Source organism: Streptomyces sp. NPDC020801 (assembly GCF_044334385.1).
GTDB lineage: Bacteria > Actinomycetota > Actinomycetes > Streptomycetales > Streptomycetaceae > Streptomyces.
In genome coordinates this window covers 1-56,420 of sequence record NZ_JBIRST010000024.1, presented here as the reverse complement: position 1 = coordinate 56,420, position 56,420 = coordinate 1, and the positions used below count along the sequence as shown (strand labels likewise).

Genomic DNA, 56,420 nt, shown 5'->3' with positions numbered 1-56,420 from the left:
GGTCACCCATCGTGCGCAGGAAGATCTCCCTGATCTCCGCCCGGTTGCGGTGGATGGCCGGCACCAGGATGTGCGACGGCTGGTCCTGGCCGAGTTGGACGACCAGCTCGGCCAGGTCGGTTTCGTACGCGGCGATGCCCGCGTCAGCCAGCGCGTCGTTCAGCCCGATCTCCTGGGTGACCATCGACTTGACCTTGACCACCTCACGCTCGCCCGTGGCCTGCACGAGGTCGACGACGGTCCGTGCCGCTTCCTGCCCGTCGCGCGCCCAGTGCACCTGGCCTCCCGCCGCGGTGACCCGCTCCTCCAGCTGCAGCAGGTAGTGGTCCAGGTGGCGCAGCGTACGCTCCTTGACGGCGCGTCCGGCCTCGCGGAGCGCCTCCCAGTCGCTCACCTCGGCCACCGCCTCAGCACGCTTGTGACGGATGGTGGTGGTGGCGCGGGCGAGGTTGTGCCGCAGCCGGGTGTCGCCGAGGGCGGTGCGTGCCGCAGCCGGGAACGTGGGAACGCCGAGGAACGTGGGGCCGCTCATGCGGTGCTCCTCCCTTCCGTTGTATGAGGGGACCGTTGCCGCTTCCCGGGCTTTGGGACGGGCCGCGACAGCGGCAGGGCGGCCGGAGCCTGATCGTCCTCGGTGGCGGCGAGAATCTCGGCCAGATGCAGGGCGCCCACTCCGGTACGCAGCCGGGAAAGGACGCCGCCGATGTGCATCAGGCAGGAGTTGTCGCCCGCGCACAGCACCTCGGCGCCAGTGGCCAGGACATGCCGCGTCTTGTCCGCGCACATCGCCACCGAGGTGTCGGCGTTCTTCAGGGCGAAGGTGCCGCCGAAGCCGCAGCACTGGTCGGCTGCGGGCAGTTCGACCAGGTCGATGCCGCGTACCGCTCGCAGCAGGCGGAGCGGCTTGTCGCCCACACCGAGCATGCGCCGTGCGTGGCACGTCGGGTGGTAGGTGACCCGGTGCGGGAAGTAGGCGCCCACATCGGTGACGCCCAGGACGTCGACGACGAACTCCGACAGCTCGTAGACCTTGGGCGTGGCGCGCACCGCCGCGGCCAGCCGGGCGTCTTGGGCGACGTCGGCCACCCGTCCGTGGTACTCGCGCACCATGGCGGCGCAGGAGCCCGACGGGGTGACGACGGCGTCGTAGCCGGCGAAGGCCTCGGCGAAGCGGCGCACCAGCGGCACGCATTCCCTCTGGTAGCCGGTGTTGAAGTGCATCTGGCCGCAGCAGGTCTGGTCGGCGGGGAAGTCCACCGCGCAGCCCAGGCGCTCCAGCAGCCTCACGACCGCCCGGCCGGTCTCCGGGTAGAGCGTGTCGGTCAGGCACGTGACGAAGAGTGCGATCCGCATGGTTCCTCCGGTCGACGAGGGCGCGGCGGGGCTCATGGGAGCATCCAGGCGAGCACGGTCGACTGCAGCATGACCAGGACACACAGGGCCAGCAGAAGCAGCAGACTCCACTTGATCGCGCCCCGGAACAGCACCGACTCCCGGCCGACGAGGCCAACCGCGGTGGCCGCGATCGTGAGGTTCTGCGGGCTGATCATCTTGCCGACGACACCGCCCGAGGTGTTGGCTGCGACGAGCAGGGTCGGATCGAGCCCGGCCTGGTGCGCGGCAGTCTGCTGGAGGGTGGCGAACAGGGCGTTGGCCGAGGTGTCCGAGCCGGTGACGGCGGTGCCCAGCCAGCCCAGGATCGGCGACAGGAAGGCGAAGGCTGCGCCCGCACCGGCGATCCAGGTGCCGATCGTGATGGTCTGTCCGGACAGGTTCATCACGTAGGCGAGCGCCAGCACCGAGGCGACGGTGAGCATGGCCCAGCGCAGCCTGACCACGGTGGCGCCCAACTCCCGGACCGCGGCGAGCGGACCCACCCGGTAGACGGCGGCCACCAGCACGCCCGACAGCAGCAGCAGCGTGCCCGGGGAGGACAGCCACGGCAAGGTGTAGACGGTGGCGGTGGATGACTTCCCCGCGGCCGTGAGGACCTGGCCGTCCAGCCCCGGCCAGCCGATCTTGAGATCGGTGGTGGCCAGGAACTCCTTGGCGGGCGTCCACAGTTTGGCCAGGGAGAAGACCGCGATCACGATCAGGTAGGGCAGGAAGGCCATGACCACCCGGCCGTTGCCCGGTCTCTCGGCGGTCGCTGCGTCTCCTGGCGCCGGGCGGGTGACGGTGGCTGCGCCGCCGCCCTCCCCCGACGCGCCCGAGGAGGGCACGCCGCCGTACGAGTCGGCCCCGGAGCCGGCGCCGCTCTCCGTCTCGCGGTCCCGCATCAGGTCGGCCCTGGCCTCTTCCCCGCCGACGGGCTGCCATACGCGGAGAAAGAGGACGACCGCCACCAGGGCAGCAAGCGAGGCGATGATGTCGGTGAGCTCCACGGAGATGAAGTTGGAGCTGACGAACTGGGCGACGGCGAAGACCGCACCGCAGACCACCGCGACCGGCCAGGTCTCACGAACCCCGCGGCGACCGTCGACGAGTACGACGAGCAGCAGGGGTACGAAGAAGGCGAGCAGAGGCGTCTGGCGGCCCACGTAGGCGCCGATCTCGGTGTAGGGGATCTTTGTGAGGGTGCCCGCTGTGATGATCGGAATCGCGATCGCGCCGAAGGCGACGGGCGCGGTGTTGGCGACCAGTACGGTGATCGCGGCGCGTGTGGGCGCGAAGCCGAGAGCCATGAGCATGACGCCGGTGATCGCCACGGGGGCGCCGAATCCGGCCAGAGCCTCCAGCAGGGCGCCGAAGCAGAACGCGATGATGACGGCCTGGACCCGAGGATCGTGGCTGATCAGCCCGAAGGCACGGCGCAGGTCTTCGAAGCGGCCGGTCACGACGGTGAGTTGGTAGAGCCAGATCGCGGTGAGCACGATCCACATGATCGGGAAGAGGCCGAAGGATGCCCCTTCGGTCGCCGACAGCAGGGCGAGCTTCACGGGCATGCCGTAGCACGCCACTGCGACGGCGATCGCCACGGCGAGCGAGGCGAGGCCGGCCCAGTGGGCCTTCAGCCGCAGCCCGCCCAGGAGCAGGAACAAGGTGAGCAGGGGCAGGACGGCGACAAGGGCGGAGAACGCCAGACTGTCCGCGAGTGGGGAGAGATTCGGCTGGTACATGCAACCCTCACATCAGGGGCTTGGTCAGACCATGGTTTGGCTCTTTCACGTTGGCATTCCCATGCGAGGGACGTCTAGGGGTCTGCGCCGAGAATTTGTTTTGGTCCGACCAAAGAACGGGTACCTCAAGCTATGATCAGAAGGACAGGTGTTGCGTCCCTCTGGAGCGAAAGGGCCTTCCATGGCGGAGTCGAGCGCGGCGTGGGAGCCCGTACCGCGTTCCCGCACCTTCGAGCTCGTGCTGGCCCGTATCGAGGAGCAGATCCTGACGGGCAACCTGCGCGTCGGCGACCGGCTACCGCCTGAGCGGGAGCTGGTCGAGCTGCTGGGAGTGAGCCGAGCCGCCATCCGGGAAGCCCTGCGCGTCCTGGAAGCCCAGGGAGTACTGCGTTCCCGTGTGGGCACCGGACCGGACTCGGGGACCGTCATCACCGCCATGCCCAGCGACGGCCTCACCCAGCTGCTGCGGCTGCACATGGCGCTGGCGAACTTCCCCCTCGACGGTGTGGTCGAGGCACGCGCCACGCTGGAACGCGCGAGCGCCCGCCTCGCCGCAGGCCACGCCAGCAGAGAAGAACTCGAGCGGATCCAGGAGCCGCTGGTCCGCATGGACGACAAGGCCCTGACCCGCGAACTGTTCAACGACTACGACACCGCGTTCCACGTCGCCATTGCCGAGGCCGGAGGCAACCGGCTGATGGCGGACCTGACCGTCGCGGTCCGCAGTGCCGTACGGCGCACCCTGCTCACCGCGTTTCACAAGATCGCCGACTGGGAGCCGATCGCCACCCGGCTGCGGGCGGACCACCACGCGATCTATGACGCCATCGCGGCGGGCGACGTGGAACGCGCGGGCGATCTGGTGGAGCAGCATATTCGCGGCTTCCACGACGACGTGGTCCGCAAGGTGCTGGACACGCCGGAGGCCCCGGTCTCGGGCAGGACCGAGGCGGGAACGACCGGAACGGAGTCGGCCTAGCGGCAGTGCCGCGACTCGTTCGGTGCGGCTGCCGGGTCATGCGGCGCGGGTGCAGCGGGCCGGACGTCACCTGATCGGCCGCGGATCACCGCGTCGCTGTTGATCCAGCCGGCGATGCCGGCGGCGTTGCAGGCCGGCGGGGCGCACGTACCGAACGTGGTTTCCCCTGCTGTGGTGACGGGAGCGGCGTGGGCCGTGGGTGCGGACGTTCCGCAACATCATGGCTTCCTGGGCGCCGTCCTCGAGGAGCCGTTCGAGGAGGCCGACGACACGGCTGGTGCGGCGCATCAGGTACTCGGGCATCCCGCCGTCTGTGAGCATGCCGCGTTTGGCCTTCAGCAGACGGAGCTGCTGTTCGAATGCCGCGGAGGTGATCGGTGAAGGCGGCGATTCCCGTGGCCGTGCCGCAACGGAACCGGTCAATTTCGACCAGGTCGAAGCGTCGTTCCGTCCGTGTGGTCTCGAACCCATGGATGCGGGCGTGGTCAGAGGGCGGCATCACCCACTGCCGCATCTTCGCGTCCCAGCCGACTCGCGCCCGCTTCCGGAGCCGGGATGTCGACGCCGACCAGGATGAGGGTGACGTTCATGCTCACGAAGGTGCGGATCAGGCCGAGCGTGTCCTGGTCGTCGGCCCGGTGCATCCGCAGCCGGGTGATGTCGTCCAGGATCAAGGCCATCACTCCGTGGTCGTGCAGCGACTGGGTGACCTGGGAAATGGGCTGGGGCGGGTTCGGTTCATGCTCCAGGTCGGGGCGCCGAAGAAGTCGAGGACGGCCTGGCAGGTGCTCTTCGGCTTCGCTGTGACTGGCGACTGGACGTAGGCGACAGGGGCGTGCAGATCCCATGTGCCGTCGACGGCGGTGGGGTTGAGGTGGTTGCGAGGTGCAGTGCAGGTAGGCGGTGTCAGTACTCGGTCGGCCAGCCGTCCGGCCGATGACCTGGGCCTGGTGTGCCTCGGCCAGGTGCTCTTCGGCCTTCAGCCACGGCAGGAACTGTGCTCCTCTTCGCCTGCCGCACGTGTCACAACTGATCGTGCGCTGCACGCCCGTCCGCTGCACCCGGACGACGTGCTCACGCCCGTGCTGGTCCCGGTGGCTGACCTTGCTCGTGTTGATCTGCGGCATGAGGCCTCCAGCGTCCGCGTCCGGGAACTACCTGTTCGCGCGGCAAGGAGTGTGCAGCAATACCAAGATCAACAGACTTTGCTCGATGGCGAGTTGGCCAAGCTGTGGCCGTGCCGCAGATTGTCCGGAAGAGAGCGGTGGGTGGTACAGGCCATTGACAGGTCACGCTCACGCCGCTGTCATATGTGGCCGTCGGCTTGTGTGAGCGCTCTCAGGGGTCCTGTGAGTGCCAGGGTCGGCGCCATCCGCCCACCCCTGATGCCGGATTGTCGCGAACTCGGCCACTAGTCACTGACAACGTTGCCAAGTGCGACGTCTGACGCACTTTCAGCACACCGGGAGTTCAGTCATGTCCTTACGGCGCGTCCTCGGGACCGCTGCGGCAGCGGTGACCGCCGTCTCGGCGGTGGCCTTGTCCGCCCCCCGCTGCCACCGCGGCCGACTTCGCCGTGACCCGGGCCCAGTTCCAGCAGATCTTCCCGAGCAAGAACGCCTTCTCCACGTACGACGCCCTGGTCAGCGGGATGAACGCCTACCCCACCTTCGCCCACACGGGCAATGACGGGGACCGGAGGCGGGAGGCGGCGGCCCTCCTGGCCAACGTCAGCCACGAGACCGGTGGTCTGCGCGATGGTCGGCGGGCGCGGGAGCCAGGGAGACTCCATGCACAGAAGAAGTCTTCTCGCCGGGCTGATCGGGCTGCCGGGCGGGCTCGCCTTCGGCAGTCAGGCCCGCGCTGCGACCGGTACGACGGCCGGTGCACCCACCACGAACACGATGGCCGCCGCGGTGAAGAAGAAGGGCGTCAGCGCCTGGAACTTCACGGGGGTGAGCCAGGCCATGGCCGATTCCAAGGCCCGCTGGTTCCACACCTGGGCCTCGGACAAGCAGCAGATCAACCCCCGGCCGGCGTCGAGTTCGTCCCCATGACCTGGGGACCGGGCTCCGTGACCGACGCCGAGCTGAACCGGATCCGACAGCAGGGCATCACCTTGCTCGGGTTCAACGAAGCCGACATGGCGGGACAGGCCGACATGACCGTGCAGCGGGCCCTCGACCTGTGGCCCCGGCTGCAGTCGACCGGCCTGCGGCTCGGGGCGCCCGCGGTGGCCACCGGGCGAACATCGCCGGCGGCTGGCTCGACCGGCTCCTCCCGGGCGCCGCCGCCCGCCACGACAAGGTGAACTTCACCCCGCTGCACTGGTACGGCGCGGACTTCAACGCCACGAACGCGACCAACCGGCTGCGGAGCTACCTCCAGGCCACCTACGACCGTCACCGCAAGCCGATCTGGCTCGCCGAGTACGCCCATTCCCGTCATCACTCCCACGACATGCGAAAGAGGCAATGCAATGAGTCGTGCCCGCATACTCGCCCGCCCGATCGTCGGAGCCGCCGCGCTCTGCGCGGTCGTGGCCCTGGCGCCGATGAGCTCTGCCGCGCCCGCGGAGTCCGCCCCGCTCGCCGCCGCAACGTGCTGGGCGACGCACTACGGCCCCATCCCCGCAGGCGCCCTGACCGCCAGCGGCGAGGTCTTCGACAACAACGCGAACACCGCGGCGACGTCCCTGACCCGCAACCCCCAACTGCCGTTCGGCACCAGGGTGGAGGTGACCAACGTCGCCAACGGCAAGTCCCTGGTCGTGCGCGTCAACGACCGGGGCACCTTCCAGCAGACCCCCCAGGAACCCAAGTGCCTCGACCTGACCGACGGAGCCTTCAGCCGGCTCGGCGGCAGTCTCGACCCCGACGCGGGTCACATCGTCGTCACCCAACAGGTGCTGTCATGACGGGCACATGAAGCCGCTGAACCCGATGGAGAACGGCACGATCATCACCAGGCCGCGGCGCAGCGACACCAGATGGAACAGGCTCGGCGGCACCAGCGGCGTACGGCCCTGCCGGTCGGCCCGGCGCTCCACCGCGTAGAACACGGCAGCCACGCAGGGGAACGCGGCCGGCGACAGCCCGGTCCACACCGGCCAGCCCGCCGCGCGGCCTGCGCGGTTGACCGGGCTGGGACCGACCTCTCGTTGAACTCGCGCTGTTTAGGACTGTGTCCTACGTGGTGAGTTGGACGTATCGCTTGTAGCAGCACAGGGTTGCGGCGAGTCCGAGAAAGGCCAGGTAGTTACGAGGATGCCGCTCGTGGCGGGGACTGGGTCGACGGTAGCCGGACAGCCAGGACATGGTGCGTTCGATCACCCAGTGGTGGCGTCCCAGGCGCTCACTCGACTCGAGTCCCTTGCGGGCGATCCGCACGCCGATCCTCCTGCCGCGGACCCATTTACGCAGGTCCGGCTTGGTCGTAGGCCTTGTCGGCGTGGAGCTTGCGGGGCTTGTACTGGCGGCCTCGATCCGGGGCGTGCAACGTGCCGTCCACAGCGGGGCGAGCTGCCGCATGGTCGGGAGGCTGCCGTTGGGAAACGTGGCGAGGGCCGTGGCCGCGGTCTGGTCAGGAACGGCGGGCAACCCCTTGGGGGCATCGACATCGGCTCACCCCCAGCGACCGCCCGACACAGCAGTGGCCAGCAGGGGCCGTCCTCCCGACAACATGCGGATCCACACCGGGAAATGAGCAACGGAGTCTCCCTGCTATGGTGCGCCGATGTCATCGATCAAGCAGTTCCAAGTCACCTTCGACTGCGCAGAACCTGAGCGCGTCGCTCGTTTTTGGTGCGAGGTGTTGGGGTACGTCGTGCCGCCGCCACCGGACGGGTTCGCCACTTGGGGCGATTTCGGCCGCTCCCTGCCTCCTGAGGATCAGGGTTCATGGTTCGTATGCGTTGATCCCTCAGGTGTGGGCCCGCGACTGTTCTTTCAGCGCGTTCCCGAAGGCAAGGTCGTCAAGAATCGGCTGCATCTTGACGTGCGGGTCGGCACCGGACTCGTGGGTGAAGAGCGCCTGGCCACGCTTGAGGCCGAATGCGCACGACTGGTCGCGCTCGGCGCGGTACGCGTGCGACTACTGCTTGCCGATGACGACAACGAGTCGTGCATGGTGATGCAGGACATCGAGGGCAACGAGTTCTGTCTCGACTGAGCATCCTCCGAGACGGCTGGCGAGTCAGCCGTCGCAGATCAGGGAGCGGGCGGTGGCGGCGAAGGCGAGGAATGGTCGGCCGTGTCGCATGATCAGATATCGTGCGCGGCCATGGGTGAACTGATAGTGATCAGGCATGGCCAGACTGAATGGAGCCTGTCGGGCCAGCACGCCGGCCGTACCGACGTTCCGCTGACTGCCGCGGGCGAGGCCGCGGCGAAGGAGCTCGCTCCGAGGCTGGCACGACGCCATCTGGTGGCGGTTTTCAGCAGCCCGCTGAGCCGCGCCATGCGGACGGCCGAGCTGGCGGGCCTGGCCGGCGTCCGGCCCGATCCCGATCTGCTGGAGTGGGACTACGGCGGCTACGAGGGCCTGACCTCGGCGCAGATCCAGGAGATGAAGCCGGGTTGGGACCTGTGGCGGGACGGCGTCATTCCCGGCGACGACGACCATCCTGGCGAGCAGCTCCAGCAGGTGGCAGCGCGTACGGACGCGGTGCTGGACCGGATCCGGCCGCTGCTGGAGGACGGCGATGTTGCCGTCGTCGCGCATGGTCATCTGGCACGCGTGCTCACGGTGCGCTGGCTCGGCCTCGACGCCTCCGCCAGTCGGCTGCTCGGCCATCCGCATCCAGGCACGCTCAGCTTCCTGGCCACCGAGGACGGGCAGCCGTTCATCGCCGCCTGGAACGTCCCGTAGCGGCGGTGCCGCTGCCTCACGCCTGCTGCGAGAGGCGCCGGAAGCACATGAGTGCCGCGGCGATCCCGGCGAAGGCCAGGAAGTGTTCCGCTTTGCGTTCAGAGCGACGGTGCAGGCGGCGACACCCGGACAGTCACGCAACTGTCCGCTCCACGGTCCAACGGTGGCGTCCCAGGCGCTGAGAGGACTCGATGCCCTTGCGGGCGATGCGCGGAGTGATGTTCGGGGACCGGAGCCATCGGCGCAGGTGGTCGTAGTCGTAGCCCTTGTCGGCGTGGAGCTTGGCGGGCCGTCGCCGACGGGGCCCACGGCGGGAGCGGATGGGCGGGATGCCACGCACCAAGGGCTCCAAGCCCTGGCTGTCATGGGTGTTGGCAGCGGAGACACCGATGGAGAGGGGCAGACCGGTCCGCTCGACGGCATCGACGGTATCGACGGCATCGACTGCACAGCCGGCATCCTCGCCGGAGACGCGGAATGGAGCACCCTGATCGCGCTGGAGCACCACGGCCGCATCACCCAGCGGTCGTCGCATCCCGCCGGCCCTCGCCGTGTTTGCCGTGGCCAGTGTCTCCGCCGCCGATCCCAGGACCTTGCCGGCTCACGGCGCGGGAGAGGCTGGGCGGACCAGCCGATACCCTCTGCCCGTATCCGGTCAACATCTGCTTCGCTCCCACCAGCGGCGCCCCCCCGCTGCCGAGGTCGCGGCCCGCGCCGACCTCACCGTCGAAGGCCCGGCCGACGTCGTGGACCTCTTCGACGATTCTCGATGAGCTGGCCACAGCCCTCCGGCCGCGTGAGGCGTACCCTCATGTGCCCGTCCGGCGGGTGATTTCTCGGCGGGTACGGCCTCCGTCCTCACATCCCGGCCATACCGCTACCGGTGAGGCCCGGGGCCAGTGCCGGGACCCAGAAGACGGCGACGGCCAGGGCGATCGAGGCGATCCCCACGGCACGGGCCACCAGGCGGCCGGCCGGAGCCAGCTTCTCAGTGGCGATCACGGCGGTCAGGACCACCATGGCCCACAGGTTCATCACGCCGAACGCCGCCAGCAGCACCATCAGTGACCAACAACAGCCCAGGCAGAAGGCCCCGTGGTGGGCTCCGGCACGCAGATCGCGCGAAGGCCCCGGGTACGAGGCGTAGCGGAGCATCAGCCCGATCGGCGAGCGGCACCTCGCCAGGCAGCGGTCTTTGAGGGGCATGAGCTGGTAGACGCCGTTGACCGCGAACACGGCCGCGGCCACTGCGGTCCCCGCCACGGCGGGGAGGCTCGCAGCCCGGCCCAGGCCGGCGGCCAGCCCGTACGCCGGCAGCCCGGCCGCGGCCCAGACAAGCAGGTAGGCGAGAGTGAAAACGACCATGCGCGGCGCCCGGTGCACGGTGATGGTGCGGGCGTACAGCGCGGCGACGGGCGCCGTGGCGGGCAGCATCATCGCCGCCGTCATCAGCGTCCACACGGCCAGGAAAGCGGGCAGGCCCAGGCCCATGGTGCCCGGCATCGCCTGCATGCCGCCCCAGCGCGTCACCACCCAGGCCCAGGCGGCAGCCGCCGTGACCAGCAGCAGTGCGGCGGGGCCCGCCCTGCGGCGGACGGTGACCGGCCGATCGGTCACGCGGACCACGTGAAGGGCGCCGAGTGTCCGTTGCCGCCGGAGAAGTCCCAGGACCGGCCGTACACGCCGTCGCCCGTCGCCCGGGTGGACCGGGCAATGGTCAGCGTGCTGTTCACCGGGTGGAACATGCCGGTCAGGCCCATCACCGGACCGTCCCCGCCGAACTGCGGGGCAACCTGGTCCTCGATCTCGATGTCGATGGTGTCGCCCACCCGCGCTGCGTGGCGGCGGCCCTCGTCGCGGTAGTCGATGGGAACGCGCTCCACGCCGAGGACCTCGCCGATGAGCGGAGTGAGCGCCGCCATCGGCCCGCCGGCCTGGCCGGAGAAGACCTTGCTCAACGCCTCCGCCTGGCCGTCGTCGGCCGAAGCGTCGAGGTACAGCGCCACCTGCCAGCCACCCTCGGCCATCACCCGGGGCGCGTCGATGAAGACGGCGACGCTGCGGTCGGAGACGTCCACGCCGTCCACGTTCCCGCTGTCCACGTGGAACGCAAAGGTCACCTGGCAGCGCTCGCGGTCGGCCGGTGCGGTGAGGCCCGAGGTGGTGCAAGGGCACACCACGTCACAGTTGCAGCTCTCCAGATACGTGCCGTTCAGATTCCAGGGCATGGCTCTTCGCCTCCCTCTCTCACGCCCCCCTCGGTGAAGGGAATGCATCGGGAGAGTCCGTCCCGTCCCGGTGCCGCTCTTCTCCAGGCTATTCCCGACCGACAATGGGCGTCGGACACCGACCGCAGGACCGTCGCCCGCGTCCGGCCAGAGATCACGCAGCGCGAGAAGTGGTGGCCGGCTTGCCTTCGTGGGCCGGTGCCCCGTGGCTTCAGGATCGGTGTCCGAAGATCCGCAGGTGGTTGCCGAGGCCGGCCATCAGCAGGCCGACGACGACCCCACTCGGCCATTGCGAAGGGGAGCCGAGCCGGCGACGAATCAGGGCTTCTCTGGTGCCGGGAAGCGCTCCTGGCACGATTCAGTGAGCGATGCGGTAGCGGTGTTCGGGGCGGCCGTTGGTGCCGTAGCGGAGTTCCAGGCGGACCGCGCCCTCCTTGACGAGATAGGACAGGTACCGCTGGGCCGTGGCGCGGGAGACACCGGTCGCCTCGGCCGCCTCGGCGGCCGACAGGGCACTGCGAGCGGAGCGCAGGGCTTGGTGGATCGCGCTGAGCGTGGGCGCGGAGTGGCCCTTGGCCGGGATCCGGGGAACGGCGGGTGGGCGGGCGGCGCTGAACAGGGCGTCCACGTCCGCCTGGTCGGCCGTGGTGGTCCGGCTGAGCGCGTCCACGCGGTTGCGGAGCTGGCGGTAGGCAGCGAGCCGTTCGGCGAGGTCGGCAGAGCCGAACGGCTTCACCAGGTAGCCGACGGCGCCCAGTTTCATCGCGGCGCGGACGGAGGCGATGTCGTGGTCCGCGGTGATCATGAGGGCGTCGGGGCGGTTGCAGCCCTGGTCCTGGCTGAGCCTGCGCAGGATGTCGAGTCCGCTGCCATCGGGCAGGAAGACGTCGAGCAGCAGCAGGTCCGGGTGCAAGGTGCGGACCGCGGCCAGGGCCTCAGCTACGGTCGCCGCCTCGCCGACCACTTCGAAGCCCTGGACACGGCGCACGTAGTCGCTGTGGATCTGCCCGACCCGGAAGTCGTCGTCCACCACGAGGGTCCGGATCATCACAGGTCACCTCCCATCGGCAACGCCGTCGTGAACAGGGCGTCCTGCGGTGCCGGCGCCGTGTCCGGCTGTGGCAGTACGACGGTGAACACCGCGCCCGGGCCTTCGCTGACCGTGATGGTGCCGCCGTGTCGCTGCACCAGCCGGTGCACCAGGGCCAGCCCCAGGCCGCGGCGCGCGGTGCCCCGCTCGGGGCGCGTGGACCAGCCGTCCTCGAAGATTGACCGGGAAGTGTCCGGCGCGATGCCCGGACCGCTGTCCGCCACACGTACAAAGATCAGCTCGTCGCCCTCGGCCAGCGTCAGCCGGATCCTGCGTCCGCCGTTGGCGGGTGGTGCCCCGGCAGTCGCGTCGATGGCGTTGTCGAGCAGGTTGCCGACGATGGTCAGCAGTCGCCGCAGGTGCGGTGGGTCGTCGCCGAGCGCGGAGTCGTCGGTGAGGACGATGCGGACCCCGCGTTCGGCGGCGACGGTGGTCTTGGCCACGATGAGCCCGACCATCAGCGGGTTTCCGATGTGCCGGCGCACGGCCTCGGTCAGGGCCTGCCCGGAACGGGCCGTCTCGATGGCGTACTCGTACGCGGACTTGTGCTCGCCGATGTCCAGCAGACCGGCCAGGGTGTGCATCCGGTTGGTGAACTCGTGCTGCTGGGCCCGCAGGGCGTCGGTCAGTCCGCGCACGGAGTCCAGTTCGCGCAGCAGGCCGATCAGCTCGGTGCGGTCGCGCACGGTGACCACGGCGCCCAGTTCGCGGCCGTGCTGGGTGACCGGCATGCGGTTGACGGCGAGACAGTGGTCGTCCGTCAGGACGCTGACGTCGGTGCCGGTCAGGGTGCCGTCCAGCGCGCGGCGCAGCCGGCCGTCGGGCAGCACCTCCTCCAGCCGGTGGCCGAGCGCGGTGCCGAGGCCGAGCAGCCGCCGGGCTTCGTCGTTCACCACGGTGATCCTCCCGTCGGGGTCGAAGGCGACCACGCCTTCCCGGATGCCGTACAGCATCGCCTCGCGGTCCTGCAGCAGACCGGCGATCTCCTCGAGTTCCAGGCCGAACGTGGTCCGCTTCAGCCGCCGCGCCAGCAGATAGGCCGCCGCCGCGCCGATGGCGGTGGCGATCGTGGCGTACAGCCCGAAGGTGGGCAGTTCGTGCCACAGCTCGCCGAGCACGTCGTGTTCCGGCATGCCCACCGACACCTCGCCGACCAGTGCGCCGGAGGGGCCGTACAGAGGGGCCTTGGCGTTGGCGGACCGCCCGGTCGCGCCCTGGTCGGTGCCGACGTGCGGGCGGCCGTCCTTCACCACGACCGGCTCGGCCACCGGTTCGCCGATCAGGGCGGGGATGGGATGCGAGTGCCGTAGGCCGTGCAGGTCGATCACGACCGCGTAGGACGCTCCGGACGCCCGGCGGATCCGCTCGGCGACCCTCTGCACCACATCGCCGCCGCCCCCGTACTCCATGGCGTGCCTGATCTGCGGCTCCGCGGCCGTGGTCCGGGCGATCGCCAGGGCCCGCTGCTCGTAGGAGCGGTCGAGTTCGGCCCGCTGCGCGAAGGCGAACAGGACGAAGCCGATCAGGCCGGTGAGCGCGAGGATGACCAGCTGGTTGGCGAGGATCCGGGTGGAAAGCCTGCGCCTTCCACTGCGGCCTGTCCGGAAACGGATGGGTATCACGGGCGCCTCTTCGTTCCGGTGGTGCGACGTGCCGGGACGGCCTGCCTGCGCAAGGTGCCCGGGTGGCGCGATTGTGCCCCACGGCCGGGACGCTGCCCAGCTCCGCCCGGTGAGCAAAACGAGCACAACCCCGCTTTACGCAACTATCGCGAAGTAGCTCGGAAACAGCGACGTACTACGCGGCTGCCTCTAGCGTCTGCCTTCCTCGGTCTGAGAGGAACCCAGCAGAACCCCCGAGGAACTCCGAAAGAAGGAAGGAAGCGGCCCCCACATGTCTTCGCGAAACGATGTCGCGACGAGCCCGGGCGCCGGTGCGGCGGACCATGCGAACGCGCGCATCGAGATCTCCGGGCTCACCAAGCGATTCCTGACCCCGGCCGGTGAGGTGTTCACGGCGCTGCAAGACGTTTCGTTCACCGTGGAGCCGGGCCAGTTCTGCGCCGTGGTGGGTCCCACCGGCTGCGGCAAGTCGACGACCCTGAGTATGGTGTCCGGGCTCGACCGGCCCAGCGGGGGATCGGTCAGGGTCGGCGGCCGTGAGGTGGACGGCGTCACCGGCGGCGTCAGCTTCATGTTCCAGGCCGACGCCCTGCTGCCCTGGAAGACCGTCCTCGGCAACGTGCTGATGGGCCCCGCTTTTCGTGGGGTGCCCAAGCAGCAGGCCCAGGCTCGGGCGCGCGACTGGCTGCGCCGGGTCGGACTCGCCGGGTTCGAGGACCGCTACCCCCACCAGCTGTCCGGCGGTATGCGCAAGCGCGTGGCGATGGCCGCAGCCCTGATCAACGAACCCAAGATCCTGATCATGGACGAGCCGTTCGGCGCCCTGGACGTGCAGACCAAGGCGATCATGTCGACCGAGCTGCTGAGCCTGTGGGAGCAGATCCGCCCGTCCGTCATCTTCATCACCCACGACCTGGACGAAGCGGTGGCGCTCGCCGACCGAGTGGTCGTGATGACGTCGAGCCCCGGATCGGTCAAGGCGATCTTCGACATCGACCTGCCCCGACCGCGCGGCTCGGTCCAGGAGATCCGCTTCCAGCCCCGCTTCATCGAACTCCAACACCAGATCTGGGACACGCTGCGCGAAGAGGTGGAGCGCGCCTACGCACTCACCGCGGGGGGCAAGGAATGAGTACGACGTCCACCGTTTCCGCGGTCCCCGTCACCGAAAGCGGCAAGGGCCCCGCCGCGAACGCCGCGCAGCGTGCCGCCCGGCGCCGTGTGGCCCTGGTGTGGGCGGGCCGTATCGCCCTCGCGGTCTTCGTGATCGGCGGCTGGCAGGCATTCACCACCTGGGGCATCGTCGACCCGTTCTTCTTCGGGCAGCCCTCGGGCATCTGGCAGCGGCTGATCGACCTCTTCCAGCACGGCACCCAGTTCGGCTCCTTCTACCAGAACATCTGGACCACCATCCAGGAGGCGCTGGTCGGCTTCGCCCTGGGTTCCCTCACCGGGATCGTCTTCGGCGTCGCGCTCGGGCAGAGCCGCTACCTGTCCGACGTGCTCGGTCCCTACATCAAGATGGTCAACGCGATCCCGCGCATCGTCCTCGGCTCGATCTTCATCGTCGCCTTCGGTATCGGTGTGACCCCGAAGATCCTGCTCGCCGCGGTGCTGGTGTTCTTCATCGTCTTCTTCAACGCCTTCCAGGGCGTGCGCGAGGTCGACCGCAACGTCCTTGCCAACGTCAGGGTGCTCGGCGCCTCCCGGATGCAGATCACCCGGCACGTCATCGTGCCCTCCGCGCTGACCTGGATCATCGCCAGCCTGCACAGCGCCTTCGGCTTCGCCATCGTCGGCGCGCTCGTCGGCGAGGTGCTCGGCGCGCAGAGCGGACTGGGCCTGGTCATCAAGACCGCGCAGAACAACTTCGACCCCAACGGCGTGTTCGCCACGATGCTCGTCATCGCGGTGATCGTGCTCGGTGCGGAGTGGCTGATCGGCAAGCTCGAACACCGGCTGCTCGCCTGGCGCCCGCCGGCCCCCTCCGAGACGAACGTCCTCTGACTCACACCATCCTTCAAGCCCTTCCACGGGCTTCCATCCCCCGCATCGCCGACAGCAGTCCCGCATTCCCGAAAGGTGCAGGCCCCGCCATGCTCAAGAGAACCCTAGCCGCATCGATCACCACCGTCCTCGCCCTCGGCGCCGCCACCGCGTGTTCCGGCAACTCCGGCAGCTCCGTGTCGTCCGGCTCCGGCCCCACCCCGACCGTCAAGCTCATGGTCGGCGGCATCGACAAGCAGATCTATCTGCCCTACCAGCTCGCCCAGAACCTCGGCTTCTACGAGAAGTACGGCGTCAAGGTCGAGCTGAGCACCGAGCAGAACGGCGGTGTCGGCGCCGAGGAGGCCATGGCCTCGGGCCAAGTGGACATGGCCGGCGCCTGGTACAACCACACGATCGAGTTCCAGGCCAAGGGGAAGGCGGTCGAGGACATCGTCCAGCTGTCCGGCGCGCCCGGCGAGCGGGAGATGTGCACCACGAAGAGCGGTGTGAAATCGGCCGCCGACTTCAAGGACAAGACACTCGGTGTCACCGACCTGGGCTCGGGCACCGACACCCTCACCCAGTTCATGGCGGCCAAGAAGGGCGTCAAGACCAACCAGTTCCACCGACTTGCGGTCGGTGCGGGCTCCACGGCCGTCGCCGCGCTGCAGAACGGCAAGGCCGACTGCGTCATGACGACGCAGCCGACGGTTGCCGCGATCGAGAAGAAGGGCGTCGGCACCTCCGCGATCGACCTGGCCACCACCGACGGCGCCAAGGCGGCGCTGGGCGGCGCGTTCCCGGGCGCGAGCGTCCTGGCCCGCACAGACTGGGTGAACTCGCACAAGGAAGCGGTGCAGAAGGTCGTCGACGCGCTCGTGGCCACGATGCACTGGATCAACACGCACAGCGCGGGCGACATAGCCAACAAGTTGCCGGCGTCGTTCGTGCAGAACCAACTGGTCACCAAGGCCGATTACATCAAGGCGCTGACCGGGGACAAGGGCCAGTTCCTGCCGGACGGAATCATGCCGGCCGGCGGCCCGAAGACCGCCCTGGCCACTGAGCAGTTGGTCGGGAACGTGACCTCGGCGGTGGACCTCGGCAAGACGTTCACCAACGAGTTCGCCCTCAGCGCCAACAAGAAGGAGGGCTTCACCACCACCACGATCCCGGCCGGCGCCGGCGGCTGAGTCCCCTGCGCTCACGGGGCTGCCCGGGCGACCGCCGCCCGGGCAGCCCCGAGCCGTGGACATCGCGGACCAGAATCCTCCCTCGCCGCCTCCCGGCGTGAGACGCCCGGCCACAGGGCGCTCCGACGAGTCGTCGGTGTTGCGACTCCGGGGCACCGTGAGCAACGAGTTCGGCCTCTTCGCATGCGAAGGACACAGACGCCACCGACCCTTATCTGCGATGACCTGGTCGGGCCGGCAGCGTGGTCGGCCCAGGCCGGTACGGGGGACGCGGATGCGTTCCCGAAGAAGGCGGGCGCAGATGCCGTCGTGACGTTGTCCCGGCGCCACCAGGATCGCGAGCGGACGACCGCAGCCGTCGCAGGCGAGGTGGATTTTGGTGGTCAGTCCACCTCGGGATCGGCCGAGGGCGTGATCGTCCGTTTCGTCCGCCCGGTGCTGCCCCCTTTCGGCCTGTGTTGGCGGCGTGCTGGTGGGCACGGCCGATGGTGGAGTCGATCGGGACCAGCCAGTCGATGTCGCCGGCCGCGTGGCCGCGGGCTTGGATCTGCTGCAGCGCCCGGGTGAACACGCCTTCCAGGGCGTAGCGGCGGAAGCGGGTGTACACCGTTTGTCTGGATGGTTTGAGGTTGTTCTGCGGGGCTCTCATTCGATCGTGTGTCTGGGGTCGGGGCGCCCAGATTTGGGATCCCTGGGCGCCCCGGACTCAGGCGCACGTCCGCTCGTATGGGAGATCTGGCACGTAGCGGTCCCATTCGGTCCGGTCCAGGCCACGGCCGGCGCGGCTGCAGGCGCGGGCGACCGCATTGGCGCGGGCGTCGATGATCTCGGTGAGGTTTTCGAGGTAGACGAGGTTGTCGCCGCCGCCGGTTGCCAGCGTGCGGCTGTCCGCGCTGAAAGCCACCGCCGTGATGATGGCCGCATGTGCGAGGCTTTGGAGCAGTACATGCGGCCGTGTCGAGCCGGTGACGTCCCAAAGCAGTACCCGCTCGTCATTGCCGGCGGTCGCCATGAGGTGCCCGTCGGGACTGAACGCGACTGAGCGCACCCAATCGGTGTGTTCGACCAGCGGGGCAGCGGCCATCTGCGGACGCTCGCGGTTCTCGACGTCCCACAGGATGACGCTGGTATCGACGCTTCCGGTTGCCAGGGTGCGGCCGTCGGGGCTGAAAGCGAGCGTGGTCACCTGGTTCGTGTGTCCGCTCAGCGTGGCCAGGCGCCGGTAGCGCGCCGGGTCGGTCACGTCCCACAGGATCGTCGTGGAGTCGTAGCTGCCGGTTGCCAGGGTGCGGCCGTCGGGACTGAAGGCCATCGCCGTAACTTGGGCAGTATGCCCGGCGGGCGAGGCAATCCGCGTCGGTCGGCTCGGGTCGGTGACGTCCCAGAGGATCACCTTGTCGCCGCCGGTGGCGAGTACGTGGCCCTTCGGGTCGAAGGCCAGTGAGATTACTGGATCGTTTTGAGCTGGAAGCTTGTCAACCTGCTTGGGAGCGTCCGGGGCGTGCACGTCCCACAGGACCGTGGTGCCGTCCTCTCCGCTGATGGCGAGCGTGTGCCCGTCGGGGCTGAAGGCCAGTGCGTCGACCCAGCCGTTGTGCGCGGTGATGTGGGCGGTCTTGCGCGGCAGCTTTCGATCGCTCATGTCCCACAAGTTGACGGTGCCGTCCGCGCTGCCAGTGGCCAGCACTCGGCCGTCGGGGCGATAGCCCACAGCGCGCACCGCATCCCGGTGACCGCCGAGCCTGAAGGTCGCGTTGATCCCGGCCCCCGTACCGCTGCGCCACAGGATCACGGTGTCGCCGGCGCTGGCGGTCGCCAGGGTGTTCCCGTCGGGGCTGAGTGCGACTGCTGCGGTCAGATTCCCACCGGCGCCGCCGATCTCCGTGTGCTGAACGGGCCGAGCCGGGTCGGTGATGTCCCAGCGAAGCATCCTGTGGTCGGCGCCCACAGCCAGCACGCTCCGTCCGCTGGTGTCGTACCGCACTGCGCCGACAGGGCCGTCCCACCCGCCATGGAGCCGGGAGATCACCTGGGGCCTGCGGAGGTTGCGTATGTCCCACAGCCGGACGGTGCTGTCGCCGTCGCCGGTGGCCACACGGTGCCCGTCGGGGCTGAACGCCAGCGAGGCTGATGCGCCGGTGTTCCGCTCGGTGAGCGAGGAGAGGTGGGCCGGAGCGTCGGGATGCCGGACGTTCCACAGGATGGTGGTGCCGCCCGCGTCACCCGTCGCCAGCATGTGCCCGTCACGACTGAACGCCGCCGACAGGACGGCCTGCCGGTGGGTAGTGAGGCGGATGAGCTTTCCCGGCGCCGCCCGATCGGAAATGTCCCAGAGGACGACCGTGTCGTCGACGCTGCCGCTGGCCAGAGTGTTCCCGTCGGGGCTGAACGCAACCGTGTCGACAGCGGCGTTTTGGCCGTTGACGCTGCTCAGCCGGTTTGGGCGGCTCGGGACGGTGACGTTCCACAGGGCGAGGCTGCCGTCCGCGATCCCGGCGGCCAGTGTGCGCCCGTCGGGGCTGAACGCCAGCGCGTCCACCCGCGCGCTGGTGCGAAAGGAGCCAAGTCGCCGGGTACCGTCCCACAAGATCACCTGGTTGTCGGCGCCGCCGGTGGCCAGGATGTGGTTGCCGGGATGGAACGCGACCGCCGAGACGGTCCGTGCGTGGCCGGCCAGCGTCCCGGCGTAGGGGGCGAGCAGGCCGGTGAGGAGACTCGCGGTGGTGTCCGTACTGCTGTGCAGTCGGTCAGCGGCGATGCCGAGCATGAGCGCCAGTTGTGGCGCGTTGCCGCGGGCGCTCTCGGCTTGGTCGAGCAGGGAGCGGGCGGTGGCGGCACGCTGCTGGGCGCGGGCCCTATTTCGTCCCTGGACGGCAAACGCGGTCGCGACCAGCGAGAGCACGAGCAGGACGGCGAGCGTGCCGATGAAGCCGGTCCGCACCCGGCGGCGGCGCTGCTCGGCCCGTACGCTCGCGTCGAGGAACTCCCTTTCGGAGCGGCTGAGCCGATCCGGGCGGTCGGCCGCCCACTCCCGCGCCAGATGTAATCGGTCGCCCCGGTGAAGGCGGTCTGCGTCGCGTCCGTCGCGCAGCCAGTCGGCGGCGGCCTCGGAGAGTTCCTGCTGTACCAACAGCCCGGCCCGGTCGGCCTTGATCCAGTCGCGGAACCGACCCCAGACGCGGAGCAGCGCCTCGTGGGAGATCTGCGCGGTATCGCCGTCAACGGTGATCAGGCGGGCCTGGGCGAGCCGGTCGCGGGCGGTCGCGACGGCGGGGGTCTGCTCCACCAACTCGGTCAGGTCGATCCGGCGGCGGGTGTCCTCGGTGCCCTCGCCGAGGCTGACCATCCGCTGCAGCATCATTCGGGCCGCCTGCTTTTCGTCCGCGTCGAGTGCCTCGTAGACGGTTTCGGCTCTGCGGGTGACTGCCTCCCCGACCCCGCCCGTTGCTCGATACCCGGCCAGGGTGAGCGTGCGGCCCTGATGGCGATTTTGCCAGGTGAGGAGCAGCGCGTACGACAGCAGCGGCAGCGCACCCGCAGCGAAGTCGTGATCGGCCTGCAGATCGTGCAGCAGCAGATCGACCAGCCCGGGTTCCAGGCCGAGACCGGCGGCTTCGGCCGGCTTCTCAATCGCTTCGCGTAGCTGCTCGGGAGCCATCGGCAGGACCTGCAGCTTGGAGTTGTCGAGTACCCGGGCCAGCTCCGAGTAGGCCAGGCAGTGCGCGTAGAAGTCGGCGCGTATCCCGAGGACGACCAGAGCGTGCTTCTGGGCTGCTGCGCACACCGCCCGGACGAATTGTGCACGTTCGTCAGCGTCCTGGCAGGCGGTGAACAGTTCCTCAAACTGGTCCACCACGAGCAGCAGTCGTCCGTCCGGCACGTTCTGGCCGCCCGCGTGCCGGTGCAGCGCCTGGGCCAGGACGGAGTTCAGCCGCGTCGGGTCGGCGGCGAGTTCGGTGCGGATGGCGTCTGCGGGCAGATCCGCAGGACCGGCCAGCCGAGTGGCTAGGGTGTCCAGCGGGTGCGCGCCCGGCGTGAGGACCATGCTCGGCCAGGCCGAAGACCCGCGCACCGGAAGCTCACCGCGGGCCACGGCGGGCAGTACCCCGGCCCGCAGCAGTGAGGACTTGCCCGAGCCGGACAGGCCCACCACGGCCATCGGTGTGCCCGTCTGCCAGCGGGTGGCCATCTGGTCGAGGAGGTCCCGGGTGAGCTGTTCACGGCCGAAGAAGAAGCGGGCGTCGTCGGCGGTGAACGGATCGAGACCGCGGTAGGGGCAGGGTCCCTCGGCCAGCGGCTGTCCGGTGTCCGTGGCGTCGGTGACCGGCGGGCAGACGCCCACGGGGTTGCCGGCGAGGACAAGGTCGCCGGCCTGGCCGCTGAGGTACCGGACCGGCGCCGGTATACCTCGCAGGGGCAGTTCACGCCGGAGGTATCGGAAGGCACCCTCCACGGTGAGCTCGGGCAGCCCGGCAGGGTCGCCCTCGCGCAGCAGGGTCATGAGAGCCCCGGTGAAGCTGGTGTGCCGTTCCCCGGGCAGGGCCAAGGCGAGTTCGTCGGCGGATGCAGAGGACAGGACGTAGGCACCAGCGAGCGAGGCGAGTTCGAAAGCGTTGGTGGCAGCGGTACCCAAGGAGCCACGGGCACGCCCGGAGTAGCAGCAGTCCAGCACCACGACGATGGTGCGCGCCCGGCAGACCGACAACGCGTCCGCGATCACCGTGTACGGCAAGGCTTTGAAGCCCAGTCCCTCGCTGAGATGGTCGGTTTCGCAGGTGGCCAGGTGCAGCTTGTTGCCGGGGCTGACCAGCCCGTGGCCAACGTAGTGGAAGAAGAAGACGTCTTCGGCTTGCTTTGCCGCCTCGATCAGGGCGTTGCCCAGTTCGATCGGATTCGGATCGATGATCGGTGGCAGCAGGTTCTCCGGGCGCAGGCCGCAGCAATCGATCAGAACGCTGCCCAGGTCCCGTACGGTGTCAGCGACCGCGGGGACGTCTGGAAGGCGGGAGCCGGCGACGTGCGTGCCGGTGCCGGCCAGCAGGGCCCGGGTCCCGGCCGAGTGCAGGTTCATCCGGCGGTGTCCTCCTCGCCGGTCCGGGGAGGCGCGGCGCCGATGGCCGGTGTTCCGGTCACACTTGCGGACAGCTGTGCGGCGAGGTCAGCGACCGCGGTGGTGCCGAAGTCCGGCACGTCAGTGGCGCTGATCTCGTACGACGTGCCGTCTGGCCGGGTCACCTTGAGCGTGACATCACTGGTGCGGTGCCGGATCCAGGCGATGAGGACACTCGCAACGGCCGTCGCGATGCCGCCTGGCGCGAGGATGACCGCCAGCGCCTCCACCCCCGAGCCGAGTGTGCCGGGTACGACGGGGCCGTCCACCAGCCGGACCCTGCCGCGTAACCCCTCCTCGTTGAGCAACCACTCCCGGAGGGAGCGCAGTTCATCTGCCGTGCGGTGCCCCTCGACCTCCAGCGTCACTTCCACGGACTATCCCTCAGCTCTCGCCGACACGCTGACAGGCACCATAGTGACGGATGGTCAACCTGCTGTGCAGGGGTATGTGGATTCGGTACCGGGCCGAGCCGCCCTGGGATCCCGGAGGCGCCGGTACGTCGGCCGGGAGGCCCTCGGCGCAGTGGAGCATCCCGGCTCCCGCATAGGAACACCTGGCTGCTGCTGGGCCCCCGAATGTTGATGAGAATGTTCGACTGGTCCACTCGTGCACGTCGGTGATGCCGTGCGCGGGACCGCCCCACAGGATGCGGTGTGCGGGGTGTCGACCGCGTAGATGGTGGAGTCGATGGACAGGCCGGCGGTCACCCAGTGGAGGGTGGTGCGGGCAATGGGGCCGACGAGCCGGGCCTCGGTGATGGCAGGCTGCCAGCCGGGCAGGAGCCGATCCTGGTGTGCAGCTGCCGGACCCGCTCGAGAGGAGCGGCGAGCAGGATGGTGTGGTCGGCGACGACGGGGGCGTTCTCGTCGATGGCCGTGGGGTAGCTCATGGCGGTTCCTCAGTGTCGGGGTCCGGGCCGCCGCGGGGGAGTCAACGGCGGCCCGGACGGCTGGGACGGTCAGGCGGGCATCGCGGAGTCGGGGATCCATCGGCCTTTGATGCCGGACGGGTTCGGGGCCTTGCCGCATCGGCGAGGCAGCGGACCGGCCGGTCGAGGCGGGTCAGGCGGGCAGTTCGGAGTCGGGGATCCAGTGGCCGTGGATGCCGGCGGGCACCCTGCGGGGGAGTTCGACGGCGGCTACGGTGCTCAGGTCGCTCGCGTCCAGGACGAGCAGCTCCGAGGCGTCAGCCTTGAGGTCGCTGACGATGGTGAGCAGATAGCCGTCGTCCTCGGCCATCCCGCCCTCGGCGGGTGCGAAGACGGCCTCGCCGGGCATCCGGCCCTCGCCGTGCGCGAGCAGCTTCTCCTGGCCGGTCCGCGTGTCGAACTTGACGGTGTGATAGCCCGAAAGGCCTGCGCCGGGGAAGGCGATGGCGTAGCTGTAGCGGTAGGCCGAACCGGTGTGGGCGTCGTTGATCGACGGGAACTCGGTGGCCAGGTCGTTGAGGGACTCAGTGGTGACCTTGCCCGTGGGCGGGTCCATGATCCATCGGTAGAAGGTCGAGCCGGCGTCGGGGCTGGTGCCGTAGCCGGGAGCGCCGACCCACCACTTCCACGAGTTCTCCCAGGCCGGACGGTCGAAGCGAGGCGCTTCGAGGACGATCCGGCCCTGCGCGTCGGTGTAGGCGTTGGCGACGTGCAACAGCGCCGCCTGGTCGGCCACCTCGAACCAGGTGGTCTTGCCCCCGGCGCGCGGCATCACTCCGATGCGCAGCGGGACGTCGTCGTGCCAGCGGTAGGGGATGCCGGAGTGCTCGGCGTGGTCGAAGACCACCGGCGAGTTGATGAAGACGACGTGCTCGCGGGTGATGGCGAAGTCGTGCATGAGCGACGGGCCGGAGCCGTCGATGACCTCCGACTTGACGATGCCGCCGGAGGCGTCGGCCACGTAGTAGGTCAGGTACGGCGGGAAGGGGCTGTAGCTGAAGAAGTGCAGCTCGCCGGTCTCCGGGTCCTCTTTGGGGTGGGCGGTCATCGCGCTGGTGAGCCTGCCGCCGAAGTCGTAGACGCCGATCGTGTCCAGATCGGCGCTGACCTCCCAGGGCAGGTTGGCCTCCTGCAGGGCCAGGTAGCGGCCCCCGTGGAAGATGATGTTGGTGGCGGCGGCGCTGACTTCGAGCTCGGTTCCGGTGAACGGGACGCCGTCCAGGAAGGGGGTGCGCACCCAGCGGTTGCGGTACCACTCGGCCCGGCCGCCCGTGAGGCGGATGCCGTGGATCATGCCCTCACCGCGGAACCAGTGGGTGGGGGTGATGCCCGGCTTGGGGTTGTGACCGTTGCGGAAATAGCGGCCGCTCAGCTCGGGCGGGAGGGTGCCGCGCACCTTCAGCTCGTGGCCGGTGATCTCGTCGGTGACGGGGGTGAAGTGGCCGCTGATGTACGGCTTGTCCAGGGTCATGGTCATGCCTTTCGCGTCGCGAGAGCCGAGATGAGCACGGTCAGGGCGGCGCAGGCCAGGAAAGCCGCGCCAAAGGAGGGGAGCAGGGTCAGGAAGGACAGACCGATGGCTCCGCCGATCTGCCGGGTGGCGTTGACCAGCCCTCCGGCCAGGCCGTTGTCAGCGGCCGGGACACCCATGGAGGACATCGCGGTGAGCCGGACGAAGGCCACCCCCAGCCCGATGCCGATGAGGAGCGTCGGGCCGAGCAGGTCCACAAGGAAGGCGCCGTCGGACGGGGTTCGGGACAGCCAGGCCAGTCCGGCCGCGAGGACCAGCAGGCCCACGGGGAGCACATGACGGCCGGAGACCTTGCCGGCGACCCACGACGAGAGGGTGATCACGAGGGCGAGGGGAAGCTGGGTCAGCCCGGCCTCCAAGGGCGAGTAGCCGAGGGTGCGCTGCTGGTAGAGGGGCAGGAAGTAGAACAGGCCGAGCCAGACCGCGCCCAGATGGGCCATCAGCACGTTGGGCACCGCCACCACGCTCATGCGCGCCGGCAGCAGCGGGTCGGCGCCGCGGCGCTGGAGCACCACGAACAGGCCGAGCAGCGCCAGACCGATCACGGCAAGCGGCCAAGGGCCTGACAGGCCGTAAGTGAGCGCGACCAGCCCCGCCGTCACCGTCACCGCGCCCGGCGCGTCCAGGCTTCCGCCGCGTGGCCGGTCGGCCCCGACCAGCAGCCAGGTGGCCACCAGGACGGGCAGGGCGAGGAGCACCATCACGACGAACACCGCACGCCAGCCGTAGAGGCTGGTGAGCAGCCCGCTCAGCAGCACGCCCGCCGCCCCGCCGGCACCGGAGACCGCGCCCCAAACTCCGAGCGCGGTGCCACGCCGCTCCCTGTCGGGATAGCACGTCAGCACGAGGGCCAGCGCCGTGGGCGCCAGCAGCGCGGCGCCGATTCCCTGCACTGCTCTGCAGGCGATCAGTACGGTCGCCGTGGGCGCCAGTGCCGCGCCCAGGGAGGAGAGGGCGAACAGGCCGATGCCGAGCAGGAACACGCGCCGAAGGCCGTACACGTCGCCTGCGCGCCCGCCCGGCAGCAGCAGCGCGCCGAAGACCAGTACGTAGGCGTTGACCGTCCACGCCTGGCCCGTGTCCGACAGATCGAGCCCGGCCCGGATCTGGGGCAGGGCGACGTTCACGATCGAAGTGCTCAGCACGACCAGGAACTGGGCCGTGGCCAAGACCGCCAGCGGTATCCAGCCGGTGGTGGTCCGTTGCAGTGCGGTGCGGGTCATGGCTCGACACTCGCAGCGGGCGTCCGCCGCTCGCGTCGGTAGTCATCGCCTATACGACTGCCTGCGGGAGACCCTTAGGCGACCGGGTCGTTCCCGGATTCCTCTGCGGCGCACGACCGCATAGGTTGTCGGACATGCCCGCGACATACACGGATGTGCTGATCGGTCGTCAGGACGAGATACGGCGGCTCGACGCCCTGCTCCAAGGGGCACGGGAGGGCCGGGGCGGCGCCCTGGTCCTGCGCGGAGAGCCGGGCATCGGCAAGAGCGCGCTGCTGCGGCATCTGGACGAGGCTGCGACCGGATTCCTCGTCATGCAGGCGTCCGGCGCGGAGTTCGAGATGGAGCTGCCGTTCGCCGCGCTGCACCAGTTGCTCGCGCCCGTCACCGGCCGGCTGATGGCGTTGCCTGCGCCGCACCGCAAGGCGCTGGAGATCGCTTTCGGCCTCGACACCGGCACACCCGATCCGTTCCTGGTCGGCGTCGCGTCGTTGGGCCTGATGGTGGAGACCGAGCGGGAACGCCCGCTCCTGTGCGTCGTCGACGACGCACAGTGGCTGGACCAGTCGTCGGCCAAGGCGCTGGCCTTCCTGGCCCGCCGGGTCTCGGCCGAGTCGATCGCCCTCGTGTTCGCGGCGCGCGAGCCGAGCCGCCTGCCCGAGCTGGACGAGCTGCCCGGCCATTCGCTTCAGGGTCTCGGCGAATCGGATGCCCGCGCGCTGCTGGCCGCGGCGATCCGCGCCCCGTTGGACGAGCGGGTGCGCGACCGCATCCTGGCCGAGGCGCGGGGCAACCCCCTCGCGCTGGTGGAGCTTCCCAGGACCGCCGGACTCGCCGGGATGGCGGGCGGATTCGCCCAGCCCGACTCGGTATCCGGCGTGATCGAGCAGAGCTTCCGGTCCCGGCTGGAGCTCCTGCCGCCGGCGGCCCGGCTGCTGGTGACCGTCGCCGCCGCCGACCCGATCGGCGACCCCGGCCTGCTGTGGCGTGCGGCCGAACTCCTGGGCATCGACGCGGCTGCCGCCGCCGAGTCCGTCCCGCTGGTCGGGTTCGGCACCCGGATCCGATTCAGCCACCCCCTCGCCCGCTCGGCCGCCTACCGCGCCGCGGCGCCACGGGAGCGGCGCAGGGCGCACGAGGCGCTGGCCGCCGTGACCGACCCGGTCGCCGACCCCGACCGGCGGGCCTGGCATCGCGCCCAGGCCAGTGCCGGCCCCAACGAGCAGGTCGCCGCCGAGCTCGAAGCCTGCGCCACCCGCGCTCAGGAACGTGGCGGTGTCGCCGCGGCGGCGGCCTTCCTCGAACGCTCGGCCGCGCTCACGATCAGCCCGGTCCAACGCGCCGAGCGGATCCTCGCCGCGGTCCAGGCCAAGCTCTCGGTGGGCGACTTCGACACCGCAGCCGACCTGCTCACCACCGTGGCGGCCGACGATCCGAGCCAGGCCGCCAGGGCCGACCTGCTCCGCGGCAGGCTGTCGTTCGTCCGCCGCCGCGGGGACGAAGGCCCCACGGCGTACCTGCTGCGCGCCGCCACCCGACTGGCGGGCACCGACCCCGCCTGGTCACGGGAGTGCTATCTGGACGCCATGGAGATGGGGCTTCTGCTCGGCGGCCTCGACCACGTGGTGGAGGCCGTCAGGAAGACCCCGCCGCCGGGCGAGCCGGTATCCGGCGCGACGGCGGTCCTGACCGGCCTGATCAGCCTGGTCAGCGACGGGCATCAGGCGGCGGGGGAGATCCTCGGGCCGGTCGTCGGCGACGCGGACGACGAGGTGTGGGCCAGGCGGCCGTCACTGGGCTTCATGGTGGCCACCGAGCTGTGGAACTTCGACGCCCTGTACGGCATCGCCACCCGTGCTGTCGCGGCCGGCCGAGAGTCGGGCTCCTTCCACGCGCTGCCCATCGCACTGGCCATGCAGGCCACCGCGACCGTGCACACGGGCGACTTCGGTGCCGCGATGGAGCTGATCTCCGAGGAGGAGGCGATCGCCGACGCCACCGGCGCGGCACCGCTGGTCTACCCGCGCCTCCACCTGGCCGCGATGCGCGGGCGGCGCAAGGATGCCGTCGACCTGTTCGCGTCGGTGGATCACCGGATGAGCCTCAGCGTGCAGTGGGCGACGGCCCTGCTCAGCAACGGCCTGGCCCACTACCCGGCCGCGCTGAAGGCGGCGAAGCAGGCGGTCGAGTACGGTGCCGTCGGCACGGCGGGCCTTGCCCTGCCCGAGCTGGTCGAGGCGGCCATGCGTTGCGGCGAGACCGAGGTCGCCGCCGCGGCCCTCGCCTCCCTCCAAGAGCGCACGCAGGCGGGCCGGCAGGCGTGGGGTCTAGGCGTCGAAGCATATGCGCGGGCCCTGGTGACCGAGGACGAGTCCGCCTACCAGGAGGCGATCGGCCTGCTCGGCGACGGCCCACTGGTCGTCTATCGCGCCCGGGCACATCTGCTGTACGGGGAGTGGCTGCGCCGCCAGGGCCGACGGCGTGACGCCCGGTCCGCGCTGCGGCTGGCGCACGAGTCGCTGTCCGACCTCGGCGTGGAGGCGTTCGCCGAGCGCGCCGCCGGCGAGTTGCGCGCCACGGGCGAGCAGGCCCGCAGCCGCACGTCGAAGGCATCGGACCGGCTGACGATGCAGGAGGTGCACATCGCACGCCTGGTCGCCGAGGGCGCCACATCCAAGGAGGTGGCGGCGAAGTTGTTCCTCAGCCCGCGGACGGTCGACGCGCACCTGCGCAACATCTTCCGCAAGCTCGGGCTCACCTCACGCAGGCAACTGCGAGACCTGCCCGACATTCGTTAGCCGCATGGTGGTGGCCGCGGCCTCGTGCCCGTTCATCGAATCCTCAGCCACAGACCGGCTTCATCCATACCCACCATGACCAGCACAACGAAGCCGACCAGCTCGGGCTACGATTTCTGACTGCTAAAGGGGGTTGCAGAAGGCTGTGATCAGGGCATCTTCCTTGTATGGGTGGGGTGTTGAGGGCTGAGCGGGTGTGGGTGGAGACGTTCACCGGCCTGCGGACTGATCAGTTCAGCCGGCTGTTGAAGGCGGTTCGGGAGCGCGGTGGGGAGGGGTGTGGGTGGGGTCGTCCGTGGCGGCTGCCGCTGGCTGAGCGGGTGTTGCTGGTGGCCGTGCTTCGAGGAGGTGGCCGACTGGGACGGCGGGGTCCTCGGCCCGGCGTTTGCGCAGGTGCTCGCGGTAGGGGTCGACCAGGCTGGCACGGTACTTGGGGACGCGGAGCATCCGCTCGGGCCGGTCGGCTCGCGCGTAGTGTTTGACGGTGTTCAGAGCCAGTTGCAGGCGGCGGGCGCACTCCAGCAGGCCCACGCCCTTCTCGAGCAGGCTGTGGACCTGGTGCCGGCGTTCCAGGGTCGTCTGTGCGCGGGCCCTTCGTACAGGGGCGCGTCCAGCACGGCGGCCCAGCAGGTACTGTGTGCCTTTATTACCTCGCTCAGGGCGGCTTCGCACAGGTTGTGCCACAGGTGCCACCTGTCCGCGACCTGCACCGTGTCGGGCAGGGCGCGGCGAATGGCCTCGGCATAGGTCGCGGAGCCGTCACGGCACACGGCCTCGACCCCCTGATGCTCGCGCAGCCAAGCTTCCAGCGTGTCGGCGGTGCGGTCGGTCAGCACGTCGATCCGCTCATGGGTCTCGGATCGATCACCACGGTGGCATACCGGTGCCGTCGGCGCAGAGCGAAGTCGTCGACGCCGATCACGCGGGGCGTCCGCCCGGTGGGCAACCAGATGCGCAGCAGGGCGCGCAGGGCCGTGTGGCGAGACAGGCCCGCCGCGAGCATCACCAGCAAACGTGATCCCGCCCGGCCCGCCAACTCCTTGACCACAGCCTTGACTTGCCTGGTCAGACGCGCCGTGCGTCGCTGGTAACGCTCCAGCACTCCGGGCATCTGCTCGCGGAAGGTCTGCCGGCAACCGCGCGTGGGACACACCAAGCGCCGCACCCGCACACAGACCACCACCCGCCGTCCGTCGACCGGCACGTCGCCCACCGTCCGCAGCTGAAATCCATGCACCCGCCCCGACGACGCCCCGCACACCGGACAGACTGCGGTGCCCGGCGGAGTCCGCGCCCGCACCACGATCCGCTCGCCCTCGTCAGCCACATCCTCCACAACCAGCGGGGAAAGACCCGCAAACACCGTCTGCACAAGCTCGTTGACATCCTCCACGCCAGTCACAACGACCCTCACGACTCTCCGTCACCACCGAAAGTGAGACAGGGCCAGAACAACGGTGTGACTCCGATCACGGAAGAGTGCACCTGTGACGAGCGGGAACATGGCCAAGACGACCGTTTCGGAGGCTGGGTCGGCGGCTGTGGGTGACCCATCGAGGAGCTCGTGGGCCGGGCCCAGTCGGAGGGCCTGCAGCTGACGGGCGGAGGCGGGCTGCTCCAGCAGTTGACGAAGCGGCTGCTGGAGTCCGCTCTCGAAGGTGAGATGACCGATCGCCTTGGCTATGACCGCACTGAAGCCGGTCTGCACGGCGCCGACCGAGGACGCCGCGACCAGCCGGTTCCTCGAGTTCTGTGAACAGTGGGGTGGGAGGTATCCGGCGATCGCCCGGCTCTGGGATAACGCCTCCGAGTTCGTGCCGTTCCTGCAGTTCGACGCCGAGATCCGCCGGATCGTGGGTTGTGTGTGAGTGTGTTCCGGGCTGTTTTGGGCTGGCGGAACGTTGTGCTGCTTGTGGCCGGCCGGCCAGTCGGCCAGTGGGTCGGCCAGCCGGTTCGGCCGGTTGGCCAGTCGGGGATTCTGTGTGTGGCTGGGTGGTTGGCTGAAACAGTGTGGTGGGGCAGCGTACCTTTCCGCTGTGCTTTGCCAGTAGGCTCTGTGTTCGCTCGCGGCTCTGCCGCTGCGGTCACGATGCTGGGGATGTTCCTGCGCACCGTTGCGTGTTGGGCCCGGAAGTGAGGGAGGCCCATGACGATGCGTGTGTACAGGGGTGAGGCCAAGCCGGCGTGCAAGCGCGGAAGACGAGGTTTCGTGGCCGGTGTCGAACTGGGGGACGTGCTGTTGTCGTCGGCGGCCGTGGCCTACGTGCTGGTGGTCTACGTTGTCGTTGGTCCTTCGACTCTGGGTCTGCGCTCGGCTGATTGGCTCTATTTTTCATATCTGGCGACGGACATGGCTGCGGGACTGTCGTTGCTGACACGCCGTCGCTGGCCGCTGCTCTTGACGTGCGCTGCTGTGGCTGCCCAGTTCATCACTGGTGCGGTGACGACGCTTCCGATTGCCTTCTACACGCTGATTTCTTCTCGGCGTTATGTGTGGGCAGCGATCGGCACTGTCTGCGTCTGTGTGGCATTCGTGCTGAATTTCATAGACCTGTCGCGTGGCTATTCTTCTTACGTCAGTCTGCCGGTGATCTTGACGTATGCCTTCGATGGAATCGCCATGCGTGAGGTGATCCCGTTTGTCGTCGTCCCGGCGCTGGTCGCCGTCACGGTCCGAGAGCATCGGCAACGCATCGTCAGTCTGCGAAGCCTCAATGTGCAGTTGCGGCGCGAGCAAGAACTGGTGGCTCAGAACGCGGCGTTGACCGAACGTACTCGCATCGCACGGGAGATGCACGACGTCGTGACACATTACGTCGGACTCATGGTCCTGCGGGCGGGGGCGCTGGAGTTGACGGTCGGTCGTGCGTCCGAGGCCGGACGGGGTGCGAGTGTGATCGCAGATCTCGGGCGCAAGACGATGTTGGAGCTGCGGGACCTGCTTCACGTGCTGCGTGAGGACGGCATGGGGGAGAAGGTGGCTCTCAGCCGTGCGGGGGAGGAACCTTTTGATCCCGACTTGGTACCGCTGCTGTGCAGCGCTCGTGATGCCGGCATGCCCGTGTCGTGGACGGTCGATGATGCCCTGGCAGGGCAGCCGGCGCTGTTGAAGTATGCGGTTTATCGCATTGTGCAAGAAGCGCTGGCGAACGCTGCTAGACATGCTCCCCGGTCCGCGGTGCACGTGGCAGTGATGCAGGAGGAGGACGTGTTGCGGCTGACCGTGCGGAATCCTGTGCCGGCGTTCGCTCCGCGGGACTGTGATCGTATGGGCACCGGCAGCGGACTCGGCCTGATCGGCATGGAGGAGCGTGCACGGCAGCTGGACGGCCATGTGGAGGCTGCCGTCGGCCCGGACGGACAGTTTCAGGTACTGGCGACCTTCCCACTGGCGCGGACGCAACCGATGAAGGTGTAGCCATCACCCGCACACGTTGGACCGCCGCTCGTGGCTGTACCCCTGGCGGAGCGGGCGGGAAGGAGCGGGCAGCTCTGCTCCTTCCTCGCCGCTTCTCATGGATGGCGGCGCAGCTGTCCGGCTTGAATCAGGGCGCTGCTGCCACTGGGTACTGCCATTCCCCTCGACCTCTGGAGATCTTGTCTGCGGCCGGCTCCGGGTCAGAGTTGGTTCGGTGGTCGTGTTCGTGGTCGATCGGGCTCTGGTACCCGCACATGCCGTGTTGTCGGTGGGCGTTGTAGGAGCCGGTGATCCAGGTGGCGATCCTCAGTCGGGCGTCGGTGGCTGGTGAAGGTGTGCCGGTGGATGTATTCGGCCTTGAGCACGCTGTTGAACGCCTCGCCGACGGCATTGTCGAAGCACGACCCGATCCGGCTCATGGACTGGGTGACGCCGAGTTTCCGGCAGGTTCGGCGATAGCGGCGGGAGACGTATTCGCTGCCGCGGTCGCTGTGAAAGATCACGCCCTTCCTGCGGGCATTGCCCAGGTATGTGGGTCGTGGGGATCGAGGATGTGTTGTTTCCCTGGTATCGATGTGCACGTCACCGCAGTGCAGAAAGCCGGCCACGCGACCCCCGACGGCCTGCAGCAATACATCGCCGACAAGCTCGGCGAGGACAGCGGTGTCCTGATCGTCGACGACACCGGCTTCATCAAGAAGGGCATCACCTCCGCCGGGGTCCAGCGGCAGTACTCCGGGACCGCCGGCCGGACGGAGAACTGCCAGATCGGCGTCTTCGCCGCTTACGCCTCGGTCCGCGGCCGTGCCTTGGTCGACCGCGAGCTCTACCTCCCCAAGTCCTGGACCGAGGACCGGGAACGCTGCCGCGCTGCAAAGGTCCCCGACGAGCGGGAGTTCGCCACCAAGGGCGAACTGGCCCGCCACATGGTGTTGCGGTCCCTCGCCTCGCCGCTGCCCATCGCCTGGGTGACCGCGGACTCCGCCTACGGACAGGACAACCGATTCCGCCGGCTGCTGGAACAGTCAGGCGTCGGCTATGTGCTGGCCGTGCCCAAGTCCCAGTTCACCGTGGGCTGTCCCCGCATCGACGGCCTGTTCGCGCAAGCACCCAACGAGGCATGGGAGAAGATCTCGTGCGGTGACGGCGCGAAGGGTCCCCGTGTCTATCACTGGGCGGCGGTGCGGCTGTCAGCCGTCGCCGAGTTCGACTACCAAGGCGAGGTCCCTTACCGGATGAGGTGGGCACTGGCCCGGCGCAGCATCAGCAAGCCCAACGAGATCGCCTATTACCTCGCCTACGCGCCCCTGGAAACTACGGTCCGGGAGTTGGTGCGGGTCGCCGGGGCACGCTGGGCGATCGAGGAGTGTTTCCAGGCCGCGAAGAACGAGTGCGGCCTGGATCAGTACGAGGTCCGCCGTTATGTGGGCTGGTATCGGCACGTCACCCTCGCCATGCTCGCGCACGCATTCCTGGCTGCCACGGCTCGTCAGGCCGAGGAAAAGGGGGCGCAACCAATGGGACCGTCGGGGCCATCGAGCTCACGGTGGCGGAGGTTCGGCGACTCCTGGCAGCTTGTCGTCCCGGACCCCCGCACCTGCGTGGACACCGAGGACGACGTCACGCGCTGGGCTGGTCGAACTGGCGCCGCCAACGCCAGGCAATCGCTCGCCGCTGTCACTACCTGCGGCGTTGTCGCACGATCGAGGGGCGGTCTCCGTGAGACCACCCCCGCACGTTCGAAGTCCCGCTACACTCCCGCCACCCGGCGAAACAGCAGGTCAGACGGCGAAATCCTGCTGGAGTACTAGGGCCTGTGTGACGTCGTGATCAATCAGGTACCTTCAGGAGGTCGTTGATCCAGATCATTGAGGCGCGGAGGTGGAGGCCGGCGAGGTAGCTCTCGGGTGTCTTGTCGTATCGAGTTGCGATGCCCCGCCAGGCCTTCAGCTTGTTGATCAGGCGCTCGACGGTGTTCCGCTCCTTGTAGGGATCGGCGTCGTGGCGTGGGGGCCGGCCGCCCCGGCAGCCTTTCTTCTTCCGGTTGGCGGTCTGGCCCTTCTTCTCCGGGATGACTGCCTTGATGTTGCGTTTGCGCAGGTGGGAACGGTTGGCGCGGGATGAGTTGTCCGCGGCGACAGCACCAGGCCGGTTTCGGGGACGGTCGACGGGCAGACGAACCCGCACCTTCTGCAGCACGGGGACGAACTGCGGACTGTCGGCGGCCTGGCCTGCGGTCAGCACGCACGCCAGCGGGCGGCACTTGCGGTCCGCAGCAAGATGAACCTTGCTCGTCAGCCCGCCACGGGAGCTGCCGAGCAGGGCTTCCTTCAAGCGAAGCTGGCGTCGTCGCCTGACGCGCCGCCGCTCTTCCCGCCCGGCGTCGTCACCGTCGTCCTGCCCGTTCTGTTCCGGCGGGCCGCCCCCTTTTCCGGGCCCGCTCCTGCTCGGCGGCGGCCTCCTCGAGGGCATCCATGACTTCCTTGCCGATGCACATCCCCGGCGGCGTCGTGGTGGGCACGGGCGGTGGTGGAGTCCACGCTGACCAGGGACAAGTCCGTCTTCCCTCGGCGTGCGGCCTCGGCGATCATTCTTTTCAGCGGTGCGGTGAAGACGCCGGCGTCCCTCCACACCCGGAAGCGGCCGTAGACCGTCGGCCACGGGCCGAACTCGCCGGGCATCTCCCGCCACTGGCTGCTGGTGCGGAATCGCCAGATCACTCCCTCGAACTGCTCCCGCAGCCGCTCGGGGTACCGGCCGTACTCACCTATCGGCAGGAACGACTCGATCAACTTCCACTGCTCGTCGGTGAGTTGCCTGCGTGTCACGACCGTCTTCCTACCGGATCCGCCTTCCCGGCGGATCCGGATCAGCAAGATTGATCACGACGTCACACAGGCCCTAGCAGCGCGCGGGCCCGTGTCAACGGCACGCCGGCCGTGCTCGTCGCTGCCGGCGCGGCGACATCCGGTCCGGGATGCAGGCCGAGCAGGCGGAATAGCCGAGCGGAGGCGGGACTGAGGGCATCGTAGGACCAGGAGAAGACGGCCCGTAGCCGGGTGGCCGGATCACCGCCGTCGAGTGCGTCCAGCCGGGTGCCGGTATCTCGCAGTTCCCCGGCGAGCGTGGCGAGGGGCATGTCGGGCTGGGCGGAGACGGCCAGGGCCAGCGGCAGACCCGCGCACCGGGTCGCGATCTCCGCGACGGCGGAGGGCTCGGCGGCCGCGCGCTGGGCACCGAGCCGGTCGGTCAGCATCGACCGGACCTCGTGGCGAGTGGGGAGGCCTGTGCGACGAAGGCCCTCAGGTTGAAGCCGGGGACGGCGGCTTGCTCGGCGGTCAGTTCGCCGGCGGTGGACAGCAGGCGCCGGGCCGCAACGTGCTCGGCGGGTCGGTTGACCGACTCCACGGCGCTCAGCCGACCCCTCCGGAAGGCGAACACGGAGAAGCGACCGTCGGCGGGCTCGCCGAACACCTGGACCTGGTCGTAACCGGCTGACACGCCGGCGATCTGCAACCTCAGCCCTCCTTGGTCGCTCCAGAACCAGGGGAGCTCGCAGTAGCGGCGCTCCTGACCGCTGACGATGCCGCGGCCGACGTGAACGGCCTGGTCCACGGCGTTCTGTACCGACTCCAGGCGCACCGGGGCATCGCAGTGGACGCTGGGGAACCGCGCACAGTCGCCGATGGCGTACACCCCGGGATCGGCGGTCCGTAGCCCCGCACCGACCAGGATGCCGCCGTCGACTGCCAGTTCGGCCTGATCCGCGAGATCGTCGTTGGGCAGCACACCGACCCCGACCACCACGAGGTCGGCCGGGTGGATCCGGTGGTCCGCGGTGCGGACCGCGGTGACCTCCCCACGGCGGCCGAGGAACTCGACCGGACGGGTGCCGAACCGGACCTGGACGCCTTTGTCGGCGTGGGCGCGGGCGAAGAACCGTGACACCGGTTCGGTGACCGCGCGGCCCATGAGCCGGTCGCCGGCCTCCAGGACCACCACATTCTCGCACCTGTCGGCGACGGCGGACGCGAACTCCAGCCCGATGAACCCGCCCCCGACGATGACGACCGACCGAGCCGATGCCACGTGCTCGCGCAGGGCCCTTGCCTGGGGCGCGGTGCGTAGGGGCAGCACCCCACCAAGGTCCTCACCGGGCAGGCCGAGGCGGCGGGGGCGGGCACCGGTGGCCAGCACCAGGTGCTGCCAGGACAGCTGAGCGCCATTGGCCAGGCTCACGCGCCGTGCGGACCGGTCGATCCCGACGACTCGCTGCCCCCGCAGGACCTCGATCGCATGGTCCCGGTAGAAGGACTCAGCGCGCAGCTGGAGCGTGTCCTCCGCGGCCGAACCCAGGAGGAACGCCTTGGACAGGGGCGGGCGATGGTAGGGCGGTTCGGTTTCGTCACCGATCAAGACGATACGCTGCTGGTAGCCCTCCTTGCGGAGGGTGACTGCCAACTGCACCCCGGCCTGGCCGGCGCCGACGATGACGGTGCTCACCGCTGCCGCTCAGGCAGTCGGACCACCAGTCCATCCAGGGCCGAGGTGAGCATGAGTTGGCATCCCAACCGACTGCCGGGTTCGCGCGGACAGGCGGTGCAATCGAGCATCTCGTCCTCATCCGGGCTGACCGCGGGCAGCCCTTCGGCAACGGAGGGGTCGACGTAGACGTGACAGGTCGCGCACATCGCCGCGCCCCCGCACTCGGCGATGATGCCGTCGACCCCCAGGGCCACTGCGGCGTGCATGACGCTCGTGCCCTCGGGCACGTCGAGAATGTCTGAGGAGCCGTCGGGGTGCAGGTAGACCACTTTCGGCATGGTGGGTTCTCCGTTCGATGAAGTGTCGGGGCGTGAGCCGTCACGGCTCCCAGCGCACCGGTAGGTTGAGGACGCCGCGGAAGACCCAACCGCCCATGCGGACGGGCGCGGAGTCGGACAGCCGCAGGCCCCGCAGTCGGCGGAAGAGCGTGGGCAGGGAGATCCGGCCGACCTGGGTGCGGGCCACCCATGAGCCGAGGCAGAAGTGCGGACCGCCGCCGAAGGCGATGTGCGCACGGTCCCCCCGGTCCATGTCGAAGGTGTCGGGTTCGGCGAAAACGGACTCGTCGCGGTTGGCCGAGCCGAGCACCACGCCCAACCGCGCGCCGGCGGGGAGCAGCGTACCGCCCAGCTCCACCTCCCGGGTTGTCTGGCGCGGGTACATACCGATCGGCGCGACCCAGCGCACGGACTCCTCGAAGACATCCTCGAATCTGGCAGGATCCGCCGTCACGAGCGCGCGCTGCTCTGGGTGGGTCAGCAATGCATAGGCGCCCACCGCCGTGGCGTCGCGCGGTTCGTTGAGGCCGCCGCCGATGAACAACTTGACATTGCCCCGGATCTGCTCCGAGGTCAGCGGGTCGGAGGCATGCAGCATCGCGGAGATCACCGACGCGTCCGGATGCGCCCGCAAGCGCGCGATCGCGGCGTCCACCGCTTCGTCCACCCCGCGGGTGGCGGCATCGGAGCGCTGCCAGACCTCCGGCTCGTCGCCGTAGTTGCCCGTGCCGTCCATCATCGCCTGGGACCACGTCTGCAGGTCCCGCGCGTCCACCTCGAGCAGCCCCAGTACCGCGGCCAGGCTGCGAGCGGCCATCGGTCCGGCGAACTCGGTGAACAGGTCGGCCTCGCCGCGCTCGTGGAAGCCGTCGATCAACTCGTCGGCTATCTTCTGAAAGACCGGCGCCCAGTGCTGCTTGACGGCCCTTGGCCGCAGTGCCGACTCGGCCGCCCTGCGCTCCCGCAGGTGATCTACGCCGTCCTTGCGAAGCATGGTCTGGCCCATCACCCGGATCATCAGCGAGTCCCGTTCCGCGGCACTGAAGATCTCGGGGTGCCGCTCCAGGTGGACGATGTCACGGTGGCGGGTGACCAGGTACCGGTCGGCTGCGGGTACCCAGGCGACCGGTTGGAGTCGGCGCAGCTGCCGATAGATCGGATAGGGGTCGGCCCAAAGGTCCTGGAGCCGGATGGTGTTCGGATAGTCCTCGATGATCTGGGCCATGTCTGCCTTCCGTGGAGGTGGTGCACGGTGGCAATGACTGTGGCGCGTAGGTGTCGCGTTGAAAAGGACAGCTTTCCGCTCTGTTCCCGCAACAAAACTCATAATCGCAGGTCTGCGGCGTTTTCGGGTGCTACTGGACTGCGACGGCGGCCTGTCGTCAGGTGGTGGCGCGGCCTTCGGCGCAGTACCGCACGAACTCGGCGACCCGCCTGGTCTGGGCCACCTGCTTAGGCCAGCACAGCAGGACCGACACGGCGGCGTCCGGTAGCTCGGCGATCTGCTTGTACACCACGCGGCGCCCCTCGTAGGTGCGGTCGTTCGGCGGCCGCTGAACCAGGATGGCCCACCCGAGCCCCCGCCCGACCAGGGCACGCGCCATCTCGAAGTTCCTGGTGCGGTGCCGCACGATGGGTGCCATGCCCGCTTCCTGACACAGCAGGAGCGTGTGGCGGGAGCTCGGTGGGGCGTCGAGCAGCACCATCGGCTCGTCGACCAGATCACGCAGGGCGACCACGGGCTCGTTCGCCAGCCTGTGGTCGGCGGGAAGTAGCACATGCGGCGGCATGGTGAACATCACCACCCGTTCCATATCCGGCAGCACGTCCATGTCGTAGACCACGGCCACGTCGAGTTCGCCGTCGAGCAGCAACCGCTGCAGGCGGTCGCTGGTGCCGTCCTCGAAGTCCAGGGTCAGCGCCGGGTGAAGGGCGGAAAACTCCTGGAGCAGTGGAGGCAGCACGGTAGGCGCCAAGGTGACATAACAGCCGATCGACAGCCGACCCGTCAGCTGCTCACCGGATCCGGAGACCGCCGACTCCAGATCCTCGGCCTGCCGCAGCAGCGCCCGCATCTGCTGGAGGGCCTGTCTCCCGGCCGGCGTCAGCGTGATCCCGTGTGCCTTGCGCCGGATGCACAGCTGGACCTTCAGCGCCCGTTCCAACTCATTGATCGCCAGGGACACCCCGGACTGGGAGATGCGCAGCCGGGCGGCTGCCTCGTTCAAGGTACCGCTCTCGGCGACCGTCACGAAGTACAGCAGCTGCCGCAGCGAGAACGCGGGAACGTTCGGAAGTTTTTCCAAAGTACTTTCCCATGTTTATGTGCTTTTCGCGTTCTTTTCAACATGCCGGGGGGCTGTCATCGTAAGCGCCGTCGGCTGCGGGACGGCAGGTCAGCCGCTGCACTGGCTGGGCTGTCAGGCATGCCCAGCTCGCTTGAGGGCCGGTCCACGAGGCGTTCCGGCAGCCGTCCCTGAGCGGCCGAACGGCATTGGGCGGCGGCGACCGGAAGCGCACTGTCGATCTCCGCGTATGTCGTGGTCATCAGTCTGATCAGCGCGGCGGCGGCCTTCGGGCTCGGTGAGTCGTCCAACAAGGGGATCGGGCACGAACCAGCATTGGTGGCCGTCGCGGAGCACACAGGTGACGACGGCAAGCAACGGGAAGGAATTCGATGATGATCAGCATACTGCCGCTCACCAGCGCACCCGAGGGTATGGCGGTCGCCGAGTGGGAGGCGCGCCTGGAGCTCGCCGCGACCTACCGCCTCTTCGCGACGCTCGGCTGGGGCGAGATGGTCTTCAACCACATTTCGCTGCGGTTGCCGGGCGAACCCGCCACCTACCTCATGAACCCGTTCGGCCTGATGTACGAGGAGGTGACGGCCTCCAACCTCATCAAGGTGGACCTCGACGGGAACCTGGCAGAGGAGAGTCTGTACGCCGCCAATCCGGCCGGCTTCCTGTTCCACGGCGCCATCCATCGCACGGTCCCGGACGCGCACTGTGTCATGCACACGCACACCACGGCAGGATCGGCGGTGGCCTGCCTGGACACCGGGCTGTCTCCCGACAATTTCTACGCCGCGCAGTTGTACGGCACGGTGGCCTACCACGAGTTCGAGGGGATCACCGTCAACGCGGGCGAGGTTCCGCGCATGCTCGCCGCGCTCGGCGACAAGCGCCTGCTGGTCCTCCGCAACCATGGGCTCCTTTCCCATGGCCGTACCGTCGCCGAGGCGTTCTACCGGTTGTGGGTGTTGAACCGGGCCTGCGAGATCCAGCTTCAGGCCCAGTCCACCGGACAGCCGTTGCGTCAGGTCAGCGTAGCGGCGGCGATCTCCAGCTCCCGCGCCGCCGCCGACTTCCTGGAGCCGGGTGAAGGCCCCGAGCAGCTCATGTTCGACGCGCTGCTGCGCAAGGTGCATCGCGTGGACCCGGGGTACGCCCAGTAGCGCGGGAAGGCTGTGACCACGGCTGCGCGGCCGGCGCAGGGGTCGTCGACTCAGGTGTGGTGCGGCTGGTAGCGGGAGACGCCCGCACTTGGTGTCACTAGGCGGCACGGATCCACCCGAATCCGTGCCGCCTCATGTTTCCGGCCGTGGTCCTCAGTGGCGCTGCGAGCCACGGTGGAAGGTGTGGACAGTGGCCTTGGCGTCGCAAGGGATCGACGGCACCACCTCGACGCGCAGACCGCCGGTGGCCGGGTCGTAGTCGTCGCCCTCCGTACTGACGGGACGTCGGGAAGAGTCGGTGTCCGGGTCGTGGATGGCACACAGCAGGCGGGTGGCATCGCTCCGTACGAGGCCGGCGGGTCACCGTCGGCCAGGCGGTTGCGCAACCGTCCGGTCGAGCGGTGATCCGATGACGAATGCGATCTCCCTCTCGAAACCGACGAGTTCGCAGCCGAGTGGCCGTCCGATCGCCCCCCTCGTGCCCGCCGGCGACGAAGGCGGCTTGACGGAAGCACGATGGATGGGCGGGCTCACCCGTCCGAGCTTCCTCGCCGGGTGGGGTGGTTGTTGCCGAGCGGCTGTGTTGTCAGGAACGCTCCAGGAACGCCTGGACCTTGGCCTTGCAGGGCTCGCGGTCGTACGACTTCACGTACGCGCCCGCCATGCGGACCGGGTCGCCGAAGAAGTAGTACTCGTACAGCGCCTGGCGGCTGGAGAACGCGGAGATGCAGGTGTCCCACGCCAGCCGGAAGAGTTTCACGCGTTCCGGGCCGGTCAGGGTCGCGGCCTGCAGGTACGCCTCGATGTCGGCGGCGGCCGGGCCGTTGATGTCGAGCTCGGTCGGCGTGGCCATCAGGCCGGAGGCGCCGAGCTTGCGCAGGATCTGCGGGAAGCGCTGGTAGAGCTTGGGGTAGAGGTTGCGGGCGGCGTTGAGCGGGGCGAATGCCGGGGTGAGGACGCCGTACTCGTTGAACGTGGCGTCGGCCTCGGCGGCGCGCAGGAAGGCGCGGAGCATCTCAAGCGTGGCGATGATCTCGGCGATGTCCTCCTGGACGTGCTGGATCCGCGCGGTCAGCTTGCCGCCACCCTGCTGAGTTCCGGCCAAGGACCGGTTGACCTGAAGGGGGGATCAGGGTGTGCGTGCACAGGAGGTCCTCTTCGCGGACCTTTTCGTAGTAGCGGCGGATGTTCTCGCCGAAGGCGGGGTTGGCCTGGGCGAACCAGTCGGCGGCAGAGGCGAGCGCCATCAGGGAGCTGTTCATGTAGTCGCCGGTGCGGCCGAGCATGCCGTTGCTGTGGTCGGCCCACACCTTGAACGCCCTGCGGCGCTTGACCAGGTCGTCCGGGGTCTTGGGAGTGAGGAAGGAGGTGCCGACCGGTTCGCCGGAGGTCGGCGAGTTATAGGTCAGGACGTCCTTGTGCTCGGCGGACTGCTGGAGGTCGTACAACTCGGCATAGGTGCGCACCACGTTGCGGAAGGCCGGGTGGTCCTGGATCCCGCCGGTGACGGTCTCGCCCAGCACATGGACGGTGGGACGGGCGGCGGAGAGTCGCTTGAGGTATTCCTTGCCGGTACGTGCTGCCATGGGTCTGCTCCTGAGGGGAACTCGCGGGGAGGGCGAGGGGCGTCAGATGAGGTGTTCGATGCCGTCGGTGGTTTCGGCCGCCATGCCGAAGCGGCTCCAGGCGTAGGTGACATGCTGATCGCCCTGCTGGAGAAACTCAGCGCGCACTCCGTCCACTTCGACGCCCGCCATCGGTCGTGAGACGAGGAGCGCGGCTGTCTCCTCTCAGCCGTGGCTCCCCGCTCTCACCGATCCCGAAGGCGGCGCACCGAGTGCGATCACCGACGGCGCTTTCGTCCTGCTCGTCCACGCGGAGCAGGTCGGTGGGCGGCATGCCCACCGTCCTGCTCCGCGCGGTTTCCGGTTGCTCAGGCCGTCAGCGCCGTCTGCTTGTCCTGCTCGGTGTTCTCGGCGTCGCTGAGCGAGACGCCCATGCGGTCCTTCAGAACGAAGGTGACGGCGAGTCCGACGACCGTCACGACGGCGAGGTACACGCCGACGGAATACACCGTGTGGGTGCTGGACTCGAGCGATTGGGCGATCATCGGGGCGAAGGCGCCGCCGAGGACGGCGCCCAGCGCGTAGGACAGGGCCGCGCCGCTGTACCGGACTGCGGTGGGATAGAGCTCTGCGAAGAGTGCGGCCTGCGGTCCGTAGGTCAGACCGAGACCGACGCTGTAGAGGACGAGCGCCAGGGTGATGAGTCCGATGTTCCCCGTGTTGAGCAGGGCGAAGAAGGGGAACATCCAGGCGAGCTGGATGACGAAGCCGATGCGGAAGACGCGGATGCGGCCGAGGCGGTCCGACCACCGGCCGGCGGCCGTGGTGCTGACCAGCCAGCCGACGGCGGAGACCATCACGGCGATCAGGATCTGCGTCGGAGCCAAGTGCAGATGGATCACCGAGTAGCTCTGCACGTAGCCGCCCGCGACCATATAGCCGACCGCGTTGTTGGCGGCGAAGAGCAGGGCCCCGGCCACGACCAGCGGCCAGTGGTGCCTGAACAGGGCCGCGATGGGAGTGCGCGGCCGGCTCCCGGACTCCTTCAGCTCTTGGTAGACCGGGCTTTCGTCCACCCTCTGCCGGATGATCAGTCCGGCCGCGATGAGTACGACGCTGAGCAGGAAGGGGATGCGCCAGCCCCAGGCGATGAACTGGGCGTTCGTGGTGACGGCGGTGACCGCGGCCAGCGCACCGTTGGCCAGGAGCAGGCCGAGCGGGGCTCCGAGCTGTGGGTAGGCGCCGAGCCTCCCCCGCTGGTCGGAGGGTGCGTGTTCCACGGAGATGAGAGCGGCGCCGCCCCACTCCCCGCCGGCGGACAGTCCCTGCAGGATGCGCAGGAGGACAAGGATGACAGGTGCGCTCGATCCGATGGTGCCGGTCGAGGGGACAAGGCCGATCAGTGTGGTGGAGACACCCATGAGCAGCAGGGTGGCGATGAGCATGGCACGGCGGCCGAACCGGTCACCGAGGTGGCCGGCGAGGGCGGCTCCGACCGGGCGGAAGACGAAGCTGATGCCGATGGTCGCGAAGGAGATGACCAGTGAGTCCGCGCCCAGCCCGGCGAAGAACTGCTTGCCGAAGACCAGGCCGGTACACAGGGCGTAGATGAAGAAGTCGTACCACTCGATCGTGGTGCCTGCCATGGCGGCGAGCGCGACCGTGCGCTGTCTGCCGGACGCGGATGAGGGTTGGGACATGGGAAGTCCGATCGTCGGTGGGGCGTCTTTGGCCCGGGGAGGAATGGAAGGTCACAGCCATCACGTCTGGGGCACTGATGGTGTGCATGGGGGACGGGGGCGTCGGTCGAGCCCGTGGTGGTCCGCGACTGCGGGAGGTGTCAGACGGCGTAGCCGGGGTCGATGCGGTCGATCTCACGGCGCAGTGCGTCGAACAGAGACCTGCCGGCCTGGGTACGGTCACCCATCTGGAAGGACTCCCGTGTCGAGCGGATGGCCGCCACCCGGCTGACCGCGGTCAGCGGCTGCCCGGACGACTGGGCGGCCAACTGGATCTCGCACGCCCGTTGCAGGGTCCAAAGGGTGGCGAACGCGGCAGGCACGGTCGAGCCCAGTGCCAGCAGGCCGTGGTTGCGCAGGATCATCAGGTTGCGTTCGCCGAGGTTGGCCACCAGCCGGGGCTTTTCGTCGGGGTCGACGGTGACGCCCTCGAAGTCGTGGTACGCGACCATGTCATGCAGTTGGGCGGCGTAGAAGTTGTCCGGGTCCAGCCCGTTTCGCAGACACGCGACCCCGGTGCCCGCGGTGGTGTGGGTGTGCATGACGCAGTGGGCGTCGGGCCGGTTGGCGTGGATCACCGAATGGATCAGCAGTCCCGCCTCGTTGATGGGCCAGTCGGATTCCGACAAGACGTTGCCGTCAAGGTCGATCTTCACCAGGTTCGAGGCGGTGACCTCGCGGTACATCAGTCCGAACGGGTTGATCAGCAGGTGTCCATCCTCACCGGGAACCCGCACGGTGATGTGGTTGAAGATCATCTCCACCCATCCCAGGTGGTCGAAGATCCGGTAGCAGGCGGCCAGTTCGAGCCGCGCATGCCACTCCGCTTCGCTCATGTGCGCCGGCTTGGCCGAGCTCGTCGGGACGTCCAGAACGGTCACCGTTGTACTCCTCGAGTGCTTCATGGGCATCGCCGCTATCGCGAGTTGCCCGGTCTGCAGGAGCATGAGCGCAGGACAGCTCGAGAACCAATGTCGAGGCCGACAGCGAATGCCGCCACCCTGTGTCGCATGCGACAGTCATGCGCACACAGAACGGCGTCGGAGCATCAGCTGGTGACTTGTCCCGGGGCAGGCTCGCTCAGAGCACTCAGCTCCAGAGTGAGTATCAGACGTCGTGCCGGGTCCGCGAGCGACACCCCGAAGAGCTGCTCGGCCCGGCGGAGCCTGAGCCGCAGTGTGTTCTGGTGGACGTGCAACTCCGCACTGGCCGCAGCGACATCACCGAAGTGCCGCAGGTATGTGAGCAGCGTGGCGCTGTATGCGGTGGCGTTCTCGGCGTCGTGCGCCCGCAGGCGTTCCGCGACGCCGGTGCGCAATGCGGCATCGCACCGCACGGCCTCGAGCAATCGGCGCAGCACCAGCTCCGGCCGCATGTCCTCGGCTCGGTACGCGCCGGCGGCTGCGCGATGCTCCCGCAGATGGTCGAGTGCGGCGTCCACATCGCGGCGGGCGGCGAGCAGATCAGGCGGCGTGGGAACAGCCGGGGAAAGGACCGCGGTGAATGACCGGCGCAGGCTGTGTCTGGCCCGGTCCAGAAGATGGTCCACCAGGGACTCGGCGGACACTGAACCCGAACCAGACGTCGGCAGCAGCAGGTAGAGGCGCTCGTCAATCAGTGCCGCAGCCGGTTCGTATCCGAAGGAGCCTCCGTCGAGGACGGCCAGGTCCAGCATGCGCATCAACGCGGCGCGGCGCCGGGCTTCGGTGCCCGGTTCCACGGGCTTCTTGGGCACCCGTTGCGGCGCGACTTCGGCCAGGCCGATCAGTACGGCGGGAAGACGGACCCCGTCCGACGGGTTCTGCTGCCCTGTGCGGCCCTCCAGTGCGGCACGCAGCGCGTGGTCACGGCTGTCCTGCTCGGCGTCGACCTGGCGCCGTAGCGCCAACATGTGCAGCGCGGCGATGCGGGCGGCCTCCTGCAGGGTGGGCCCGCAGTCGGGGACGGTGGCTTCGTCGCCGAACGCGACCCACAGCGAGCCGAGCACGTCCTCGCCCGCTCTGATCACCACGGCCATGCGGGGCAGGTCTCCGGGGCGGTGCTGGCGCGTGACGGTGTCGCTGGTCCACACCTGGCGATCGAGGTGATCCGCCAGCGCATCGTCCGGGACACGCCTGCCGAGGATGCCACGCCTGCGGGTCTCGTCGATGGGCTGGTCGGGCAGGTTGGAGTAGGCGACCAGCATCTGCTGCGTATCCATGATCGCCACGGCGCCGCCGACGATGCCCGCGACCGCGTTGGCCAGGGAGAACAGGTCACCACCGGTCAGTGGCCCGCCGGGGCCGGCGTCCGGCGCGCCGGCGGCGAGCATGGTGGTGACCAGGCGCTGGACGCGTGTCCACGGGACTTGCGGATTGACACCCAGCACCGGCACCCCGGCCGCGCGGACCAGCGCGACCAACTCGGGCGGCGTGGGAGTCGCGCATTTGACGGCGAGTGCGCACGAGCTCTTCGCCGCCGTCCGCAGGGCGGCGCCCACCGCGTCACGGTTCGCGATCTCCAGGCCCACCCCGAGCAGCAGGTGTCCGGGCTGAGCGACCTGGAGTGCCTCGGGGCAGTCCAGCAGCTCCACGCCGCGGACGGCATGTTCCCCGTCGCCCTCGGACAGTACCGTGACCACCCCGTCCCGCAGGGCGTCGACAAGTTGAACGAGCGGAAACCCGGTCACAGAGGACCTCTTTTTCACAGTGATGTCGGCATCGACATCGATGAGTGCTGCCAAGTGTAGGGATCGACATTGTCGTAGACGGCAGGGGATCGCATGCTCACTGCGGACGGCCACACCGGCCGGCACACGCATGGCTCATCGAGAAGGAGGTGCGACGGTCTTGACGCGATCGCTTGTCACCGCACCCGTCAATCCCGCAGCCCGACAGACCACGTCCGGCACCGAGCGGCCGATGCCGCTCGAGCTGTCAGCCTGTCGGCGGAGCTGAGAACCGTGGTAGATCGGATCACCATCGTGGGACCGGGCGCCGTCGGTGCCACTCTCGCCGGGGCGTTCGCCGCGTCGGGCGCCGAGATCTCCCTGCTCGGCCGGGCCGGACCACACCTCGACGCCATCGCGGAGAACGGGCTCTGGCTGCGTGACGCGGCCACCGGCACAGCCGTCCGGCACCACCTGCCCACTGCACACGATGCCGCGCGGCTTCCGATCCCGGAGCTGGCCGTCGTGTGCGTCAAGAGCCAGCACCTGCTGTCTGCGGCCCGGAGTATCCGGTCATGGATCGACCAGGGTGTGGACCTGCTCGTCGTTGCCAACGGAGTGCCGTGGTGGCTGCTGTCCACAGTGGAGAACACCGACGGTGACGCGATCCTGCACACTGTCGATCCCGACGGGGAGCTGCTGCAACTGCTGCCCGCGCCACGGGTGATGTCCGGTGTCGCGCACTTCAGCAGCACCCTCGACACGGCAGGGCAGGTCACTCACATCAGCGGCACCAGGCTGCTCGTCGGCGATCCGACCGGCGGGACATCGGGCCGCGTCACGCGGTGCGCCGCAGCCCTGTCCGCGGGCTGTGTCCGCGCGGAGCCCAGCGCGGATATCCGCCGGGACATCTGGGAGAAGCTCCTGGGCAACGTCAACCTCAATCCCGTCAGCGCGCTGACGGGCGCCACCGTCCTGGAGATCCTCGACGATCCGGACGTGCGGTGTACCTGCGTCGCCATGTTCGACGAGACGGCGGCCGTCGGAGCGGCACTGGGCATCCCCACCTCGATGACCGCCGACAACCGGCTCGACATCGCCGGGCAGCTGGGAGCCTTCCGTACGTCCATGCTGCAGGACGCCGACCGAGGCCGCCCACTGGAGCTCGACGCCATCGTCGGCGCTGTCTGCGAACTGGCACGCCGCACGGGAGTCCCCTCCCCGTCACTCGACACCGTGCAAGGACTGCTCGCCCTCCGCGAACGCGTCCGCCACAGCTGCGTGCCATCCGCCAGGTGAAGGAGACACCCTTGCCGCACCCGCTGGGGAATCCCCCCTCGAAGATCGTTGCCGTTCACCTCAACTTCCCCAGCCGGGCCAAGGAACGGGGCCGCACCCCTGCCCAGCCCTCCTATTTCCTCAAGCCGCCCTCGTCACTGGCCGGCACACAGGAACCGATCATCCGGCCGCGTGGCTGCGAACTCATGGGATTCGAAGGCGAAATCGCGCTCGTCATCGGTACCCGCGCCCGCAGGGTGCGACCGGAGGACGGCTGGCGGCACGTGCGGTGGGTGACCGCCGCCAACGACGCCGGTGTGTACGACCTGCGCCACGCCGACCGAGGGTCCAACCTGCGGTCCAAAGGGGCGGACGGCTTCACCCCGCTCGGCCCGCGCCTGTTGCACGCGAAGCAACTCGATCCCAGCGCTCTGCAGCTGCGGACCTGGGTCAACGGCGAGCTGGTCCAGGACGACACCACCGACACACTGCTGTTCCCGTTCGGCGACCTGATCGCGGATCTGTCCCGGCTGGTCACACTCGAGCCGGGTGACGTCATCCTGACCGGCACCCCGGCGGGTGCCTCGGTGGTCGTGCCGGGCGATGTGGTGGAAGTGGAGGTCAGCTCGGGTCGGCTGAGCACCGGGGTACTGCGCAATCCGATCACAGCGGCCGGCCACGACCTGGAACCGTGGGGTGCACAGCCCAGGTCGGACCAGGCGGAAGAGGCCTCGGCCTACGGGTCCGCGTACGTGCCCGGGCCGCTGCTGCACTCGGGTGTCGCCGACGGTCTGCGCTCGGTGGCCGTCGCGACGATCAGCGCACAGCTGCGCAAGCGCGGTCTGCCGCACATGTCCGTGGACGGAGTCCACCCGGCCACGCCCGGCACCCGCATGGTGGGCGTCGCGCACACCCTGCGCTATCTGCCGCTGCGCGAGGACCTGTTCCAGAAGTACGGCGGCGGCATGAACGCCCAGAAACGGGCGATCGAGGAACTCCAGCCCGGACACGTCCTGGTGATGGACGCGCGGCAGGACGCGTCAGCCGGAACCCTGGGGGACATCCTCGCTCTGCGTGCGCAACAGCGGGGCGCGGCCGCAGTCGTGACCGACGGAGGTCTGCGGGACAGCGTGGCCGTCGCCGCCCTCGGGCTGCCGGTGTTCCACGCCGGAGCTCACCCTTCGGTGCTCGGCCGCCGCCATGTCCCCTGGGACACCGGCGTGCCGATCGCCTGCGGCGGGGCGCTGGTGCAGCCCGGCGACGTACTGGTCGGTGACGACGACGGCGTGGTGGTCGTGCCGCCCGACCTCGTCTCCGAGCTGATCGCCGACTGCCGGGAGCAGGAGCGACAGGAACGGTTCATCACCGAGCAGGTGCGGGCCGGGGCAGGCGTCGACGGCCTCTACCCGCTCGGGCCGGCATGGCGAAAGCAGTACCGCACCTGGTGCGTCAAGAACACCATCCAAGGAGAACAAGCGTGAAGTACCGCAGTCACCCGTACACCATCCGCGGCTCGATCGCTCCGGTCGTCACGCCCTTCACCGCCGACGGCGCCGTGGACCACGACAGCCTGGCGGGCCTCATCCGCTTCCAGCTGGAATCCGGATCACACGGCATCTCGCTGGGCGGCTCCACCGGTGAGCCCTCCGCCCAGACCGCCGCCGAGCGCATCGGCGCGATCCGCACCGCCGCCCGGGAGATCGACGACCGGGTGCCGTTCGTGCCCGGAACCGGCTCGGCCAAGCTCGACGAAACGCTGGAGATCACGGCCGCCGCCCGGGATCTGGGCGCGGACGCGGCCCTGGTCATCACTCCCTACTACGCCCGGCCCACCCAGGAAGCGCTCTACCAGTGGTACGCCACGGTCGCCCGGGAGTTCCCCGATCTGCCGATCGTCGCGTACAACGTGCCCTCCCGGACCGCGGTGGACATCGACCCGGAAACGGTCAAGCGGCTGTTCTCCGACTTCGACAACTTCGTCGGCGTGAAGGAGACCACCAAGGACTTTGAGCACTTCTCCCGCATCCTGCACGCCTGCGGACGCTCGCTCCTGGTGTGGTCCGGCATCGAGCTGCTGTGCCTGCCGCTGCTGGCCCTGGGCGGCGCCGGCTTCGTCTCCGCGGTGGCCAACCTGGCGCCGAGCGCGGTGGCGCGGATGTACGAGCTGTGGGAGGCGGGCGACTTCGACGCGGCACGCGATCTGCACTACCGGCTCCACCCGCTGGTGGACCTGCTGTTCGTCGAGACCAACCCGGCCCCCGCCAAGTGGGTGCTCGCCCAGCAGGGCCGCATCGCCTCCGCCCACGTCCGCCCGCCGCTGACCACGCCCACCGATGCGGGCCTGGCCAAGATCCGCGCGCTGCTCTCCGAGGGCGGCGACCTCACCCAGCAGATCGGAGGCTGACCCATGACGATCGACAACCTGCCGTCCGTCATCCAGCACTGGATCGGCGGAGAACTCCTCGACAGCGCCGAGGGCCGTACCTTCCCCGTGGCCGATCCGGTGTCCAACAACCCCTATGCCAAGGCCGCAGCCGGCGGTGCGGCCGATGTCGACCGGGCCGTGGCCGCCGCCCAGGCCGCCTTCCCTGCCTGGTCGGCACTCAGCAACCGCGAACGGGCCGACGTCCTCAGCAGGATCGCGGACGCCGTCGAGGCCCGCCACGAGCAGCTCGCCGCATTCGAGTCGTACGACACCGGACTGCCCATCACTCAGGCCCGCGGTCAGGCACGCCGCGCCGCAGAGAACTTCCGCTACTTCGCCGACGTCATCGTCGCTCTGGGCGAGGAGGCGTTCCGGCAGGGCACCGAGCAGTTCAGCTACGTGGTCCGCACCCCGGTCGGTGTCGCCGGCCTGATCACCCCCTGGAACACCCCCTTCATGCTGGAAAGCTGGAAGCTGGCCCCGGCGCTCGCCTCGGGTTGCACGCTGGTTCTCAAGCCCGCCGAATGGACGCCCCTGTCGGCAAGCCTGTGGCCGGAGATCTTCACCGAGGCACGCGTTCCCGCCGGGGTCGTCAACATCGTGCACGGCATGGGTGAGGAGGCCGGACAAGCCCTCGTCGACCACCCGGACGTACCGCTGATCTCCTTCACCGGCTCCACTGACACCGGCCGCCACATCATCCGCTCCTCCGCCGAGCACCTGAAGACCACCTCGATGGAGCTCGGCGGCAAGTCCCCGGTCGTCGTCTTCGCCGACGCCGACCTCGAAGCAGCCTTGGACTCTGTCGTGTTCGGGGTGTTCTCACTCAACGGAGAGCGGTGCACGGCCGGTTCGCGGGTGCTTGTCGAGCGGCCGCTGTACGAGGAGTTCACCCGCCGCCTCGCCGAGCGAGCCGCGGACGTCCGCGTGGGACTTCCGTCCGACCCCGCCACCGAGGTCGGCGCACTCGTCCACCCGGAACACTACGAACGTGTCCTGAGCTACGTCGAGATCGGCAAGAAGGAGGCCCGTCTCGTCGCGGGCGGTGCCCGCCCCGCCCATCTCACGGACGGCAACTACCTGCAGCCCACGGTCTTCGCCGACGTCGAGCGCGACGCCCGTGTCTTCCAGGAGGAGATCTTCGGTCCCGTCGTCGCCGTTGCGCCCTTCGACGACGAGGCCGAGGCCATCGAGCTGGCCAACGCCACCCGGTACGGGCTGGCCGCCTACATCTGGACCTCGAACCTCAAGCGCGGCCACCGTATCGCCCACGCAGTCGAGTCCGGGATGATCTGGATCAACTCGCACAACGTCCGCGACCTGCGCACCCCCTTCGGCGGAGTCAAGGCCTCCGGCGTCGGCCGGGAAGGCGGCGCCCACTCCATCGACTTCTACACCGAGTCCAAGATCGTCCACGTCGCCCTCGGTGACGTCCACACGCCCCGCTTCGGAGTTGTCTCGTGACCACCGCTCACCCCGACGCCCCCGACGTCATCCGTTCCGCCTACGCCCAGCTCGCTGTCACCGACCTCTCCAAGGCCCGCTGGTTCTGGGTCGACATGCTCGGCTTCCATGTCCAGTACGAGACCCCCGACTCGCTCTACCTGCGCGGCACCGACGAACTCACCCACCACTGCCTGGTGTTGCGCCGCGGCGAGCTCGCCGCCCTCGATCACATCGCCTACCGGGTGCGCACCCCCGACGACGTGGACAAGGCGGAGAAGTACTTCACCGCGCTCGGCCGCCCCGTCCGGCGCGTTGCGAAGGGACAGGGCACCCACGGCGTCGGTGACGCCGTCCGTGTCATCGACCCGCTCGGCTTCCCCGTCGAGTTCTTCCACGAAGTCGAGCAGGCCGAACGGCTGATCCAGCGCTACGACCTGCGTCACGGCGCCGAGGTCGCCCGCCTGGACCACTTCAACATCTGCACCCCGGACATCCCCGCCGCCTACGACCACTACACATCCCTCGGCTTCGGCTGCTCCGAGACCATCGAGGGCGACGAACACGAGCTGTACGCCGCATGGATGTACCGCAAGCAGACCGTCCACGACGTCGCCTTCACCGGCGGCGCGGGCCCCCGACTGCACCACCTCGGCATCGCCACCCACGAGTCCCACCACGTCCTGCGCTGCGCCGACATCTTCGGATCGCTCCGCAAGGAGCACCACATCGAACGCGGACCCGGCCGGCACGGCGTCTCCAACGCGTTCTACCTCTACCTGCGCGATCCTGACGGCCACCGCGTGGAGATCTACACCTCCGACTACTACACCGGGGACCCCGACCACGAGACCTACCGCTGGAACGTCCACGACGACCGCCGCCGCGACTTCTGGGGCAACGCCGTCATCGAATCCTGGTACAAGGAGGCCACCCCCGTCCTCGACCTCGACGGACACCCGCAACCCGTCACCTCCGCCCTGCTCGACGAATCCGCCGTCGCGGTGGGCGCGGACGGCCTCGGCTGAGCCGGACCCCACTGATCGACGCACCGGCTTTCGTGCGCGATCCAGAAGGTGAAGGTCCCAGCAGGCACACAACGAGTCGGGAGCCTACGATCGGCTCCCGAAGGAGGCCAGGATTGAGCAGTCGGACAACGGGGTCGTCGGCAACGCGAATCCTCCCGCGCCGTCCCCGTGGTATTGGAGACCGTCCAGCCGAGCTCCCGCAGGTCGCGGGTGATCCTCGTGGTCCCGTAGGTGTTGCCCGAGGCGGCGAACAATCGTGTGATCTCCGTGTCCAGCCGCTCTTGCCGCTGTTCGCGGGAGGCGGGTGCATGGTTGATCCACTTGTAGCACCGGGACTGCTCTGCGGTGCCGTTTCGACACATCATGACTGGGCGCCAGGACTGTTGCCGCCCGCGCCCGTGCGGTACGCCCTCCTGGGAGCGTCGTATGCGCCTTGAGTACCACCACCTCAAGATCGTGGTGCAGGTAGCCGAGGCGGGCAGCATTCGGGCGGCCGCGGCCGCCCTGCGCGTCTCCCAGCCCGCCTTGAGCATGCGAGTGCGCCGCATCGAGCAGATGGTGGGGGCTCCCCTCTTCGACCGTCACAGTGACGGTGTGGTGCCGACGGACCTCGGGGAGTACGTCATCGCCCGTGCCCGCCGACTTGTCGTCGGGTTCGACGAACTGCGCGCGGAGGTGGAACAGCTCACCGCCTTTGACCCGGCAACAGTGCGTATCGCGGCACCGGCGACGGTTCTCCCCCTCATCGTCGCCGACCTGCGAAGACGTGTTCCGGGGGCCTCGGTGCACAGCATCGCCGAGCGCTACCACGCCTCCCTGATCGACGCCGTGGTGTCCGGCAATCTTGCGTTCGCAGTCACTCAAGGGCCCTTCGGAGCAGATCTGGCGCTTCCCGGCATGGTCGGCTCCGCACGGCTGTTGCGAGAGCCGGTCTTCGTGGGCCTCCACCCCGACCATCCGATGACCACCAGCCCCGAGGTCGAGCTGGCCGACCTGGCCGGGGAGAACTGGATCCTCCCCCGGCCCGACGGCTCGGAACTCCATCGTTGGTTCCAGAAGGCCTGCGATGCGGCGGGCTTCGTGCCGAAGATCAGCCATCTGACAACCGACTCCTGCCACGCGGTGGCGCTCGTCTCCTCGGGGGAGGGGGTGGCGGGCTTCTATCCGGCCGAGCACAGCGGAATCGTGCTGAAGCCCCTGGTGGGCAATCCGCTCAGTCGCGAACTCGTGCTGATCTGGCGGGCTGACCATCAACTCGCCCCTCAGCTGCCGGGCCTGCGTGAGAGCGTACGAGCGGCGTACTGTGAACGCCTGCGAAGCAGCCCGATGACAGCGCAGTGGTGGCGCCACAGCGGTAAGGCTTTCGTCATGGCGACATGAAGTGACGTGACACCTGACGACCGGTTTCCGTACCGGTCGCAGGGTCGAGCCGGATTGCGGACGGTCGGGCCCACAGGGCCCGCCGACCGGAGAGACAACACGACCGGCTGCAGGCCGCGCGGGTCCGCAACGCAGACGGGGCGGGCTGCACTGCCGTCCTGCCCGACGGGCGGCTCGTCGGCCCGAGGCTCGGTGATCGTGTTCGATCGGGCTCCGGACCCGCACACGCTGTGTTGCCGGTGAGCTGCCGTACGCCATCGGAAATGCGGCGACGCCGGCAGCGACGGACCGAGGTCCGCCGCTGCCGGCGTCGCGATGGGGCCGTCAGGCGTGGGTCGGCGCGCGTTCGACGCAGTGCTCGGGTCGTGGAATCGGCCGGTGATCGCGAAGACGTGGTCGGACCTGTGGATGTTGGCGAACAGCGGCCGGCCGCGTGACGGACGGTGCCACGATATGGGGCTCTCCGCTACGGGCGCTGCCTGACGGCATCACCACTGCGGCCTTGATGTCCTGGGCGCCGATTTCACCGTGGATTCGGCGGTGGCCCCAGGAGTCGTTTCCGCGGGCCAGGCGCAGACCCAATGCGTCGGACACTGCGACTGGTGGGTGGGTGTCCCGATCTCGGTGAACAGGTCGTCTGTGTCGTCGGCTGAGCAGGTCGCGGTGGCAGCGTGGCCCGTGTCCGGGCCGTGCGCCTGGCCGGCGCCCCCGCCTGCACTACCAGGAACGAGATCCGCCCTGCATGGCGTGAGGCACGGCATGGGTGACATTCGACAACGGTTTGTGCAGCGCTCTGTCAATTGTTTCCCATGCCCACGACCATGAGCCATCCATACCGTGCCTGCATCTTCGGCGGGCGCCGCGGCCAATCGCGTGTCGTGAGCCTTGGATCGAGATGGTCACGTCACCGAGGGCATCGCCCCTGGACACGGAAGGCGGCTTCTATGGCACTCGGCATGAGCTGGAAACTCCACGGGGACGGCAGAACGCCCCCACCCGGCGAGGTGGTTCGCCCGGACGAACGCCTCTCCTGGGGTCGAACCGTGGGCCTGGGGGCCCAGCACGTGGTCGCGATGTTCGGTGCGACGTTCGTCTTCCCCGTGGTGATGGGGCTGGACCCCAACCTCGCGATCATGATGTCGGGCGTCGCCACCGTCATCTTCCTGCTGATCGTGCAGGGAAGGATCCCGAGTTATCTGGGGACCAGCGCGGCCTTCGTCGGCGCGGTGGGGACGATCCGTGCCTCGGGCGGCAGCAGTGCCACGGTCACCGGCGCGATACTGGTCGCCGGAGCGGTGCTGACCGCCGTGGGCGTGGCAATCCACCTGGTGGGCGCGCGGCTGGTGAACCGGGTGCTGCCGCCGGTGGTGACCGGCGCGGTCGTGATGCTGATCGGTTTCAATCTGGCGCCGGTGGTGGCCCAGATATATTGGCCGCAGGACCAGTGGGTGGCGCTGCTGACGATGGTGGCCGTGGTGTCGATGACGGTACTGTTGCGCGGGTTCTGGTCCCGTATAGCCGTCTTCTTGGGCCTCGTCTTCGGCTACTTGCTTTCCTGGGTGCTGGACCGGACCATGGGCAAGATCACCTCGGTGCCGGCGGGCAGCCTGGACGGCAGGGCGATCCCGCATTTCCGGGTGAACTTCGACGGCGTGCACCACGCCGACTGGTTCGGGCTGCCGAGCATGCACGCCCCCGACTTCAAGACCTCGGCCATATTGGTGGCGCTCCCCGCGGTCATCGCACTTGTCGCCGAGAACGCCGGACATGTCAAGGCGGTTTCGGAGATGACCGGGACCGACCTCGACGGCAGCCTCGGCCGAGCCATCGCCGCGGACGGACTGGGCACGGTCATCGCCAGCTCGGTCGGCGGATCGCCCACGACGACGTACGCCGAGAACATCGGCGTCATGGCGGCCACCCGGGTCTACTCCACGGCCGCCTATTTCGTGGCGGCCGGTGTGGCCGTCCTGTTCGGCCTGTGCCCCAAGTTCGGCGCGCTCGTGGCGGCGACCCCGGGCGGAGTGCTCGGCGGGATCACCGTCGTCCTGTACGGCATGATCGGCCTGCTGGGCGCGAAGATCTGGATCGAGAACAAGGTCGACTTCGCCCGACCGCAGAACCTGGTACCGGTGGCCGCCGGACTCGTCATCGGCATCGGCGGAGTGGCCGTGAAGGTCTCGAACGACTTCACCATCGGTGGCATCGCTCTCGGCACGATCGTGTCGGTCGTCGGATACCACGCCCTGCGCCTGGCGGCCCCCGCCCACCAGGGCGACGGCGTGAGCGGGGAAGTGGCAGGGGACGCGGCGCAGCGCCAGGAGGACCGCGGTGGACCACTGCCTTCCGAGGCCGCCGCGGTGAGTCCAGGCAACCTGCAGTAGGCCGCTTCTCTCCGGTGGTGGGGGGGGGGGGCCCGCCCCGCCCCCCCCCCCCCCGGGGCCCCCCCCGCCCCCCCCCCGGGAGCAAGAGGGGGGGCCCCCCCGCAGACGAGGGGGATGAAAACACAACCCCCCCCCGCCCACGCCCCGGGCC

The 56,420-nt window shown here is 69.1% G+C and carries 47 protein-coding genes and 9 pseudogenes (1 of these 56 running past the window's edge); 25 read left to right on the top strand and 31 right to left on the bottom strand.

Annotation, left to right across the window (positions count from 1 at the left end):
• The 3 genes in view from ACH4UM_RS34745 to ACH4UM_RS34735 are tightly spaced (at most 32 nt apart) and all read right to left on the bottom strand, a layout consistent with a single transcriptional unit that may run on beyond the window.
• A protein-coding gene (locus tag ACH4UM_RS34745) for a LutB/LldF family L-lactate oxidation iron-sulfur protein (protein WP_398188343.1) crosses the window boundary here: on the bottom strand, positions 1–532 show its start. 914 nt of this gene lie to the left of the window's left edge; only the first 532 of its 1,446 coding nucleotides appear in the window; the start codon lies at positions 530–532; the stop codon falls past the left edge of the window.
• The gene (locus ACH4UM_RS34740; RefSeq protein WP_398188340.1) at positions 529–1,353 is read right to left on the bottom strand and encodes a (Fe-S)-binding protein; all 825 of its coding nucleotides are present in this window, start codon (positions 1,351–1,353) and stop codon (positions 529–531) included. The genes ACH4UM_RS34745 and ACH4UM_RS34740 overlap by 4 nt, the downstream gene beginning before the upstream one ends.
• 32 nt (positions 1,354–1,385) lie before the next feature.
• A complete protein-coding gene (locus ACH4UM_RS34735; protein WP_398188337.1) occupies positions 1,386–3,119 on the bottom strand; it encodes an L-lactate permease in 1,734 nt (577 codons plus the stop codon).
• Positions 3,120–3,300: 181 nt separating this feature from the next.
• Here ACH4UM_RS34735 and ACH4UM_RS34730 point away from each other — a divergent pair, with 181 nt between their 5' ends.
• Positions 3,301–4,098: a FadR/GntR family transcriptional regulator gene (locus ACH4UM_RS34730; RefSeq protein WP_398188334.1), complete on the top strand. Its 798-nt coding sequence runs from the start codon at positions 3,301–3,303 to the stop codon at positions 4,096–4,098.
• Positions 4,099–4,197: 99 nt separating this feature from the next.
• Entirely contained in the window at positions 4,198–4,479 is a 282-nt protein-coding gene (locus ACH4UM_RS34725; protein ID WP_398188331.1) for a hypothetical protein, read from the top strand.
• A 104-nt stretch (positions 4,480–4,583) separates the two neighbouring features.
• Here ACH4UM_RS34725 and ACH4UM_RS34720 read toward each other — a convergent pair whose 3' ends face one another.
• Together ACH4UM_RS34720 and ACH4UM_RS34715 are read right to left on the bottom strand one after the other, a co-directional pair.
• Positions 4,584–4,778 (bottom strand): hypothetical protein, encoded by a 195-nt coding sequence (locus ACH4UM_RS34720; protein WP_398188475.1) that lies wholly within the window; start codon positions 4,776–4,778, stop codon positions 4,584–4,586.
• 258 nt (positions 4,779–5,036) lie between these two features.
• Positions 5,037–5,225 (bottom strand): annotated as a pseudogene (locus ACH4UM_RS34715) (hypothetical protein); the annotation flags it as partial.
• A 449-nt stretch (positions 5,226–5,674) separates the two neighbouring features.
• Here ACH4UM_RS34715 and ACH4UM_RS34710 point away from each other — a divergent pair.
• The 5 genes and pseudogenes from ACH4UM_RS34710 to ACH4UM_RS34690 all read left to right on the top strand — a co-directional run.
• Positions 5,675–5,836: pseudogene (locus ACH4UM_RS34710) on the top strand (glycoside hydrolase family 19 protein); the annotation flags it as partial.
• Between the two features lie 52 nt (positions 5,837–5,888).
• Positions 5,889–6,155, top strand: coding sequence for a hypothetical protein (locus ACH4UM_RS34705; RefSeq protein ID WP_398188473.1), 267 nt, complete (start codon positions 5,889–5,891; stop codon positions 6,153–6,155).
• Positions 6,156–6,172: 17 nt separating this feature from the next.
• The gene (locus tag ACH4UM_RS34700; RefSeq protein WP_398188458.1) at positions 6,173–6,409 is read left to right on the top strand and encodes a glycosyl hydrolase; all 237 of its coding nucleotides are present in this window, start codon (positions 6,173–6,175) and stop codon (positions 6,407–6,409) included.
• Positions 6,406–6,519, top strand: a pseudogene (locus tag ACH4UM_RS34695) (RNA polymerase); the annotation flags it as partial. The gene ACH4UM_RS34700 and the pseudogene ACH4UM_RS34695, both read left to right, overlap by 4 nt.
• Before the next feature lie 58 nt (positions 6,520–6,577).
• The gene (locus ACH4UM_RS34690; RefSeq protein ID WP_398188328.1) at positions 6,578–7,015 is read left to right on the top strand and encodes a septal ring lytic transglycosylase RlpA family protein; all 438 of its coding nucleotides are present in this window, start codon (positions 6,578–6,580) and stop codon (positions 7,013–7,015) included.
• Positions 7,016–7,021: 6 nt separating this feature from the next.
• Here ACH4UM_RS34690 and ACH4UM_RS34685 read toward each other — a convergent pair.
• Both ACH4UM_RS34685 and ACH4UM_RS34680 read right to left on the bottom strand, forming a co-directional pair.
• A pseudogene (locus ACH4UM_RS34685) lies at positions 7,022–7,225 on the bottom strand (MFS transporter); the annotation flags it as partial.
• A 61-nt stretch (positions 7,226–7,286) separates the two neighbouring features.
• A pseudogene (locus tag ACH4UM_RS34680) lies at positions 7,287–7,614 on the bottom strand (transposase); the annotation flags it as partial.
• Between the two features lie 219 nt (positions 7,615–7,833).
• On the opposite strand from ACH4UM_RS34680, the gene ACH4UM_RS34675 reads away from it, so the two are divergent.
• Both ACH4UM_RS34675 and ACH4UM_RS34670 read left to right on the top strand, forming a co-directional pair.
• Positions 7,834–8,268, top strand: a complete 435-nt coding sequence (locus ACH4UM_RS34675; RefSeq protein WP_398188325.1) for a VOC family protein — start codon at positions 7,834–7,836, stop codon at positions 8,266–8,268.
• 111 nt (positions 8,269–8,379) lie between these two features.
• Complete coding sequence (locus tag ACH4UM_RS34670; RefSeq protein WP_398188322.1) at positions 8,380–8,967, top strand: histidine phosphatase family protein; 588 nt, start codon at positions 8,380–8,382, stop codon at positions 8,965–8,967.
• Positions 8,968–8,983: 16 nt separating this feature from the next.
• Here the strand turns inward: ACH4UM_RS34670 and ACH4UM_RS34665 are convergent.
• The 5 genes and pseudogenes from ACH4UM_RS34665 to ACH4UM_RS34645 form a co-directional block, all read right to left on the bottom strand.
• Positions 8,984–9,385 (bottom strand): annotated as a pseudogene (locus ACH4UM_RS34665) (transposase); the annotation flags it as partial.
• 440 nt (positions 9,386–9,825) lie between these two features.
• Positions 9,826–10,584, bottom strand: a complete 759-nt coding sequence (locus tag ACH4UM_RS34660) for a DUF2182 domain-containing protein (protein ID WP_398188319.1) — start codon at positions 10,582–10,584, stop codon at positions 9,826–9,828.
• Positions 10,581–11,195, bottom strand: coding sequence for a DUF1326 domain-containing protein (locus ACH4UM_RS34655; RefSeq protein ID WP_398188317.1), 615 nt, complete (start codon positions 11,193–11,195; stop codon positions 10,581–10,583). Before ACH4UM_RS34655 ends, ACH4UM_RS34660 begins: the two co-directional genes overlap by 4 nt.
• Positions 11,196–11,553: 358 nt before the next feature.
• Positions 11,554–12,243 (bottom strand): response regulator, encoded by a 690-nt coding sequence (locus ACH4UM_RS34650; protein ID WP_398188314.1) that lies wholly within the window; start codon positions 12,241–12,243, stop codon positions 11,554–11,556.
• On the bottom strand, positions 12,243–13,907 hold the full coding sequence (locus tag ACH4UM_RS34645; protein WP_398188311.1) for an ATP-binding protein: 1,665 nt from the start codon (positions 13,905–13,907) through the stop codon (positions 12,243–12,245). The genes ACH4UM_RS34650 and ACH4UM_RS34645 overlap by 1 nt, the downstream gene beginning before the upstream one ends.
• A 271-nt stretch (positions 13,908–14,178) precedes the next feature.
• Between ACH4UM_RS34645 and ACH4UM_RS34640 the strand changes: the two genes are divergently transcribed.
• The 3 genes from ACH4UM_RS34640 (at position 14,179) to ACH4UM_RS34630 (ending at position 17,089) form a co-directional block, all read left to right on the top strand.
• Positions 14,179–15,039: an ABC transporter ATP-binding protein gene (locus tag ACH4UM_RS34640; protein WP_398188308.1), complete on the top strand. Its 861-nt coding sequence runs from the start codon at positions 14,179–14,181 to the stop codon at positions 15,037–15,039.
• Positions 15,036–15,914, top strand: coding sequence for an ABC transporter permease (locus tag ACH4UM_RS34635; protein WP_398188306.1), 879 nt, complete (start codon positions 15,036–15,038; stop codon positions 15,912–15,914). Before ACH4UM_RS34640 ends, ACH4UM_RS34635 begins: the two co-directional genes overlap by 4 nt.
• Before the next feature lie 89 nt (positions 15,915–16,003).
• A complete protein-coding gene (locus ACH4UM_RS34630) occupies positions 16,004–17,089 on the top strand; it encodes an ABC transporter substrate-binding protein (protein WP_398188304.1) in 1,086 nt (361 codons plus the stop codon).
• A 706-nt stretch (positions 17,090–17,795) separates the two neighbouring features.
• Here the strand turns inward: ACH4UM_RS34630 and ACH4UM_RS34625 are convergent.
• The 5 genes from ACH4UM_RS34625 to ACH4UM_RS34605 form a co-directional block, all read right to left on the bottom strand.
• Positions 17,796–22,160 (bottom strand): AAA family ATPase, encoded by a 4,365-nt coding sequence (locus tag ACH4UM_RS34625; RefSeq protein WP_398188301.1) that lies wholly within the window; start codon positions 22,158–22,160, stop codon positions 17,796–17,798.
• On the bottom strand, positions 22,157–22,573 hold the full coding sequence (locus tag ACH4UM_RS34620; protein WP_398188299.1) for a hypothetical protein: 417 nt from the start codon (positions 22,571–22,573) through the stop codon (positions 22,157–22,159). Before ACH4UM_RS34620 ends, ACH4UM_RS34625 begins: the two co-directional genes overlap by 4 nt.
• A gap of 332 nt (positions 22,574–22,905) precedes the next feature.
• Positions 22,906–23,091 (bottom strand): hypothetical protein, encoded by a 186-nt coding sequence (locus ACH4UM_RS34615; protein WP_398188296.1) that lies wholly within the window; start codon positions 23,089–23,091, stop codon positions 22,906–22,908.
• 172 nt (positions 23,092–23,263) lie between these two features.
• Entirely contained in the window at positions 23,264–24,607 is a 1,344-nt protein-coding gene (locus ACH4UM_RS34610) for a carotenoid oxygenase family protein (protein ID WP_398188293.1), read from the bottom strand.
• Positions 24,604–25,884, bottom strand: coding sequence for an MFS transporter (locus tag ACH4UM_RS34605; protein ID WP_398188291.1), 1,281 nt, complete (start codon positions 25,882–25,884; stop codon positions 24,604–24,606). The genes ACH4UM_RS34610 and ACH4UM_RS34605 overlap by 4 nt, the downstream gene beginning before the upstream one ends.
• A gap of 134 nt (positions 25,885–26,018) precedes the next feature.
• Here ACH4UM_RS34605 and ACH4UM_RS34600 point away from each other — a divergent pair, with 134 nt between their 5' ends.
• Positions 26,019–28,682: an AAA family ATPase gene (locus ACH4UM_RS34600; RefSeq protein ID WP_398188288.1), complete on the top strand. Its 2,664-nt coding sequence runs from the start codon at positions 26,019–26,021 to the stop codon at positions 28,680–28,682.
• 167 nt (positions 28,683–28,849) lie between these two features.
• A pseudogene (locus tag ACH4UM_RS34595) lies at positions 28,850–29,020 on the top strand (IS5/IS1182 family transposase); the annotation flags it as partial.
• A 1-nt stretch (position 29,021) separates the two neighbouring features.
• On the opposite strand, the pseudogene ACH4UM_RS34590 reads toward ACH4UM_RS34595, so the two are convergent.
• Positions 29,022–30,075, bottom strand: a pseudogene (locus tag ACH4UM_RS34590) (ISL3 family transposase); the annotation flags it as partial.
• Positions 30,076–30,364: 289 nt separating this feature from the next.
• Between ACH4UM_RS34590 and ACH4UM_RS34585 the strand changes: the two are divergent.
• Complete coding sequence (locus ACH4UM_RS34585; RefSeq protein ID WP_398188285.1) at positions 30,365–30,550, top strand: transposase; 186 nt, start codon at positions 30,365–30,367, stop codon at positions 30,548–30,550.
• A gap of 278 nt (positions 30,551–30,828) precedes the next feature.
• Positions 30,829–32,100, top strand: a complete 1,272-nt coding sequence (locus tag ACH4UM_RS34580) for a sensor histidine kinase (protein WP_398188282.1) — start codon at positions 30,829–30,831, stop codon at positions 32,098–32,100.
• A 200-nt stretch (positions 32,101–32,300) separates the two neighbouring features.
• Here the strand turns inward: ACH4UM_RS34580 and ACH4UM_RS34575 are convergent, their stop codons facing one another.
• Positions 32,301–32,603 carry a DDE-type integrase/transposase/recombinase gene (locus ACH4UM_RS34575; protein ID WP_398188279.1) on the bottom strand — a complete coding sequence of 101 codons (303 nt, stop codon included), beginning with the start codon at positions 32,601–32,603 and terminating at the stop codon, positions 32,301–32,303.
• 72 nt (positions 32,604–32,675) lie between these two features.
• On the opposite strand from ACH4UM_RS34575, the gene ACH4UM_RS34570 reads away from it, so the two are divergent.
• Positions 32,676–33,911 carry an IS701 family transposase gene (locus tag ACH4UM_RS34570; RefSeq protein ID WP_398188276.1) on the top strand — a complete coding sequence of 412 codons (1,236 nt, stop codon included), beginning with the start codon at positions 32,676–32,678 and terminating at the stop codon, positions 33,909–33,911.
• A gap of 19 nt (positions 33,912–33,930) precedes the next feature.
• On the opposite strand, the pseudogene ACH4UM_RS34565 reads toward ACH4UM_RS34570, so the two are convergent.
• The 6 genes and pseudogenes from ACH4UM_RS34565 to ACH4UM_RS34540 form a co-directional block, all read right to left on the bottom strand.
• Positions 33,931–34,928 (bottom strand): annotated as a pseudogene (locus ACH4UM_RS34565) (IS5 family transposase).
• Between the two features lie 62 nt (positions 34,929–34,990).
• Entirely contained in the window at positions 34,991–35,356 is a 366-nt protein-coding gene (locus tag ACH4UM_RS34560; RefSeq protein ID WP_398188274.1) for a hypothetical protein, read from the bottom strand.
• Positions 35,350–36,603 (bottom strand): NAD(P)/FAD-dependent oxidoreductase, encoded by a 1,254-nt coding sequence (locus ACH4UM_RS34555; protein ID WP_398188271.1) that lies wholly within the window; start codon positions 36,601–36,603, stop codon positions 35,350–35,352. The genes ACH4UM_RS34560 and ACH4UM_RS34555 overlap by 7 nt, the downstream gene beginning before the upstream one ends.
• Positions 36,600–36,923 (bottom strand): 2Fe-2S iron-sulfur cluster-binding protein, encoded by a 324-nt coding sequence (locus ACH4UM_RS34550; RefSeq protein WP_398188268.1) that lies wholly within the window; start codon positions 36,921–36,923, stop codon positions 36,600–36,602. The genes ACH4UM_RS34555 and ACH4UM_RS34550 overlap by 4 nt, the downstream gene beginning before the upstream one ends.
• 40 nt (positions 36,924–36,963) lie before the next feature.
• Positions 36,964–38,148 carry a cytochrome P450 gene (locus ACH4UM_RS34545; protein ID WP_398188265.1) on the bottom strand — a complete coding sequence of 395 codons (1,185 nt, stop codon included), beginning with the start codon at positions 38,146–38,148 and terminating at the stop codon, positions 36,964–36,966.
• Between the two features lie 157 nt (positions 38,149–38,305).
• Positions 38,306–39,229 carry a LysR substrate-binding domain-containing protein gene (locus ACH4UM_RS34540; protein WP_398188262.1) on the bottom strand — a complete coding sequence of 308 codons (924 nt, stop codon included), beginning with the start codon at positions 39,227–39,229 and terminating at the stop codon, positions 38,306–38,308.
• Between the two features lie 371 nt (positions 39,230–39,600).
• On the opposite strand from ACH4UM_RS34540, the gene ACH4UM_RS34535 reads away from it, so the two are divergent.
• A complete protein-coding gene (locus ACH4UM_RS34535) occupies positions 39,601–40,380 on the top strand; it encodes a class II aldolase/adducin family protein (RefSeq protein WP_398188259.1) in 780 nt (259 codons plus the stop codon).
• A 586-nt stretch (positions 40,381–40,966) separates the two neighbouring features.
• Here the strand turns inward: ACH4UM_RS34535 and ACH4UM_RS34530 are convergent.
• From ACH4UM_RS34530 to ACH4UM_RS34505, 6 genes are all read right to left on the bottom strand, one after another.
• Positions 40,967–41,485, bottom strand: a complete 519-nt coding sequence (locus tag ACH4UM_RS34530; RefSeq protein WP_398188256.1) for a 4-hydroxyphenylacetate 3-hydroxylase C-terminal domain-containing protein — start codon at positions 41,483–41,485, stop codon at positions 40,967–40,969.
• Positions 41,397–41,966 (bottom strand): 4-hydroxyphenylacetate 3-hydroxylase N-terminal domain-containing protein, encoded by a 570-nt coding sequence (locus tag ACH4UM_RS34525; protein ID WP_398188253.1) that lies wholly within the window; start codon positions 41,964–41,966, stop codon positions 41,397–41,399. Before ACH4UM_RS34525 ends, ACH4UM_RS34530 begins: the two co-directional genes overlap by 89 nt.
• Positions 41,967–42,008: 42 nt before the next feature.
• On the bottom strand, positions 42,009–42,137 hold the full coding sequence (locus ACH4UM_RS34520) for a hypothetical protein (RefSeq protein WP_398188250.1): 129 nt from the start codon (positions 42,135–42,137) through the stop codon (positions 42,009–42,011).
• Positions 42,138–42,313: 176 nt separating this feature from the next.
• Positions 42,314–43,645, bottom strand: coding sequence for an MFS transporter (locus tag ACH4UM_RS34515; protein ID WP_398188247.1), 1,332 nt, complete (start codon positions 43,643–43,645; stop codon positions 42,314–42,316).
• A 140-nt stretch (positions 43,646–43,785) separates the two neighbouring features.
• On the bottom strand, positions 43,786–44,565 hold the full coding sequence (locus ACH4UM_RS34510) for a class II aldolase/adducin family protein (protein ID WP_398188244.1): 780 nt from the start codon (positions 44,563–44,565) through the stop codon (positions 43,786–43,788).
• Between the two features lie 167 nt (positions 44,566–44,732).
• Complete coding sequence (locus ACH4UM_RS34505; RefSeq protein WP_398188241.1) at positions 44,733–46,352, bottom strand: helix-turn-helix domain-containing protein; 1,620 nt, start codon at positions 46,350–46,352, stop codon at positions 44,733–44,735.
• Positions 46,353–46,625: 273 nt separating this feature from the next.
• Here ACH4UM_RS34505 and ACH4UM_RS34500 point away from each other — a divergent pair, with 273 nt between their 5' ends.
• From ACH4UM_RS34500 to ACH4UM_RS34470, 7 genes are all read left to right on the top strand, one after another.
• On the top strand, positions 46,626–47,630 hold the full coding sequence (locus ACH4UM_RS34500; RefSeq protein WP_398188238.1) for a ketopantoate reductase family protein: 1,005 nt from the start codon (positions 46,626–46,628) through the stop codon (positions 47,628–47,630).
• An 11-nt stretch (positions 47,631–47,641) separates the two neighbouring features.
• Complete coding sequence (locus tag ACH4UM_RS34495) at positions 47,642–49,090, top strand: fumarylacetoacetate hydrolase family protein (protein WP_398188235.1); 1,449 nt, start codon at positions 47,642–47,644, stop codon at positions 49,088–49,090.
• Positions 49,087–50,013 carry a 4-hydroxy-tetrahydrodipicolinate synthase gene (gene dapA / locus ACH4UM_RS34490; protein WP_398188232.1) on the top strand — a complete coding sequence of 309 codons (927 nt, stop codon included), beginning with the start codon at positions 49,087–49,089 and terminating at the stop codon, positions 50,011–50,013. The genes ACH4UM_RS34495 and dapA overlap by 4 nt, the downstream gene beginning before the upstream one ends.
• Before the next feature lie 3 nt (positions 50,014–50,016).
• Entirely contained in the window at positions 50,017–51,498 is a 1,482-nt protein-coding gene (hpaE, locus tag ACH4UM_RS34485) for a 5-carboxymethyl-2-hydroxymuconate semialdehyde dehydrogenase (protein WP_398188229.1), read from the top strand.
• A complete protein-coding gene (gene hpaD / locus ACH4UM_RS34480) occupies positions 51,495–52,505 on the top strand; it encodes a 3,4-dihydroxyphenylacetate 2,3-dioxygenase (protein WP_398188226.1) in 1,011 nt (336 codons plus the stop codon). The genes hpaE and hpaD overlap by 4 nt, the downstream gene beginning before the upstream one ends.
• A gap of 426 nt (positions 52,506–52,931) precedes the next feature.
• Positions 52,932–53,885: a LysR family transcriptional regulator gene (locus tag ACH4UM_RS34475; protein ID WP_398188223.1), complete on the top strand. Its 954-nt coding sequence runs from the start codon at positions 52,932–52,934 to the stop codon at positions 53,883–53,885.
• A gap of 944 nt (positions 53,886–54,829) precedes the next feature.
• On the top strand, positions 54,830–56,269 hold the full coding sequence (locus tag ACH4UM_RS34470) for a uracil-xanthine permease family protein (RefSeq protein ID WP_398188220.1): 1,440 nt from the start codon (positions 54,830–54,832) through the stop codon (positions 56,267–56,269).
• Positions 56,270–56,420 lie beyond the last annotated feature (151 nt).

What these genes read in the sequence shown, in the direction of transcription:
- ACH4UM_RS34740 (WP_398188340.1), bottom strand. Translation starts at nt 1,353, where the DNA reads ATGCGGATCGCACTCTTCGTCACGTGCCTGACCGACACGCTCTACCCG.
- ACH4UM_RS34735 (WP_398188337.1), bottom strand. Translation starts at nt 3,119, where the DNA reads ATGTACCAGCCGAATCTCTCCCCACTCGCGGACAGTCTGGCGTTCTCC.
- ACH4UM_RS34730 (WP_398188334.1), top strand. Translation starts at nt 3,301, where the DNA reads ATGGCGGAGTCGAGCGCGGCGTGGGAGCCCGTACCGCGTTCCCGCACC.
- ACH4UM_RS34720 (WP_398188475.1), bottom strand. Translation starts at nt 4,778, where the DNA reads ATGGCCTTGATCCTGGACGACATCACCCGGCTGCGGATGCACCGGGCC.
- ACH4UM_RS34705 (WP_398188473.1), top strand. Translation starts at nt 5,889, where the DNA reads ATGCACAGAAGAAGTCTTCTCGCCGGGCTGATCGGGCTGCCGGGCGGG.
- ACH4UM_RS34690 (WP_398188328.1), top strand. Translation starts at nt 6,578, where the DNA reads ATGAGTCGTGCCCGCATACTCGCCCGCCCGATCGTCGGAGCCGCCGCG.
- ACH4UM_RS34675 (WP_398188325.1), top strand. Translation starts at nt 7,834, where the DNA reads ATGTCATCGATCAAGCAGTTCCAAGTCACCTTCGACTGCGCAGAACCT.
- ACH4UM_RS34670 (WP_398188322.1), top strand. Translation starts at nt 8,380, where the DNA reads ATGGGTGAACTGATAGTGATCAGGCATGGCCAGACTGAATGGAGCCTG.
- ACH4UM_RS34655 (WP_398188317.1), bottom strand. Translation starts at nt 11,195, where the DNA reads ATGCCCTGGAATCTGAACGGCACGTATCTGGAGAGCTGCAACTGTGAC.
- ACH4UM_RS34650 (WP_398188314.1), bottom strand. Translation starts at nt 12,243, where the DNA reads ATGATCCGGACCCTCGTGGTGGACGACGACTTCCGGGTCGGGCAGATC.
- ACH4UM_RS34640 (WP_398188308.1), top strand. Translation starts at nt 14,179, where the DNA reads ATGTCTTCGCGAAACGATGTCGCGACGAGCCCGGGCGCCGGTGCGGCG.
- ACH4UM_RS34635 (WP_398188306.1), top strand. Translation starts at nt 15,036, where the DNA reads ATGAGTACGACGTCCACCGTTTCCGCGGTCCCCGTCACCGAAAGCGGC.
- ACH4UM_RS34630 (WP_398188304.1), top strand. Translation starts at nt 16,004, where the DNA reads ATGCTCAAGAGAACCCTAGCCGCATCGATCACCACCGTCCTCGCCCTC.
- ACH4UM_RS34625 (WP_398188301.1), bottom strand. Translation starts at nt 22,160, where the DNA reads ATGAACCTGCACTCGGCCGGGACCCGGGCCCTGCTGGCCGGCACCGGC.
- ACH4UM_RS34615 (WP_398188296.1), bottom strand. Translation starts at nt 23,091, where the DNA reads ATGAGCTACCCCACGGCCATCGACGAGAACGCCCCCGTCGTCGCCGAC.
- ACH4UM_RS34610 (WP_398188293.1), bottom strand. Translation starts at nt 24,607, where the DNA reads ATGACCATGACCCTGGACAAGCCGTACATCAGCGGCCACTTCACCCCC.
- ACH4UM_RS34605 (WP_398188291.1), bottom strand. Translation starts at nt 25,884, where the DNA reads ATGACCCGCACCGCACTGCAACGGACCACCACCGGCTGGATACCGCTG.
- ACH4UM_RS34600 (WP_398188288.1), top strand. Translation starts at nt 26,019, where the DNA reads ATGCCCGCGACATACACGGATGTGCTGATCGGTCGTCAGGACGAGATA.
- ACH4UM_RS34585 (WP_398188285.1), top strand. Translation starts at nt 30,365, where the DNA reads ATGACCGCACTGAAGCCGGTCTGCACGGCGCCGACCGAGGACGCCGCG.
- ACH4UM_RS34580 (WP_398188282.1), top strand. Translation starts at nt 30,829, where the DNA reads ATGACGATGCGTGTGTACAGGGGTGAGGCCAAGCCGGCGTGCAAGCGC.
- ACH4UM_RS34560 (WP_398188274.1), bottom strand. Translation starts at nt 35,356, where the DNA reads ATGCTGACCGACCGGCTCGGTGCCCAGCGCGCGGCCGCCGAGCCCTCC.
- ACH4UM_RS34550 (WP_398188268.1), bottom strand. Translation starts at nt 36,923, where the DNA reads ATGCCGAAAGTGGTCTACCTGCACCCCGACGGCTCCTCAGACATTCTC.
- ACH4UM_RS34545 (WP_398188265.1), bottom strand. Translation starts at nt 38,148, where the DNA reads ATGGCCCAGATCATCGAGGACTATCCGAACACCATCCGGCTCCAGGAC.
- ACH4UM_RS34535 (WP_398188259.1), top strand. Translation starts at nt 39,601, where the DNA reads ATGATGATCAGCATACTGCCGCTCACCAGCGCACCCGAGGGTATGGCG.
- ACH4UM_RS34525 (WP_398188253.1), bottom strand. Translation starts at nt 41,966, where the DNA reads ATGGCAGCACGTACCGGCAAGGAATACCTCAAGCGACTCTCCGCCGCC.
- ACH4UM_RS34520 (WP_398188250.1), bottom strand. Translation starts at nt 42,137, where the DNA reads ATGGCGGGCGTCGAAGTGGACGGAGTGCGCGCTGAGTTTCTCCAGCAG.
- ACH4UM_RS34515 (WP_398188247.1), bottom strand. Translation starts at nt 43,645, where the DNA reads ATGTCCCAACCCTCATCCGCGTCCGGCAGACAGCGCACGGTCGCGCTC.
- hpaE (WP_398188229.1), top strand. Translation starts at nt 50,017, where the DNA reads ATGACGATCGACAACCTGCCGTCCGTCATCCAGCACTGGATCGGCGGA.
- ACH4UM_RS34475 (WP_398188223.1), top strand. Translation starts at nt 52,932, where the DNA reads ATGCGCCTTGAGTACCACCACCTCAAGATCGTGGTGCAGGTAGCCGAG.
- ACH4UM_RS34470 (WP_398188220.1), top strand. Translation starts at nt 54,830, where the DNA reads ATGGCACTCGGCATGAGCTGGAAACTCCACGGGGACGGCAGAACGCCC.